Below are 57,671 nucleotides of genomic sequence, written 5' to 3' on the forward strand. Positions count from 1 at the left end.
AAAGATAATATACTCTCAATAAAATCATTAGTTGCTTAATCTATAGTTTGTTTTTTAAAAATTTAATATTTATAACTTAAGGTCAGTATTTAATTTTTTAAACTATTAGTTTTGCAATCAACTATTAATAAATTTAATAGCTATTATTAATTATTTTATTTAATTTTTCTACATCTTTGTTTCCTTTTAATATATTATTAATAATCCTGGATGCTGCTTTTTTGGATATTTTTTCAATATCCTTATTTAAGTTAATATTATTTTTTGTTAATAAAAAAGTTAAATAATTTAATTGTTTATCTGTAATAGCATTCATTGGTATGAGGCTAGAATCTTGTTCTATTTTATATACTAGTTTAAATATTTTAGGTAAATTTAACACATCTTCATAATTATGAAGCATTATTGTATCTCTTAACCTAATATCTTTGTTTTTAAGATATTCATAATATAATTTTACGCTTTCTCCACCATTAATTCTATCTTTTCTATTAATTCCTATATATTTTTCAACAGTTTTTAAATTACATCTTTCCATGCCTAATTGCTTATAATAAGGTCTTATTATTCTATATAAATCAATATGCTTTTCTGGAAACATAAAAGAAACATCATTTTTAATCATTCTTTTTTCCACAAAAGGTTCATCAAAAGCTATACCATTATAAGAACACCATTTTTCATAACCCTCTATATCTTTACTAAAAGCATATAATAATTTTATTTCATCATCTAATTCTTCAGCATAATACTGTTTTACTACAAACTTGCTTTTAGTTTTATACGCTCCTAAAGACACAAGTATAATCTTATCTTCTTCTTTATCGAATCCAGTAGTTTCTATATCAAAATAAACTATATCATGCATAGCATAACTGCTAAAAATATTATTAGGAATATATAGTTCTTGTTCTATTTCTTTTACAAACATATTTTTTCCTCCAAACTAAATAATCCTAATTTAATTATACATTAAATATACTTAATATTAAAATGTATTAGGTAAAATATGTTTATATATTACATTTTATCTACTGTTTTAATTCCTATTAAATTTAATCCATTTTTAATCACTTGGCAAGATGCTTCTACAAGTTTAATTCTAGCAGATTTTAATTCTTCATCTTCTGCATTTAAAATGCTACAACTATTATAAAATTTATTAAATGCCTTTGCTATTTCTACTACATGCCTTGTAAGTATTGAAGGTTCTAGTTTATTTATTGCATTAAATATAGAATTTTTAAATCCTTCTAAAAGCTTTATAAGCTCAAATTCTTCTTTAGAATTTAATCTTGAATAATTAGCATCATTAGGTATATTATTTACTTTTCTTAATATGCTCTTTCCTCTAGCATAACTATACTGTATATATGGTCCTGTTTCGCCATCAAAATTTAATATTTCTTTCCAATCAAATACAATATCTTTTTCTCTATTATTTTTTAAATATGTAAATAATATTGCACCTATACCTATTTTTTTAGCCACTTCTTCTTTATTTTCTAAATCAGGATTTTTTTCATTAATTATTTCAAGTGTCTTTTCTATAGATTCTCTTAGTAAATCTTCAAGGAATATTACATCACCATTTCTTGTAGAAAGCTTTCTATCTGCAAATTTTACTAATCCAAATCCTACATGTTTACAATCTTCTGCCCAATCATGTCCCATTAATTTTAATGTAGTAAATACTTGTTTAAAATGAAGTGCTTGAGGAGTTCCAACTACGTATATACTCTTATAAAAATCATAAGTATTTTTTCTATAAATAGCTGCAGCTAAATCACGAGTTGCATAAATTGTAGCTCCATCAGATTTCTTTATTATACAAGGAGGCATATTATACTCATCTAGCATAACAACTTTTGCTCCATTGCTTTCCACTAACAATCCCTTTTTATCAATGCTTTCTATTACACCTTCCATTTTATCACTATAAAAACTTTCTCCTGCATAAGAATCAAATTCAACATCTAATGCATTATATACTTTCTTAAATTCTTTTAAACTTAAATCTTTAAATTTACTCCATAAGCTAACTTCTTCTTCACATCCATCTTCTAAATTTTTAAAATGTTTTCTTCCTTCCTGTTCTAGCTCTGGATTTTTTTCTGCTTCTTCGTGAAACTTAACATATATTCTTAATAATTCTTTTATAGGTTCTTCTTCTAAAGCTTCTTCATTTATCCATCTTTTGTAAGCAGCTATAAGCTTTCCAAACTGTGTTCCCCAATCTCCTAAGTGATTAACTCTAACACAATTATATCCTTCAAAAGATAATATTTTATATAAAGAATTTCCTATAGCTGTACTAAATAAATGTCCTACATGAAATGGTTTTGCTATATTGGGAGAAGAATATTCCACTACAATAGTTTTTCCTTTTCCATAATCAGAAGCACCATATTTATCTTTTTCTTTTAATATTAATTCTATAGTTTCTTTATTAAAATTTCCTTTATCCACAAAAAAATTCAAATAAGGTCCTAAATTTTCCACACTTTCAAAGCCTTCTAAATCTATTTTATTCTTTAGTTCCGCTGCTATAACATTAGGTGCTTTTTTAAATTTTTTTGCTAATTGAAAGCAAGGAAATGCAAAATCACCCATTTCTGATTTTGGTGGTATTTCTATAAGTTTTTCTATAAAACTTTCATCTAAATCCACATTTTCTTTAATTTTTTTAGCTATTAATTTTTTATAATCCATACATTACTACCTCCATATTTTTTTATAAATAAATAACCCCATTTCTGCAAAAAAACAGAGACGGGGTTATTCCGCGGTACCACTCTTATTGACAAAAAGTCCTCTCAAAACTTTAACGCAGTTAGCGACTTGTTTATGATATTAATTATACCTTTTTATTCAAGCTTCTCCAAGGCTCTTTTCCTTTTTAATTCACTGCAGACTTTCACCAACTACTGCTCGCTAAAAGCTCCTTAAAAAGTACTTTCCTATTCACAGAATTTAATACAATTATTATACATACTATTAATTATATTATTTGTACAAACTCTTTGTCAATATATAGATATTTTTATAATTTTCATTAAATACAAAATAAATAAAATTATTAGACTCTTTTTGATATTATTTCATTGTCTTCTCTTTTAAATAATAATGAAGCTATTAAAAATGCAATTACAGTTGGTACTAACCAAGCAAATCCTTTATCAGATAAAGGTATCATTTTTAATATTCCCTTAATTGCATTAAAATTTCCTAATCCATTTATAGTATCTAATACACTTATTATTGCTGTTACGTAAGTAGTTACTTTTACTACTCTATGACTTTTTACTAATTTGCCCATTAATGTCATGATTATCAACACTATAACTATAGGATAAAGTATATTTAAAATAGGAACTGATAATTTAACTATTTGATCTACACCTTTTACTGCTAGTATAGCACTAATTACCGCCATTGTAATAGCAATTGTATTATATGAAACTTTTTCTTTAAATATATTTTTATTGAAAAAGTCTGATCCAGTTGATAAAAGTCCTATAGCAGTTGTCAAACAAGCTAAAGCAACACATAAACCTAATACTATACTTCCTATACTTCCTAAATCCATCTTCACTATTGTTGTAAGCAATTCAGTTCTTGATACATCCTCTGGTACTAAAGAAGTAGTTTGACTTCCTAAATACATAAGTCCTCCATATACAAATGCTAAACCTACCACAGCAACCATAGCCGATTTTATTGTTGCCATAGTAATCTCTTTAGGCTCTTTATATCCCTTTGCTTTAACTGTAGTAATTACTATAGATGCAAATATTACAGAAGCCATAGCATCCATTGTCTGATATCCTTCTAACATAGATTTTGTGAACACTCCTTGAGCTGCAGTTTGTCCAATAGTTCCTATAGGTGATATAATTCCTTTAATAATTATAACAGAAAGCATAATTAAAAGTCCTGGTGTTAATATTTTTCCTATATTATCTACTATTGACGAAGGTTTAAGTACAAATACTAATGCTACACAAAAATAAATAACAGATGATACCGTTGGGGATATGAATGGGAAAATTGGACGAATACTTAATTCAAAAGTTGTAGCTGCTGTTCTAGGTATTGCTAACATAGGTCCTATGGCTAGAATAAGTGCAGTTGTACTTATAATAGAAAACTTTTTTCCTACTTTTGATGCCATATCTGAAAAAGTTCCATTAATTTTAGCACAAGCTATAACCCCACAAAGTGGCAAACCTACTCCAGTTATAAGAAACCCTATCATTGCCGTTAGAAAATTAGTACCAACTAACCTTCCTAAAAACGGAGGAAATATGAGGTTCCCTGCTCCAAAAAACATTGCAAATAGTGCAAATCCTATTATTACTAAATTTTTTGATGATTTTTCCATTATTTACTCCTCCTTATTTATTTTTTCTTAATAAATTATCATACTTTTGCAATTTAATCAAGTAAAATATTTTATTTCATAATATATAAATTATTCTGAATATATAAAAAAATATAAAATAAGAGTGTTGGTTTAAAAACCAACACTCTTATTTTATATTTAGTATTCTAACCTAGCAAACAAAACTTTTTAACCTTCAATTGCTGATGAATTATTATCTTTATTCTTATAAATGAAAGACGCAATTATAAATGCTAACACTGAAGGTATAATCCATGCAAAACCTACAGATGATAAAGGTATTACTTTTAATATTGCTGCAGTTAATGGAAGATTAGTTAATCCATTTATTGTATCTATTAAACTTATTACCAAAGTTACGTAAGTTGTAAATCTTACTATTCTATTATCTTTAACTAAGTCTCCCATTAATGTCATAATAATTAACACTATTACTATAGGATAAAGTACAGTTAAAACTGGTACAGCTAACTTAACTATTTGGTCAACACCTCTTACAGCAAGTATTGCACTAATTACTGCAAGAACTATTGCTAATGCATTATATGATATTTTTTTATTAAATATTTTTTCTGAGAAAAATTCTGCTCCTGTAGAAATAAGTCCTATAGCAGTTGTTAAACATGCTAGTCCTACTGCAATTCCTAATATTACACTTCCTATACTTCCTAAGTCTAATCTTACTATTTCTGTAAGCAATTCTGTTCTTGCTACATCTTTAGGGAACATTGTTGTAGTTTGTGCTCCTAAGTACATAAGTCCACCATATATAAAAGCCAATCCTCCTACTGCTACAACGGCTGACTTTACAGTAACTTTAGTAACTTCACTTTCTTCATATCCTTTTGATCTAATAGAGGCTAATATTATTGATGCAAACATAACAGAAGTCATAACGTCCATTGTTTGATATCCTTCTAACAATGACTTTGAAAAAGTTCCTTGAAAATCAGTTGGAGTAATAGTTCCTATAGGATTTACTATACCTTTTATAATTATAACGGAAAGCATAACTAATAGTGCTGGTGTTAATATTTTTCCTATATTATCTACTATTGCTGAAGGTCTAAGAACGAAAAATAAAACTATTCCAAAATAAACAATAGAAGATATTACAGGTGATACTGAAGGAAACACTGGATGAACTCCTAATTCAAAAGTTGTAGCTGCTGTTCTTGGTACTGCAAGCATAGGTCCTATAGCTATAACAAGAGCTGATGTAGCTACAAGAGAAAATATTTTTCCTACTCTTGATGATATTTCTGAAAACGTTCCATTACACTTAGCACAGGCTATAATTCCTGAAAGTGGCAATCCTACACCTGTTATAAGGAATCCTATAATTCCAATTAATACTTGGTCTCCTACTAAATGCCCTAAATATGGTGGAAATATTAAATTTCCTGCTCCAAAAAACATGGCAAAAAGAGCGAAACCGATTACTATAAAATCTGACGAGCTTTTCATATTCCTTCCCCCTTTTAGTTCTAAATAATTTACATTTATTATATCATATTATTAAATATTTATAAAATTCAGCAAATTCAAAATTCATTTTTTACTGTAGGTTTTATTACTTAATTCAAATAAGTTCACTACTATAATATACAAAATCTATAATTATACCTAATACTTTTTTATTAATATATTATTTTTTACTTACATTACTTAACTATTACTTATGCAATATTTATCATAGTTATTAATAAAATTATAAAACAATACCATATATAATTATAAAAATAGAAATATGAAAAACTTCTTAATTTTTATATTAAATTGCTTCACATTAACCTTTATTGTCAATAATTTTGTTTAAATAAATTATTGACAATAAAGGTTTACTAAAATTTATAAAAAACTTTCTTTTTCCCTAAATATATTACAAGTTTCTTCATCAAAATTACACATTATAATCTTTTTTATGCTTGTATTTTTTTCTTTAAGAAACTTCATAGATGTGCTAAGTAATATTTCAGCACACCTATCTTTAGGAAAACCAAATATTCCAGAGCTAATAGCCGGCAAAGATATAGACTCTAAATTATAAAGATCTGCTAAAGTTAAAGAATTCCATACAGCATTTTTTAACTTTTCATCTTCATTGCCTTCTCCCATTCTAGGACCAACTGTATGAATAACATATTTACATTTTAAATTACCATTATTAGTAATAACAGCTTTACCTACTGGAATGTATTTTATTTTTTTAATAATTTCTCTACTTTCTTTATCTATTTGATTCCCACCTTTTACTGCTATAGCCCTAGCAGCTCCTCCACCATGCATTAAATGGCTGTTGGCAGGGTTTACAATAGCATCACTAGTTTCTTCTGTTATATCCCCTTTTTTTATTATTATTTCTTTATCCTTTATTTTCATAAAATTTTCCTCCTTAAAAATAAACATTTAAAAATTATTATAAATTATTTTTCCTCCAATTATAGTACATAATGTATTAGTTAAAGTCTGCATAGGATTTCCATTAAAAATTGATATATCTGCTTCCTTACCTTCTTCTATACTACCTAATTTATCATCTATACCCAAAATTTTAGCTGGATTTATAGTAATAGCTTTAAGAGCTGCTTCTATTGGAAGCCCTTCTCTAACCATTAATCCTGCAGAAATTGGAAGATACTCTATTGGAACCACAGGATGGTCTGTCATTATAGCAAAATCAATTCCAATTTTATTAAGTTCTACAGCTGTTTTGTTATTTCTATTTTTTGTTTCTATTTTGCTCTTTGAAGTTATGCTAGGTCCCACTATAACAGGAAATCCACTTTCCTTTATATATTTTCCGATAAAATGTGCTTCCGTACAATGGTCTAAAGTTATTTTTATATCAAATTCTTTTGCTATTCTTATAGCTGTTAATATATCATCTGCTCTATGAGCATGAACTTTTAAAGGCAATTTTTTATCAATTACAGGAAGTATAGACTCCATTTTTAAATCTTTTTGAAAATATTCATTGTTTTTTTCTGATTTATATCTTTTATATTTGTAATCTTTACATTTAATTAAAGTTTCTCTTAATAAAGCTGCTATTGCCATTCTAGTAGTGGGAGATTTCTTCCTACTCTTATATATTCTTTTAGGATTTTCTCCAAAAGCTGCTTTTATAGCTGCTGGCTCTTTAACCACCATATCATCTACACAAACACCATTAGTTTTAATTATACAAAATTGTCCTCCAATTACATTGGCACTACCAGGTCCTGTCATAACAGTTGTAATTCCAGCTTTTATAGCTCTTTTAAAAGATTCATCAAAAGGATTAATAGCATCTATTGCTCTTAACTCAGGAGTTATTGGCTCTGTAGCTTCATTTAAATCTAATCCTTCAAATCCCATAGATTCCTCCATTATGCCTATATGGCAATGAGCATCTATTATACCCGGCATAACAAAAGCTCCTTTAACATCAAGTATTTTATACTCTTCTTTAATTTCTATTTTCTCTGATACTTTTTTTATTATATTATTTTCAATTAATATGCATCCATTTTTATAATTTTTTCCTGCCATAGTATATATATTAGCATTTATTATTAAAATCAATTTTTAACCCCTCCAATATAAGTATTAAATTTTATTTTATACTTATATTATACAAGAAAACCTTATATAAATAGAATTTATATTATTAAGCAATAAAAAACCATTGAATAATAAATAGTCTCTAATAAAAGTAATTTATCCAAAGCCTATATATACTCAATAGTTTTTATTAATAATAAAAATAAATTAATTTAATTAAAATTTAATATCCAAAAAAAATAATTTGATATAGTAGCAAAAGCCACCAGTACAATATATGGTATAATTAAAATTGCCGAAATTCTATCGTATTTTTTAAATTCTAATACAGTAAATATTATAAAACCTAATAAAAGCACTATTTCAAAAAATGATAATCCTATAAATTTGAATTTAAAAAAAATTATATACCATAAAAAAACTAATAATAATTGTACTAAATAAAGTACTAAAGCACATTTTACATTTATTCCTCTTTTTCCTATCATCCATACCCTATAAGCTGCTAAAGCTATAAATATATATATTATTGCCCATAGCATAGGAAAAGGCCAACTTGATGATAAAAAAACAGGTTTATTTAAAGTTGCTAGTGACTCTTTTATATCTACTGTTAAAACCGGCAATATTATACCTATTACTTCAGCTAAAATTATACTAATTAATAATGCCCATATATTTATTCTTCCACTTACTTTAAATATATTACGCAAAATACCACCTCTAAAAACTGTATTCTTTAAATACTATTACAAAAATACAGTTTTTATTCGCAAATTATTTTTTTATGCCAAATCCTCCATATACAGTTCTTGTATCGGCTATAGATATTACAGTTTTTATATTACTATTTTCTATTAACTTTACTACTTGATTTTTTCTTCTTCTTTTAACATGTATAAGTAAAAGCTTTCTCTTTTCACTATTTATACCTTCTCCTTGAATAACAGTAACTCCTATTTGTCTATCTCTAAGTATTTTAGCTAGTTTTTCTCCTTCTTCATTTGAAGTAATTGCAGTAATAGTCAAAAGTCCTAAAGCAATTTTTTCCTCTATTATGGATCCTAAATAAATTCCACAAGAAAATCCCAATCCATAAATTACTATTTTAATAGGATCCTCTTTTAATCCAACTAATACAAAACTAACAACATAAACCCATATAGATACTTCAAAAAAACCTATTATAGCTCCGTAAATTTTTTCACCCCTTGTAATAAGTACTGTTCTTATAGTCATAAGAGATACTTCCAATATCTTTGCTAAAAATATACCTAAATATTCTAGCATATAACCCCTCCCATTTACTATATTTGACCATTATCTATTTACATTACATTATACAATATATGCATTTAATTCCAAAGGAAACTTACAATTAATTTTATGGATTTTATGTATATTTTATTTAGAAAACATTTAGTATTAAGTTGTTGAATAAAAAATACTTGAGATAATTTGCAGATACAAAATAATTAAAAATAAGCTGTATAAAAATAATAAGACAGCGGCATAAAGAGAGTTTGTAAATAAGTCATTTCATTAAGACACTCTAAGAATAAAAAATAAAAAAACTCCTACCCAATTTATGCCCCATCCTTGGGGCGGAAATTGGCTCATCACGTCCTGTGATGAATTACGGAGTTTTTTTATTTTTTATTCTAAGAGTCTCTAAAATTTATTCAAATTATTTACAAACTCTCTTTATGCCGCTGTCTTATTATTTTTATACAGCTTATTTTTAATTATTTTGTATCTGCAAATTATCTCAAGTATTTTTTATTCAACAACCTAAGTATATAAATTCTTATTTAAAAACCTTTTCATAATAAACATCATAATAATCGTTATTATGATCTGAAAATAAATTTTCATCGGCTATATTTAAAAACTTTTTATAAATGCTTTTCTTTATATTTTTAAATAAATTATTATAATTTCTTAATACTTCATGAGCTTCTTCTATAGTTATGTTTTTAAATTTTATTTTATCCCCTGGTTTAGCTTGTCCTAAAACTGGTATATCTGTAGATATAATTGTAGCTATTTTTGTATAACCTCCAGTAGTTTGCCTATCAGCCATCATTATTATAGGCATACCATGACCAGGTATTTGAACAGAACCCAAAGCAATACCATCAGATATTATATCTGCCCCTTTAATGTGTTTTATTTCTGGACCAGACAACCTATATCCCATTCTGTCTGCTTGATTTGAAATTTCATATTCCGAATTTAAAAATTTCTCTATTTCTTCCTTTGAAAAACTTTCATGCTGTGGACCTAATATCAATCTAATTTCATGGTTTTTAAAGTACTTAGGAATAAAATTTTCAGGTATAGTTCTATTAGCTATATGATCTAGACTTTTATTAATTTTAACTAAATTAATTTCATCTCCGCTTTTTAAAGCTCTACCCTTAAAACCTCCTATTGCTGCTTTAACATATGTAGACTTACTACCTAAAACTTTTGGAACATCTATACCACCAGCAAAACATATATAAGATCTGCAGCCAGATTTTGCCCCTCCAAAAGACAGAACATCACCTTTTTTTACTTTAATTGAATGCCACATAGGTATAGAATTGTTATTTAATTTAGGACTTATATTGGCACCTGTAATAACTATTACAGTACTAGTATTAAATTCTATTTGAGGACCTACCATTGTAATTTCTAATGCCCCTTCATATTCATCATTTCCTAATAATATATTTCCTACTTTAAGAGAGAATTCATCCATAGCTCCAGCTGTGGACATGCCAAATTGTTGATAACCTATACGTCCTTTATCTTGAATAGTTGTAAAAAGTCCTGCATTTATTATCTTTAAGTCTGCCATTTATCTCCCTTCCTTGTCTTCTTTATTTTCATAGTAATTTTCTACTTGCAATATATCTTCATATTCTTTTTCAGTTATTGGAACAAATCTTAAATAATCACCTGCTTTAAGCATAATAGGATTTTTCCTTAAAGAATCATATATCTTAATAGGTGTTCTGCCTATTAACTGCCATCCTCCAGGACTTTCAATAGGATAAATTCCCGTTTGCTTACCTGCTATTCCTACAGAACCTGCTGGAATTTTTAATCTTGGTGTCTCTAACCTAGGAGTTTCTATTTTATCTGACATACCACCTAGGTAAGTAAATCCTGGTGTAAAACCTAGCATATATATTAAGTAATCTACTGAAGTATGAATTTTTATTACATCTTTTTCAGTAATATTATTATATTTTGCAACAAATTTTAAATCCGGTCCATATTTTCCTCCATATACTGTTGGAATTTCTATTAATCTTGGTTCTGGTATTTGAATATCATTCATTTTACTTTGAACCTGATAAAGTTTATTTTTTAAATCTTTTATATTTATTGTTAGGGGATCATATTCTATTAATATAGATCTGTATGTTGGTATAGTTTCTACTATGCCTTTTATATTATATTTTTTTATAGCTAAATACATATTTCTAACACAATTATTAATTTCTTTATTTATTTCATTTCCAAACTCTATAATAATAGCTTTGTCCCCTGCCAATAAATACTTGGGATTGTTATACATAAAATACCACCTCAATGTTTAATTATCTTTTGTTCTCACAATTTATATAAATAAGCTCTTTATTCCTGCAAATAAAGCTTTCATTCCTAATAGAGATTGTATTCCTGCATAAAGAGATATTATTACCACTACTATTCCTGATAATAAAAGCCATTTAGGATGCTTATAATTCTCTACAATTTTAGGACTTATAGATGCTAAAAGCATTGTTCCTAATGTTATAGGTAATATTAATCCATTTAAAGAACCTGCTATTATTAATAATTTTACTGGTTTACCTATTAAAACTAATATAGCTGTAGATACTATTATAAATCCTATTATCCATTTATTATTATTCTTATCTATCTTATCAGAAAATGTTCTTAAAAATGACACTGAAGTATATGCCGCTCCCACCACAGATGTTATAGCTGCTGCCCATAGCACTATACCAAAGAATTTATATCCTACAGTTCCTGCTGCATGCATAAAAGCAGAGGCTGGAGGATTATCAGGATTTAATTTTAATCCTTTTGACACTACTCCCAATACTGCTAAGAATAAAAACACTCTCATAACAGAAGCTATTAATATTCCAAATATTGATGACTTTGTAATTTCTTTCACATTTTCTTTTCCAGTAATTCCTGCATCTATTAATCTATGACCGCCAGCAAAAGTAATATATCCACCTACAGAACCACCTACAAGAGTTAATATTGGCAATAATGGTATTTGTTCTGGTACAAAAGTTCTATAAGCTGCTTCTGCTACTGGAGGATTTGTGGAAATACATACATATCCCACTACTACTATCATAAGACCTCCTAGTATTTTTGTAAACATATCCATAGCTTTTCCCATTTCTTTGTATAAAAATATTAAAACTGCTATTGCTGCAGATATTATTGCTCCTACCTTTATATTTACACCAAAAAGTACATTTAAACCTAAAGCTGCTCCACCTACATTACCTATATTAAAAGCAAGTCCACCTAATGCTACAATAAAAGCTATAAAATACCCTAATCCTGGCAACAATTTATTTGCAATATCTTGCCCTCTAAGACCTGAAACTCCTATAACTCTCCATACATTCATTTGGGCTCCAATATCAATTAAAATAGATACTAAAATAATAAAACCACAAGTAGCCATATACTTTTCTGTAAATACAGCTGTTTGAGTCAAAAATCCTGGTCCTATAGCTGATGTAGCCATTATAAAAGCTGCACCAATTAAAGCTGAAAGATTTTTTTTCTTATTTTTTTTATCTGAATACACATCTTCATTTGTATATATTTTTCTAGCATTTTCCGCCATAGCAGAGACCCCCTTTTTATTTAACTATTTAATAAATTCTTTTAAAGGTTTTATAGAAACATTGTTATCTTCTAAAGTTCTCTTAATCAATTTAACAAATTCTAAAGCTTCAGGATTATCTCCATGAACACATATAGAATCAGCTTTTATATTTATATCTTCACCATTTATAGCTTTTACTTTTCCTTCTTGCACCATTCTAATTACCCGTTGTATAGCTAAATTTTTATCTTCTATTACCGCACCTTGAAATTTTCTTGAAACTAAAGTGCCATCTGCATTATAAGCTCTATCAGCAAATACTTCTTCTGCTGATTTTAACCCTACATCTCTAGCAGCTTTAATCATTAAACTTCCAGCTAAACCCATAACAATAATATCTTTATCTACATCATATATACCTTTTGCTACCTCTTTAGCCATATCATAATTTACTGAACAAAAATTATAAAAGGCTCCATGAAGTTTTATATGTTGAATTTTATATTTTTTAGATTCTGCAAAAGCTTTTAAAGCTCCTAATTGATATATTGTATAATTTCTAGCTTCTTTTAAACTAATATCCATTTTTCTTCTTCCAAATCCCATTAAATCAGGATAACCTGGATGAGCACCAATACCTAATTTATTTTTTATAGCTATATCAATAGTTTTATCCATAATAACAGGATCACCAGCATGCCAACCACAAGCAATATTTACGGAAGAAACATACTTCAATACTTCTTCATCTAATCCTATTTTATAATTTCCAAAACTTTCTCCCACATCACTATTTAAATCAACTACTATACTCACTTAAGACTCCCCCTTTCCACATTCTACAAATTAATTACTACTACGTATATTTCATTGATATATATTTATGCAATTTGTATATTTATTCATTCATTTTTCTTACACTATATTATATTCTACACTTTTAAAAAATTACCTTCTTATTAAAAAAAATATTTAATTTTTGTTAATTCAATATGTTTTTACTTGATTTAGTATTAATATATATTGAAATTAAATTATTTTTTATTAATTTAATAATTTTTATTGCAAGAAAATATTCATTTTTTATTATATTTTTGCATAATTTTAATCATTATATTAAAAGTCATAATAATATATTTAAATGTTAATCCATACTTTTTTGTAATATGCTAGAGTTTTTTATTATATTAGTTTGATAAATCTACCATATTACCATTAATATGTAATATTATAAGCAATATAAGTATTTATATCTTGATTTGAATATTTATTTTGCATGATTGCATATTAAAAATTTAATTTTCATATTAATTTTAATATATACAAAAATATTTTCAATACATTTTTTCATAAAATTTAAACTTTTTTAATTTTAAATTCTATTAAATAAAAAAACTATGCAATAAATTTATTACATAGTTTTTCTATTTAATAGAATTTTAGAATTCTGCAGATCCTGGTGTCCTTGGAAAAGGAATAACATCTCTTATATTGCCCATACCTGTTAAATACATTATTAATCTTTCAAATCCTAATCCATAACCTGCATGTTTTGTACTTCCATATTTTCTAAGCTCTAAATACCACCAATAATCTTCTTTATTAAGTCCTACTTCTTCCATTCTTTTTTCAAGTATATCTAGTCTTTCTTCTCTTTGACTTCCACCTATTATTTCTCCTATTCCAGGTACAAGTAAATCCGCTGCTGCAACTGTTTTATTATCATCATTCATACGCATATAAAATGCTTTTATATCTTTAGGATAATCTGTAACAAATAAAGGTTTCTTAAATACCTTTTCTGTTAAATATCTTTCATGCTCTGTTTGTAAATCTATTCCCCATTCTACATCATATTCAAATTTTTCACCAGATTTTTTTAATATATCTACTGCTTCTGTATAAGTAATTCTTCCAAACTCAGAATTTGCTACATTATTTAATCTGTTAAATAATTCTTTATCCACAAACTTATTGAAAAATTCCATTTCCTCTGGAGCATTTTCTCTAACATATTTTATTACATATTTAATCATTGCTTCTGCTGTATCCATGTAATCTTTAAGTTCTGCAAAAGCCATTTCAGGTTCTATCATCCAAAACTCTGCAGCATGTCTTGTAGTATTTGAATCTTCAGCCCTAAAAGTTGGACCAAAAGTATATACATTTCTAAAAGCTAATGCATATGCTTCTGCAGATAATTGACCACTTACAGTAAGATTTACTTCTTTATTAAAAAAGTCCTCAGAATAATTTACATTTCCTTTATCATCTTTTGGTACATTATTTAAATCCATTGTTGTTATTCTAAACATTTCTCCTGCACCTTCGCAGTCACTTCCTGTTATAATAGGAGTATTTACATATATAAAATTTCTTTCTTGAAAAAACTTATGTATAGCATAAGCTGCTAAAGACCTTACTCTAAATACAGCTGAAAAAGTATTACTTCTAGGTCTTAAATGTGCTATAGTTCTTAAAAATTGAAAAGAATGTCTTTTCTTTTGTAATGGATATTCTGAAGAAGAAATACCCTCTACTACAATATTTTTAGCTTTTATTTCAAAGGGCTGTTTTGATTCAGGAGTTAATTCTAATATTCCCTCTACGCTTACTGCAGTACTTATAGGCAACTTTGTGATTTCCTTAAAATTTTCTAAGGAATCTTCTTCTACTACTACTTGAATGTTCTTAAAAAAACTTCCATCATTTAATTCTATAAATCCAAAACTTTTAGATGATCTTGATGTTCTTATCCAACCAGAGATTTTTATTTCTTTACCTGAAAAATTTTCTGAATTTCTAAAAATTTCTTTTATTAATGTACTTTTCATTTTTATCCTCCTTATTAATATGTGAAATACAAAAAAGCCCTCCACCCTCATGGGACGAAAGACTAAATTTCGCGGTACCACCCAAATTGCTTAATGACAAAGCCAACTTAAATAAGTACTATTAAATACTTTCCAAATATAAGGTTTTGGATTCCCTCTAAGCCTACTTTTAAAAATTTCGGTTAGAAACTCCGAGATGTTCTTCAATATAGATTAAATATCGGATTTCCACCATCTCCAACTCTCTATAATGTCATCTATATTTACTCTTCTCTTCATAGTTTTTATTATACTCATTTTAAAATTATAATGTTTAAGTAATTATTTGTCAACACTAAATATTCTTCCTAAATTTAATTCACTTAAAAAAACTTGAGGATTACCTAATTTTCTATTAGGTATAAAATTCCCATGACAATCAGAACCTGCAGTTATAAGCATATAATTTTCTTTACACCACTTTAAGCATCTATCAGTAGTTTCTTTACTATGATTAGGATGATAGCACTCCACTCCTTCTATTCCTATATATTTAAATTCATTTAATCTATATTCTATATCAAAATCAATAGGCAAGTACTCAGGATGTGCTAATATAGGCACTCCTCCTGCTTTTTTTATTATACCAATTACTTCTTTAGAACTTGGAAACTTTGGAAAAGGAACTTTTCGAGTTTCTGAAAATAGTCTTCCAAAAAAATCTGCAACATCTACACATATTCCTATATCAATCAAAAAATTTAAAGCCTTCCATCCTCCTCTTTCTAATTTATATTCATATTTCTTATACTCATTAAAGTCTATATTATATCCATCATCTATTAACATTTTTATTGTATCATCATCTTTCTTTTCCATTAAATAAGTATTATGATATAAAAGTTCCTTTAACTGCTTATTTTCTATATTGATATTATATCCTAATATGTGAAACCAATCTTTATTAAAAGAACTAGAAATTTCTACTCCCCTAATAAATTTTATATTATTTTTTTTGCATAGTTCCTCTACAACTAAAGCATTATCTGTTGAATCGTGATCTGTAACAGACATAAGTCCTATATTATTTTTTTTAGCTTCTTCTACTAAAACATCTGGCGTCCATGCACCATCAGAAGCAATAGTGTGCATATGTAAATCTACTTTTATATCTTTAATCATTTTTTAAATCCTTTCTCAAAAAAATTATTTATATAATTAATATACTCTTCAAATATATAATAAATTCATTTATATATTATCCTTGAATATATAATAAATTTAACAGTATATCAAGTCAACTTTAAACAGCATATTAATTTTAATTATTTTATAAGAATTACTCTTTAAAAATAAAGTATTATATGGTATCATATTAATAAAATATAAAAAAAACTAAATTATGATAAAGGAGTGGTTAGATTATGGCTCATACATTACCAAAACTTCCTTACGATTACAATGCATTAGAACCTTATTACGATGAACAAACTGTAAAAATTCATCATGATATGCATCATAAAGGTTATGTTGATGGATTAAACAAAGCAGAAGTTGCTTTAGAAGAAGCAAGAAAAAAAGGTGACTTTTCTTTAATAAAACATTGGTCTAGAGAACTTGCTTTTAATGGTTCTGGTCATATATTGCATACAATGTTTTGGGAAAACATGAAACCAAATGGCGGTGGAAATCCTTCTGGGGATTTAGCTGATAGAATTAATAAAGATTTTAATGATTTTGAAACTTTCAAAAAACAATTTTCAGCTGCAGCAGCTGCTGTTGAAGGTTCTGGTTGGACAGTACTTTGCTGGAATCCTTATTTTGAAAAATTAGAAATATTACAAATAGAAAAACATCAAAATCTTACTCAATATGGAGTAACTCCTCTACTAGTTATCGATGTCTGGGAACATGCTTTTTACTTAAAATATCAAAATAGAAAAGCTGAATTTATAAGTGCTTGGTGGAACATAGTTAACTGGGATAATGTTTCTGAAAGATTTAAAAAAGCAACAAAATAATTTTAAACCGTATGCATATGCATACGGTTTATTTTATAATTTAAGTATGTATATTCTAATACTTCATATTTTATTTTTGTTATACTTTATTCAATAATTTCTAAAATATATGTAAATATTATTTATATAAATCTCTATATACTATTTTAAAAACCTCTAAAGAATTTTCAATTTGCTGTTTTAATAAAATTTTTTTATCTTTAAATTCTTTTTTTCCTAACTCAGTTAAAGTATATATTTTTTGAATTTTATTATTAGAATTATCCCAATTACCTAATATTATTTTACTTTTTTCCATTTTTTTTAAAAGAGGATATATTCCTCCTGTACTAGGTATCCATCTTCCCTTTGTTCTTTCACCTATTTTTCTGGAAATATCATTACCATTAGTAGATTCTAAACTTAATATATACAAAACATATAAAGGCAACAATCCTTTTGTAAACACTTGAACTACAGATTTTTTTTCTTTTTCTATCTTTTTTAATTCTTTAACTTTTTTTTTATATTCTTTATATAATGTTTCTTGTTCTTTAGTTTTATTTAAATTATAATGTTTTTTCATTTTCACTATTCTTCCTCTAAAAGACCCATTCCCACTAAACCTGGTCCACTATGTACTCCTGATACCGGACTTATATTTCCATTAAAATCTATTGAAGTTACATTGGGAAGTTTAATTAACTCATCATAAACTTTTTTAGTATCATCATATGCATTACCTTCTCTTAAATATACTTTACATTTTTTGGTCTTTAATATATCTTTTGCAATATCTATAAGTTTTTTTAAAGATTGTTTTCTTCCTCTTACTTTACTATATGTGTAGTACTTTCCATCTTCTTTATCTATTGATACAATAGGTTTAATATTTAAAATTTCTCCTATAGTTCCATATATCTTGCCTATTCTTCCACCTTTTTTTAAATATTCTAAAGTACCTACTACAAAAAATATATGCATTCTTTTCATAAAATTTGGTACAGCATTTATAATTTGCTCAAAATTTTTCCCTTTTTCTATGAGCTTCCCACAAGTCTCTACAATAACTCCTTCTCCACAAGATATAGACTTAGAATCAATAATATGACTAATTATTTTAGGATGATTATCGCTTATTAACTTTAAAGCATTATATATGCCAGATAATCCACTAGATAAAGTAACTGCTATAGCGTGAGTATATCCATCTTTTTCTAAACTTGAAAATAAATTATCCATATCTTTCATAGAAGGTAAAGATGATGTAGGTACTTCTCTTTCAAGGCTTTTATATACTTCTTTAGGAGTTATTTCTATAGAATCTTTATATTCCTTATCTTTGTATATTATCCTAAAAGGAAGTATTTTAACATCATATTTTTTAATTATTTCTTCATTTAAATCTGCAGTACTATCTGTTATTAATGCAATTTTATTCAATTTTATTCCTCCTCCAAATGAATATAATTACATTATATCATGAGTATGACAATTATCAATATTGATACATATCAGTATTGATATATATTATTATTTCATTTATTGCAATTTTAATGTATAAATATAATAAGGCTGATTTTAAAATCAGCCTTATTTCTAAAGAGCCCTAAATATTTCACTTTTATACCCATGCTTACCTTCTAGAGTTTCTACTATTTCTTTTAATATATTATCTTTATCTTTAGGCAATGTTCCTCCTAAAGGTTTGTAATTAGAAGCATGATTACTTCTAAAAATACAATTAGTAAGATTTAAATTTTTTACAAGTTTTCCTGTTTCCATCATAACTTCTGGAGGCGTTAATAATTGAATTTTGCCTTCATTAACTTTATCATACATTTCTGTGCCCGGTTCTACCATAAGAGTTAATAATCCTAAATAATCGGGATCTATCCCATTTATTACTCTTGCTGATTCTAGAGCATGTTCTTGCCATTTTTCTCTTCCGCCTAATCCTGATATTAATGTTACTGAAAGTTTTATTCCGCTTTCTTTTATTTTTTTACCTGCTTCAATTAATTCATTAGAATTAACTCCTTTTTTAATATCTTTTAATATATTATCACTTCCAGATTCTACTCCAAGATAAGCTATTTTTAATCCTAAATTTTTAAGTTCTATAAGTTCCTCTTTGGTTTTTCTTAATATGTCTTTAGGGGCACTATACACTCCTACCCTTTCACATTCAGGAAATAATTTTTTTATTTTTAAAAGAACTGCTTTTAAATGCTCTGTTTTTAATACCAGTGCATCTCCATCTGCTAAAAATATTTTATTTACATACTTATAATACTTTCTTGCTAATTCTAAATCTTCAAATACCTCATTAATATCTCTAATCCTAAATGCTTTATCTTTGTACATACTACAAAATGTACATTTATTATGGGCACATCCTATTGTAACTTGAATTATCAAACTATAAGCTTCACTAGGTGGTCTATATACTGCTCCTTCATATCTCAAAGTGTATCACTCCTATTATATATATTAATCCATACTATTTTTTAACAATTCTACATAATCAAAAGAATTTTCTTTAGTTAATTCTGGCATAGTAACATTTACAGGCTTATTTATATCGTAATTTTCAGAACTATATTTAATCACAATATCTATTAGCCCTTTTATATCTTCTTTATTTTTTTCAGGTAAATTACTTTCTACATTAGACATCATTTTTTCTATCTTAGATAAATCTAATTGTAAGTCAACAACTCCGCTTTCTCCAATAATATATCCATTATGAATGTAGTAAGTTATATCTATTCCCTTATTTCCTAGTATTTTTAAATCCTTTATTATATTCATAAAATTATTAAAATCCTTTAAAGCTTCTTTAGGATTATCTTTTATATTATTAAATACTTCCTCAACAGCTTTTTTTTCTTCATCTTTATTTGGTACTTGTGAAAAATCTATTGTATTAATAATAAATTCTTTTATTAAATTCATGCTTTCTTCATCATTAGCACAATTATTAACTGTGTTACTTATTAAATCTTTAAATCCTTTATCATCTAATTTAAACTCATATGTTTGAACATATTTTTTACCTTCCATAGTATTTAAAGCAAATAATCCCTTATAATTTATACATTCTATTCCAGGATTCCACTTTTGTGACCATTTATTTAATAGTTCTATAAATTTAGGTTGAAATTCTTTGCTAAATTTAACTAGTTTAGTGTAATCTACATTATCTAATTCTTCATTATCTGCTAATTTACTATTCATATTTAAAACGTCTATAACCATATATTCTTTTCCCTTAAACTCTTCTGGTAAATTATCAGATAAAATTTTAGGAATTTTTACTATTTCTAGCATTTTAGGTTCATTAGATTCAAAATCTGCAAATACCCAAGCTGTAGTATCTACTTTCATTCCAGCAACATCTATTGTTATATCTATTTCACCATCAGATGTAGTTTTTTCTTTATTAGTATTAGTTTTTGCAACTATATTAATTTTAGAATTATTAATATATGGTAAAACTTTATTTATATTTTCTTGATCTTCTTTTGAAAATCCTGATGTACTAAAATTAAAAGATATTTCACTTTTATTTTTTACAGAATTTATATTTTGATTATTTATATAAGCTTTTGTTAATGTATTACTTACATATTTATTATTAGATATAGGTATATATTTACTCAATTGGTTCGTACTTACAACGCCTTCTCCGCCTAATATATTTATTTGATACATTTTATCCAATTTATTATTTAAAAATTCTTGAACATTTTTTGGAATATTATTACTAACTAAAACTATTGGAGATTTAGTTAGAGATGCTAATGCAGCTCCTGACAACGCATCTGCATAATCAGATACTGATGATAAATAAGTTGTACTGAAATTAATGTCTTTTTCAAATTTATTTATTATATTTATATTTCTTTCATATTTATCTTTACCTATTATTCTTTCAGCATCTTTAAAATATTTTACAATATCATCTTTTATTAAATTATTATCCCCTAATATATATGCCTTTGATACATTTGCGTTTTTTATGTAACTTTCTAATTCTTTAGTAGATTTAGCATTAGGAAGTAATATTATTGGCATTTGTTTAGCAGCAGCTATAGGTGCTGCAGAAACCGCATCTGCAAAATCTGTTCCTATAGTTAAAAATGCTCCATTATTTATACCTACCTTTTTTGCTACTTCTATAGATGTAGCATATCTATCCACTCCTGATATTCTCTCTATTTGTATACCTTTTTTCTTTACTTCACTTTCTAATTTATCAGATATTACTCCTTTTCCGCCAATAATAAATACCTTTTTAACTTTTAATCTATTAAGTTCACTACTTAATGATTCTTTAGAAGACTGATTGTCCAATTTATTTTTAGAAGCTAATAATATAGGTGCATTGTATTTTTTAGCTAAAGGTGCAGCACATATAGCATCACCAAAATCTTTACCACTAACTATTATGGCATAATCTGAAGTATCTTTCCATCCATTTTTACATATAGATATGCTTGTATCATATCTATTATTTCCCCATATTCTTTGCGGAGAAACTTCTGCACTTACTTTTTGTTGATTTCCAAATCCTAAACATAAACCTATAGAAATCATACAAACCAATTTTTTTATATTCATAAATTTTCCTCCTTTTATAATATATAAACTTATTACTATTATATCCTATTATTTATATATATAAAAGTTATATAATATAAATAACATAAATAAAGTATTTATATTATTTAACTTTTAAAATATATGACTATGGTAAAATAAATTTAATTAAAAACTTTGCAATATATTATTTTATATAATTGGAGGAAAATATGAATATTAGATTTGTAACTTCTAATGAATTTAAATTAGAAGAAATAAAAACTATTCTAAATGAAAAAAATTTAAATGTATTACCTGTAAATATAAAAATTGAGGAATTACAAACAGATGACAATTTAAAGCTTATAAAAGATAAAACAATAAAAGCATTTAAAGAAGTGGGTAGGCCTTTATTTGTTGAGCATACTGGTTTTTATTTAGAATATATAAGTGGTCTTCCTGGAGGATTAAGTGAAATATTTTGGCTAAAACTAGGTCCAAAAGTATTTACGGAACTTTTTGGAAATAATTCTAATAATAAAGCTGTTGTAAAAACAATAATAGGATATTGTGATGGCTATAAAATATATACTTTTGAATCCAAAGTTTTTGGAAAAATTTCTAGTAAACCTTATGGATTCTCAAAATTTGAATGGGATCAAATTTTTATACCTTATGGCTATAATAAAACTGTTGCAGAAATGGGAGAAGAAAAAAACAAAGTTTCATCTAAACGAAAAGCTTTAAATAAATTTGTGAATTTTTTAAAAAACAATAATAAAATTTTTAAAAAAAGAGACTACTCTTTTATAAATAACCTATGTGAATCTATTATTAATAAAAATGTAGTTTTATTTGTTGGTGCCGGTGTTTCAAATAATCTACATTTGCCATCTTGGGAACCTTTATTAGAAAGCATGGGTAAAGATTTAGGATATGATGAAGAAATATTTAAAACATTAGGTGGAAATTTAACATTAGCAGAATACTACAAAAATAAAAAACATGGTATATCAGAAGTTAGAAATTTATTATTAAAAGATGAAGAAAATATAAAAGAAGAAATAGCTAAGTCTGATATACATAAGTTAATTGTTGAATTAGATTTTCCTTTAATATATACAACTAATTATGATAGATGCCTAGAAACAGCTTTTGATTATTATAATAAAAAATACATTCTAATAAAAACAGTAGAGGATTTAATAAATTTAGATAATACCATAACTCAAATAATTAAATTTCATGGTGATTTAAATGATGAAAATTCAGTAGTACTTACCGAATCTAGCTATTTTCAAAGACTAAACTTTGAAAGCCCTTTAGATATAAAACTTAGAGCAGATATGCTTGGAAAGTCTATTTTATTTATTGGCTATGGATTTAATGATATTAATATAAGATATCTTCTTTATAAATTAAATAAAATATGGACTAATTCATCTTCTCCTTATGCTAAACCAAAGTCTTATATGTTTTTAACTAAACCTAATCCTGTTCAAGAAGAAATTTTAGAAGCCAGAGGTATTATTCCCATAGTATCCACTAGCGATAATCCTGGAGAAGGGTTAAAAGATTTTTTAAAATTATTAAAAGAAAAAATTATCAAATTAAAAAACTAACTTTGTTAATTTAAAAAATGGATTTAAACTTAGTTTAAATCCATTTTATTTTCTAAAATGTAGCAAGTTCCTATATAAAGTATTATAAATATAAATATAAATATTTCAAATATAAGACTTGCTAAATTTAGTTTTAAATCTGGAAAATTCACATTTGTAAAATAATTTTGTTTAGAAAATATAGTTAGAGAAATTTCTTTAGGAATTTTTTCTTCTAATTGCATAGATATTTTTCCTGTAATTAAACTTATTGCTACAAATATTCCAAAGGCACCTAACTTACCTAATTTATTTTTCTTTAATGCCATTTTACTTGCAGTTATTGAAAAAAATACATGAGTTAAAAATTCAATATTAAATAACATACAAATTATTACTGAAAAAAATATATTTCTAAAATTAAAAATTTCTCTTAATGTTAATAACATTAAAGTATCACCTAATTTTATTATATAAATAAAGTTGAAAATTGAAGCTATACCAAATACAATAAAAAACTGAATAATAGCAGTAATTAGCTTTGCTGTTAAAATAGAATATCCCCTTTCAGGTAATGTAAATAATAAATATGAATTATCTGAATAAATATCTTTGCTAAGTAAATTTATATTAAATAAAAAAATTATTATAGAAGCTATTGAAGTAATCATTATAGAAAAACCTATTATACCCTCTTTAGGCAATGCATTTATTCTAGTAATAAGTATTATATTCAAAAAAATTATTGAACCTATTATTATTAATAATTCTTTAAAATTTCCTTTTAAATCATACTTAATTATATTTAACATTATTTAAAAACCTCCCTATACAATTCATCTATAGACATACTCTTTTCATTTCTTAAATCTTCTGTATTTCCTTTTAATATTAATTTACCTTGAGATATAAAAACTACTTCATCAAATAATCTTTCTATATCACTTACTAAATGAGTGGTAATTATCATTGAGCTTTCTTCATTAAAATTTTCTATAATAGTACTTAATATTTTTTCTCTTGTAACAGGATCCACTCCACCTAAAGGTTCATCTAATAAATAAATCTTTGCTTCTCTCGACAATGTTAAAGTTAGAAGAAGTTTTTCTGTCATTCCCTTTGATAAATTTTTTACTTTCATTTCTTCATCTAAATCCATATCTTTTAAAATTTCTTTGCATTTTTCTTTATTAAAATCTTTAAAAAAATCATTATAAAAATCTATAGCATCTTTTACTTTCATCCATTTATATAAAAAATTTCTATCTGGGAGATAAGCTACATAAGATTTAGTTTTAAATCCAACTTTTTCACTACTAATTAATACCTCTCCTGAATTTGCTTTTAAAATACCTGCTAAAATTTTTAAAAAAGTAGTTTTTCCACTGCCATTAGGTCCTAAAACTCCTAAAATTTTTCCTTTTTCTAATTCAAGACTAAAATTATCCAACGCCTTTTTTTTAAAATAATTTTTATTAATATTTGAAGCTTTTAAAAGTAATTTTTCCATTTTACACTTCCTCCTTTTCTAATACTTTTAATAATATATCTTTAATTTCTTCTTTTTTAAATCCTAAATCTTTCATTTCATTAATAAAAGTAGTTATAACTTCTTTAGACATTTCAAACTTTAATTGTGATACCATTTCATTATCCTCCTTTACAAAAGTCCCCATTCCCCTTTGTGTATAAGTTATACCTTCTCTTTCTAATTCTTGATATGCCCTCTGTACTGTATTAGGATTTACTTTTAATTTCCCGGAAAATTCTCTAACGGAAGAAAGCTTATCTCCTTCTTTTAATTTACCTAATACTATATCTTTTTTTATAATATTTATTATTTGTATATAAATAGGGTATTTTTCACTAAATTTTATTTTCATTTTTCAACCTCCTAACTCTATTGGTATTAGTGTTATATTTATATAGTACACTAATATTGTAGTAATGTCAATCTATTATAATATAATTTTTATAGAGCACTAATTTAATATTTTATTATTTACTAAGTTGTTGAATAAAAAGTGATTTATATAAATCACTTTTTATTCAACAAGCTAAATTACCATATTATTAACAAGAACTACATTGATTTTATTTACTTTACTAAACTTTTTTAGGATTTTTTTACATTATTTTGTCTAATCTCTTTAAAAACTCTATCATTTAACTTATAATTAAAGTAGTTAAACTATTTGTAGTTTGGAGGTAAAAAATTTGTATACTAAAGATTTAGACACACTAAAAAAAGTTGAACAGATATTCACTTATTTACTCAGCATAAAAAACTTAAATAAAAAAACTATAAAAAATATAAGTCAATACGAAAAAGTATATTATGAGTGTGAACTTCCTAAAGGAGAAGGATGTTATATTTATAAAGACAATTGCGAAGATTGCTGGCTAGAAGTAAATGAAAAATGTAAAAATCTATATGATAGCTTATCTAAATTATTTTTATATTTAGAAAAAAATAGTGAAAATGTAGAAATAGTATGGGGACATGCTGTTTTAGCTTGGAAAATTAATAATTCTAATATAATTCATCCACTATTTACTACAAAAATGGATTTAAGTTTTAACAGTAAAACTTCTACGTTTATTATTAAACCTTACAACAATTATATAAATATGGAACTAGAAATTTTAGAAGATTTACCTATTGAAGACATGAATAAAATACTAAATTTAAGGGATGATTTTAATAGTTTAGATGTAGACCCTAGAAATATAAAAGAATACGAATTTATATTAAAAGAAATATATGAATGTTTAACAGATAAAACTTTAGCTAATGAAAATATAATAAAAAAAGATCTTATATCTATAAATAATATAAAACCTAAAAATGAACCATTATTTTATAATGCTTCTTGCATAATAGTAAGGAATATAGATACTAGACTTTGGAATATGGAAATTAAAAATGTTCTTCAAGAATTAAAAAATGGTTATCCTATTCCAAAAACTATACAAGCTTTAGTTAAAAATGAACAAATACCACAAGATAAAGAAACCGCTAATAATTGGAAAAAAATAGGAGAAAATTTATTATTTCCTCTTCCAGCTAATGAAGAGCAAAAAGAAATAGCCAAGAGATTAGCAAAAAACTTTGGAATTGTAGTACAAGGTCCTCCTGGAACTGGAAAGAGTCACACTATAGTAAATTTAATATGTCATCTATTAGCTCATGGAAAAAGAGTATTGGTAACAAGTCAAACAGACAGAGCCCTTAGAGTTTTATCAAATAAAATTCCTGAAAATATAAGTTCTTTATGTATAAGTATTTTAGGTAATGACTCAAAAGCTTTAAAGGAATTGGATGAATCTGTGAGAAAAATAACTGAAAATTTATCTTTAGATCCTAAAGATATTTACAATGAAATTTTGCCTTTGGAAAATCAATTATCTCATTGCCTTAAAAAACAAGAAGAACTATATAATAAACTAGAAAAAATAGAGTGCTTAGAAAACAACGATATTATATATATGGGAAAATCCCACAAACTAATTAATATATCTAAATGGGTTAATGAAAACGAAAAAAAATATTCATGGATTATAGATAAAATAGATACTAAATCAAAATGTCCTATTACAGATGATGAATTTAATCATTTAATAAGTTTATTAAATAGTGTAGATAAAGATTGTTTTAGATTAATAAATAAAATTGATAATATTATATCTAAACTACCTCCTTATGAAGAAATATATGAAAAATTAATAAATATTATTAATCATAAAAACAAATATATAGATTATAAAGAAAATATAAAAGGATGGAATATTACAAATAACGTTATTAATATTAATGAAATTTTATATACATTAAAGGAAACCATAGAAACTATGAACAATATAGAAAACTCTTGGCTTAATAATGTAATGAAATATTATCATTTTGGAGAAGTTTCTAAACCTATTTGGCAACAATTAATATCTAATTGCAATAGTTATTTGCATAAAATAAGCCAATTAAAACAATATTTAAGTACTCATAAAATAGAAGTTCCAAAATCTATGAATATAGATGTATTTTATAATGACTTTAACCCAATTTATAAAACCCTTAAAACAAAAGGTAAAATAGGTGCTTTATTTAAATTATTTCATAGTAATTGTAACTACATATTAGAAAATTGCAAAGTAGATTATAATAAAATATCAACTTTAGAACAAGCAGAAATTATAAATAAATATATAGAAAAGCAAATATTAGAAAGAAGATTGAGAAATTTATGGAATAATACTGTAAAAGAATATGGTGGTAAAATATTAAATTCTTCTGATGTTAATTCTATTACAAACTTAGAAAACCTGGTAAAACAAATAGAATATATAATTAACTGGGATAATGTAGTAAAAAATAAAGTTATAAAATTAATAGATGGAATTTACTTGCCTTATGAAGTTAACTGGTATAAAAAAGAAACTTATATATATTTAAAAACAGGTTTATTAAGCATAAAAAATATAAAAGAATTTTATGATTTAAAAGCATATTTTGAAAATATAAGAAAACTATTATCTGACTGTGAAGAGTTAAAAGATTTAGATAAAGCTTTAGAAGAATATGATATCAATAATGTAAATAGTATATATCATAAATTTAATAAATTAGAACTTATAAAACCTAAAATAGATGAAATAAATATTTTAACAAGCAAATTAAAATTACAATGTCCTCTTTTAGTAGACTATATATTAAACAATGAAAATGCTAATTTAGATAAACTAACAAACTTTAGTGAAGCCTGGAAATGGAATCAATGGAATAGTATAATAAAACAAATTCATGAATTAGATATAAATAATATAGAAGAAAATTTAAGAGAAGAAAAAATTAAAGAAAAAAGCATTATTGAAAAATTAGTAGGAAAGAAAACTTGGTACAACCAAATGTTAAGAACTACAGAACCTCAAAAAAGAAGTTTATTTTCTTGGATGGAATCTATAAAACGAATAGGTAAAGGTACTGGTAAAAATGTAACAAAGTATAGAAAAATTGCACAAAATGAAATGGAAAATTGTAAAGATGTAATACCTGTTTGGATTATGCCTTTAAACAGAGTTATTGAAAATATAAAACTATCAAAAAATTTATTTGATGTAGTTATATTTGATGAAAGTAGTCAAAGTGACATTTCTGCCATATCAGCTTTGCTAAGAGCAGAAAAAGCAGTTATAGTAGGTGATGAAAAGCAAATAAGTCCTGAAGTTGTTGGAAAAGATAATGCAAAAGTAGAGTCTCTTATAAACAAATATTTAAAAAATATTCCTCATGCAGAATGGTTTGACTTAAATACTAGTTTATATAATACTGCTCTTAGGGTATTCCCTAATAGACTTCTACTTAAAGAACATTTTAGATGTGTACCTGAAATAATTGAATTTAGCAACAATCTTTGTTATTCAAATGAGATTTTACCTTTAAGATGTGCAGAAAACAAGGAAATATTTAACCCTTCTGTTGTAACTATTAAAATAGAAGATGGCTATAGAGAAACTTCTAAACCAATAAATATAAAAGAAGCTGAAGCTATAGTAAATCAAATAATAAAATGCTGTAAAGATAAAAAATATAAAAATATGACTATGGGGGTTATATCTTTACTTGGAAGTCATCAATCAGAAGTTATAGAAAATATGTTAACTGAAAAATTAGGAATAGAAGAAATGGTAAATAGAAAATTAATATGCGGTGATGCCTATTCATTTCAAGGAGATGAAAGAGATGTTATGTTTTTATCTTTAGTTATAGCTAAAAATGCTAAATTTACCTCTTTAACTAAAAACACTGACATTAGAAGGTTTAATGTAGCAGCTAGCAGAGCTAGAAATCAATTATGGCTATATCATTCTGTAGATTTAGAAGATTTAAACCCTAAATGTGTAAGGGCAAAGCTTTTAAAATATTGCATGAATCCTATAAAAAATAATTTAGAAAATAAACAATCAAAATATTCTCTTTTAACTCCTTTCCAAAAGGATATATATAGTATTATTAATAAAACTGATTATAAAATTATTCCTGATTTTAAAATTGGAAAATATATTGTGGACTTTCTAATTATAGATAAAAATAAAAAAACAGCTCTTCAATGCGATGGTGATAAATTTAATATAAATAATAACTGGAAAACACTTTACGAAAGACAAATGAATCTAGAAAAAATAGGCTGGACATTCTTTACTATAAGAGGTAGTGAATTTTATAGAAATCAAGAAAAAACTCTTGATAAATTATACAAAGTATTAAACTAAAAAATAAATATGTTAATAATACGCTTTATATTATTAACATATTTAAATATTATTGTTATAGCTGTATAATATTATTATATAGTAATAATTTTTACACAGGAGTGATTTTATGAAAAAAGAAACAAAACAAACCTTAGGGGTAATTTGGAAACATCCTGAAAGTGGTTTAAGTTTTAAAATAGGTATTCTTGAAAAATTTAAGAAAAATTACTATTTTAAATACAATGTAGAAGAAACTAAAAAAGCTTTAGAAAATGAGGAATTTTCTCTTTTTCCTGCATTTCCTTCTTTAAGCGGTCAATATTTTAAAGAAAGTCTTTTTTCAACTTTTTTAAATATGGTTCCTAAAAATAATAGAGGTAAAAATACTGATGAATTTGAAATTTTAAAAAATATAGGTTCTTCAAATAATAACAATTATGAATTTACTAATTTATCAGAAGAAATTAATAACTTAGAAGAAAAAGGTAATGAAGACTAATGTCTCATTACCTTATTACATTACACCTATTATATACATAAACTTTATATTTTAAATATTTTCTAAATTACTATTCCAAAAATTAAAATTATTTATATGATTATGTTAAAATATTATTTATAAACCACCATAATAAAAATGAAAGAAGGAATACAAAATGAAAGCTGAAATTTTAGCTGTTGGAACGGAAATACTATTGGGTGATATTGTAAATACTAATGCACAGTATATATCTAAAAGGCTGGCTGATATAGGCATATATGTATATAATCAGTCTGTAGTTGGTGATAATCCTAATAGACTTAAAAAATCCTATGAAACAGCCTTTGAAAGATGTAATTTAGTTATAACTACTGGCGGATTAGGTCCTACCAAAGATGATATTACTAAGGAAATTGCTTTTGATTATTTTAATAAAAAATCAATTTTAAATGAAAAAGCACTAAAAAACATAGAAACATATTTTAAAAAAACCAATAAAAAAATGGCGGAAAGCAATAAGAAACAAGCTTTTTTCCCTAAAGATTCCCTTATAATACCTAATTTTAACGGAACAGCTCCTGGATGTATAATTGAAGAAAAAAATAAAATTTTAATAATGCTTCCAGGTCCTCCAAAAGAAATGATTCCTATGTTTGAAGAATCAGTAATTCCTTTTTTAAAAAAATTTCAAGATGGAATTTTAATTTCTAAAGTACTTAGACTATCTGGCATAGGTGAAAGTAGTGCTGCAGAATTAATAGATGATATATTAAGCAATCAAACTAATCCTACCATAGCACCTTATGCTAAAGAAGGAGAAGTAATATTTAGAATTACAGCTAAAGCTAAATCAGAAAAAGAAGCTGAAAAATTAATTGAACCTATGAAAAAAGAGTTAATAAAAAGATTTGGAAATAATATTTATGGTGAAGGTGAAACAAACCTACAAACAGAAGTATGCAAACTATTAATTGAGAAAAATTTAACTATAGCAACTGCAGAATCTTGTACAGGTGGACTTTTAACTTCAAAACTTATAGAATTCCCAGGAGTATCCAAATGCCTTTTAGAAGGAATTGTAACTTACAGTAATACTTCAAAAATTAAAAGATTAGAAGTTAAAAAAGAAACTTTGGACAAATTCGGAGCTGTTAGTGCTGAAACCGCTTGTGAAATGGCTAAAGGAATTGCAAAAACATCTAATTCTGATATAGGAATATCTACTACTGGAATTGCTGGTCCTGATGGTCATACTAAAGAAAATCCTGTAGGCTTAGTATTTTTAGGATTATACATAAACGGTACTTTAAAAACTAAAAAACTTAATTTAACTGGAGATAGAAATAAAATACGAAGAAGAGCCACTATTATGGCATTAAATTGGTTAAGAAAAGAAATAATGTATATATGAATATAAAAAAGATGCGACTATTTTTATTATCGCATCTTTTTTATGCTAAACTGTTACTGTAGCTATAATTTCTTCTGTTTCTTTCATGGTTCTTATTTCAGAATTTAATCCTAAATCTTTTACCTTTATATTATCTCCAAAGTCTTTAGCACTTACATCTAGCTTTATAATATCTGGTATTTTTGCTGCTTCCCCTGCTACTTCAACTTCACTTAAATACATTTGTAAGTACAATCCTTTTGTTTTTAAACTACTTCTTCCTGTATATACTATAGGGATTGTCCAATTAACAAGTTCGTTTCTTTTAACTAATTGTATATCTACATGTGCTATTTTGTTAGTAACTAAGTCTCTAGATACTTCTTTTATTATTCCTAAATTTTCTTCATTGTCTATTGATATTAATATCTTCGACTTTTCTCCTTTTACTTTTAAGAAATTAATAAACTCTACTTCTTTAAATTTTACTGGTATAGTTTGTGAATTTTTACCGTAAACTACTCCTGGAATAAAACCATTTTTTCTTGATTTTTTAGCATTTTCAACTCTTTTAGTACCTACAAGAACTAATTTTTCCATTTAAAATTCCCCCTAACTCTGCTTATATTTACTATTATATCATATTTATGTAATTAATTATACATTTAACCTACATATCTAATTAATACCTCAATTTAGTATAACATTTAAAAATAAACAAACTATTAATAAAATTAATTATATATATCTAGGTTATTGACTAAAAAATTATCTCAATCATTTTTTAGTCAATAACCTAGATGCATTATTTAATAACAGTTTTATAAGGCCATTTTTCAATTCCACCTAAATCATAAACATTCATGTATCCTTTTTTTATTAATATATTGCTTGCTGATTTACTTCTATTTCCTGTCCTACAATAAACAAATATAGTACTATCTTTATTAGGTATTTTATTTTCTACTTCTCTATCTAATATGTTTAATGGTATTAATACACTATTAGGTATATGTTCTTTTCTATATTCTTTTTTTGTTCTTACATCTAAAATTATAATATTTTTATTACTAGAAATTTTTTCTTTAGCTTTTTCAGGAGATATTGTTTTATATAAAGTTTCTTTTTTATTAGTTTTCAATATAGCTTTTTCATTTAATTTATATCCATAATAAAAACCAACTAACATTATTAAAAATATTCCAGATAGTATTATTATTTTTTTATTCATTTAAATCTCCTCCTAAAAAAGTAAAATACATTAATAATCAAATACTCTATCACTTCCAGCCCCATATCTATCAATATATATTTTTCTATTATTTGTATCTATACTAAATATATCAAAAGCATTTTCCACAAAAGTTTTTATATACCTTTTAGGAGCCAAATAAGGGCTAATTTGTATAGGAACTGAATTCAAAGTAGATATATACATTATTCCATTTACTTTATCTGAATTATCCATATGAACATGTCCATTTATAACAGCTATTACATCCATAGAACCTTGTGAAGAAAAATCTACATTTACATATTGACCAAAATCTCCTTTTGTTTTATTAGATTTATATTTTTTTCCATATTTAAAACTTTCAATAACTTTCATCATTATATCACCATTTGGAATAGATTTATCATAATTAATTTTTTTGTTAATACTTACATGGCTAAAAAATATAGTTTTCCATTCTTTTTTATCTTCTTTATTTGAAAAATCTAAAGCCTTATTAGCTACCCAATTTAATTGTTCATTAGAAATACCATATTGTAATATGCCATTATATTTAGGTTTGCCATTTTCATGGTATATTTCTGGTATATCATTTGTATTAAGTACTATAATTCTCAATTTTTTATTAGGAAAATCTTTATAATAGTACATTCCCTCAGGATTTTTTTCATCTACTATTATACCCTTAATATACTTTCCTATAGTAATATTATAAAATTCTCTTTTAGAAATAACATTATGGTGTGATTGAGGTGTGTTTCTCACATTATAATAACTATTATCATCGTGATTTCCAACTGCATAAAATGTAGGGCATTGATTATTTTTGCATAACTCTCCTAATACTTTATCTAAATACATAATTGATTTATTTTTTTTGTCATATCCATCTATTATATCTCCACCATGTATAACAAAATCAGAACCTATAAGTCTAGACATTTCTTTAACTTCTCTAAAGTGCTTTATTGCTTTATCTCTAAAACCTGAAGTTTCATCATAATGACTATCGGTTATAAATTCAAAAATAATAAAATTATTCTTTTTCCTACTCAATACTTGAGAAGAAATTTCTTCTAAGTTTTTTAATGAATATCTAGGTAAAGAATACTTTTCTACTTTATTTATTATATTAACTATATACCTATTTACTAAATTTTTAGTATATTCTTTTAAAACATTTACTTCACTAGAAAAAAATAAAATTATTATTGTAATTAATATTATAATTAATTTTATAGTAGTTTTTTTATTTTTAGTTATACTTATCATTATATCCCTTCTATATTAATTAATTATTCTTTATTTTAACATAAATATATACGCATTTTAAAGCTTAATTAAAAAAAATATATATTTACATTATAAAAAACCCCACACAGCTGTGGAGTTTTCTTATAATGATAACTTTTCTTCCCAATTAATTTCTACAGTACCTTGTACATCTTTTACTTTTTCCGCCTTTGATTGTAAATAACAAGCTTCACTAAAACATTCCCAATTTTCATCTTTAAATCTTAATACTTCATCTAATGTTAAATATAATATATAGCAAGGAAAATCTCTAAACTTACAAAAACTAGTTACCTCTTTAATTCTATCTTCCTTTAATACTCCATATAAAGTATTTACTTTATCTTCTGGATAAATTATTTGAACTTGGTTTTTATTATAAGGAAGTAGAAAAGTTTTATAATTATATATTTTCATTTTAATATAACCCTGACTTTTATCAATTAAATAACCAAAATTACATTTCTTCCTTAATTCTTTTGGTATACTAGATTTTAATAAATTATATACTTTTAAAACTTTTTCTCTTCCCTCTTCTCCTACTCTTCTTTTTTTTAAAACAGAGTACATCGCATTTTTTTCTTCTAATACCTTTTTATTCATTATATATACTACCCCTTTAAAATTTTACTTATATTAAAAAATTAGGATTTCAAAGAATCCTAACTATTATTTTCAGTAAAAATAATAGATACCCAAAGGCATCTTAATAAAAAACATATATAAAGTTATTTAAAATTTATAAATAAATTAAAAAAGTTCATTTTATATCTCTTCTATCTATTATTATATATCATTGCCAAATATATTGCAAACCAGTAACATAGATTCATTAATCACATATATTTATATAGTAACTAATTATTAAAAGGAGAATTATATGCATTTTATATCTTTACTCTTATTTGTGCTTTCAGCAAATATAGATAATATAATAGTCGGTATTACTTATGGAATAAAACAATTAAATTTAACATCAACTAATATAATGACTATAACTATTATAATTACTCTTGGAACAGCAATTTCTATGTACTTTGGAAAAATTATTTGTTTATATATAAATTCAAACTTAGCTAATAATCTAGGTAGTGGTATGTTAATAATTTTAGGTCTTTGGTATATTGTGGATTTTTTGTTAAGCACTATGAAAATTCATAAAAATAAAGATAAAACAAATCATTTATGTTATAAAGAAGTACTAAATAATCCTGAAAAAGCAGATATAGATAAATCAGGGAGCATAGATTTTAAAGAATGTACTTTTTTATCTATAGCATTAACTTTAAATAACAGTGCTTTAGGAATAAGTGCTAGTTTAGCTGGATTAAATATAAAAATTACAATTATATTGACATTTATTATAGGTATATTAACTATTAAATTAGGATTATATATAGGGAGAAAATGTACTTCAAACTTTTTAAATAAATATGCAAATTTAATATCTGGTTTTATAATAATTTTAGTAGGAATAATAGAACTAATTATATAAGATATATTATATCCTATATAATTAGTTTACTAAACTTCTTTGTAATCTACATCTATAATATTTTCACTAAAATCTACATCCTTATTTACTTTATTACTTTTAGTATTTGTCCAACTGCTTTTATATGATCTTTTTTTTAATACTTTTTCTCTTATACTAAAATTTTTAAAATAACTTTTACATTTTTTAAATATCCAAAAAGAAAGGACCAATAAAATAATTAATGGCACTAAAGTAAAAAACAAATACACAGCTGCAACGATAATTAATATTGATAATAAAATGAATAACCAATTAGAGAACTTATTATTTATAAATTCCATTTTATCTTCTCTACCTTTCTTAATTTTATTAAGATAATTATATCATAAAATCACTTAAATTATATGAATAAAGAATGAACTTTATTCATATAATTTCTATTTCAATATCCTGTATTACTGCATCTGTTATTTTCTCAATATAATCTATAACATTTTGCATCACTCTATCAACATGCCTTTTATCATTACTTATACAGGCAATTCCTAAAGTAATAGTTTGATGATAATCTTGATTTTCAATTTCTGATATAGACACATTAAATTTATTATGAACTTTAGCTATTATGCTTTTAACTATCATTCTCTTTTCCTTTAAAGAATGTACCCAGTTAGCCATTAAATAAATTTTCCCAGAACCTATAACCATATTATACACCTTCCTTATTGCAAATCAGTATTTTTTATATTATATCATAATTTTTTACATTGATTATATTGGTTTTTTTTCATAAAATTATATTATATGAGTATTTGTAATATAATAAAAATAATAAGAGGTGAAGTTATGAAAACTAATATAAGAACTACCAAGAGAATACTATCTATAGTTTTAATATTTTTCTTTATATCAATTGTACCCGTAAGCCAATTAGTACATGCAACTAAAGATGATGATGTATTAAAATTATCTGATAAAGATTCAATAACTATAGCATTAAAAAATAGTAAAGATTTAAAAAAGATGAATTTAGCTTTATCATCTATGAACAGAAAATTAATTAGTTTAAAAAAATTAAGTGATGAAATGGATAAAGCTTTAAAAGCACTGGATGAATATCAAATACTTTATAGTAAAGAAAAAAAAATGCTCAATAGCTCCTCAAAAGATAAATTTCAAGAATATTTAAATCTCCAAAAAGAAATATTTGAAATTTCTCAAGACAATAAAATAAATCAAAATGAGAAAAAGCGAAGAATTCAAGAAATACAATATCAATTATCCATTTTAAATTTCACTGAAGATGAAAGTAAACTATTAATGACTACAAAAGAAACATCTCAGTTATTTGCTTATAAAATAATGTTTAAAAAATTAGGTATAGATAATCCCTATATTAGTGATAGAGAAAAATTCGAAAAATTTATAAAGCCCAGAGATTTTTTTTGGTACTCTATGGAAGCAGAAATAAAAAAAACAAGGAATAAAAAGTCTCAACTAAAAAATACTATAGAGCTTTCTACTATAAAATCATTTAATGTACTTTATCAATTAAATCAAATGGTAAAGATAAAAGAAGATATTTATAATATACAAAATAAAGATTTTAAACAAACTTGTATAAAATTTAAAAATGGACAAGTATCTAGATTAGAAAGAGATTGTGTTGAAAGAGAATTAAAAAAATGTGCTTTGGATTTAGAAAACACAAAAAGAAATAAAGATAATATGGAAATGAATTTCAAAAAATTATTAGGCATATCTTTATATAAAAATATAGAAATTATTAATAAAACTGATACTGCTAAATTATCTTTAGATAAAGAAGACTACTTAAAAAACGCAATAAAAAACAGAGCTGAGATTTTAAATGATAATATAGATATAGATGTAAAGAAACGTGAATTAAGTATTATAAAAAAATATTTAGCATCAAAGGACATAGAATGGATAGAAGGAGAAAATTCTGTATGTCAAGCTGAAATCAAATTAAATAATTCTAAAAATTTAATAGAGAAAGATATTCTTTCTTCTTATATAGAAATAGAAAATTATAAAAATAAATTAGAAATGTCTCATAAAACTTTAAATAATGCTAAAGAAAAACTTAAAGATGTTAATAAAACTCATGAAGTTGGTATGAGTACATTATTGGCTACTTTAAAAGCAAAATTATATGTAACTCAATGTGAAATAGAATCTATTAAATCAAATTTAGATTACCAAGAATCTTTGTATAAAATTAAATTTGCTAGTGAAATAGGATATATAAATAAAGGAGGCTTTACAAATGAAAAATAAGTACTTTATACTAACTTTAACAGTATTATCCCTTTTATTTTCCATTAAATTTATACCTGTATCTGCTTTAACTGGAAGTGATACTTTAAATCTTGAAGAATCTATTAAATCTGCTTCAAATAAAAATTCTGAATTAAGTATTCTAAATAAAAAGATAGAAATTTGTGATGAAAAATATAAAAAATCTTTGGATGAAAAAAACGATGGTGCAGAAACTTCTATAGAAACTTTAAGAAAAGGCAACGTATATCCCCTTCAAAGAAAAAAAGAATTAGAAGATGCTAAATGGAATTACGAAGAAAAAAGAAATGATGTTATTTTAGATACTGAAAGATTATATTACTTAATATTAATTCAACAAGAGTTAATAGATAATGAAAAAAATCAAGTAGATAGGCTAGAAAATTTATTAAATCAAAAGAAAAAAGAAGTGGAATTAGGTAGTGTATCTAAAAATTCTTTAAGAGATTATGAACTATCTTTAGAAAGTGCAAAAAATAAATTACAAGAATTTATAAATGAAAAAAACAAGCTTGTAATGGAATTAAATTTAAAAATAGGTAATCCTGTTAGAAAGGAACTTTACATTAAGAATTCAAACATTCCTTGTGAAGATTTAAATGAAATTAATTTAGATAATATTATAAATGAATTAATAAAAAAACATCATAGCATTTATAGTATAGAAGCAGAAATAGAATATACTAAAAATGATAAAAATAATTTTATAGATATTAATTCTAATGAAAAATATGATGATGATATAAAAGATTTAGAAGATAAATTAATAGAATTAAATTATAATTTAGAAGATGCTAAAAAAGATTTAGAATACAAAGTAATAAGTAATCATAATACTATATTAAATTTAAAAAATAGCATAGAAATTAAAAACCTGGATTATGAAAACAAAAAATCTTTATTAGATAGTGTAATTAAAAAACAAAAATTAGGTATGGCTACTAATTCTGATTATAAAATAGCTTTAGAAAATTTAAATAACGCTTTAGCAGATTATAAAAAATCTCAATTAGAATACTACATAGCAATACAAAAATTTAAATTTTTTATTAAATGTAATTAATAATAATAAATATAAAAAGAGGCTTACTATTTTAGTAAACCTCTTTTTACATTTATATATTTATTATGTTAATTGCTTCTAACTACTAAATCATCTAATCTACATCCTAATATTCTAGAAAGTACTACTATTTTATCGAAGCTGGGGTTTCTCTTATCTCCTCTTTCTAACTCCTCTAAATAAGATTTTGATACAGAAGTTTGGAATCTAGGATCTTTAGTTAGGTTATGAACATCTTGAGTGGTATAACCTAATTTTAATCTAAATTCACGGAGCTTTTTTCCATCTAACAATTAAAATCCCCCCTACAAATTAAATATATAAATCTTTACTATAATTATAATACTTTTAAAAAATAATTAATAGTTATAATTTTTTATTTATAACTATATTGACTATTGTAAATACCTACGCATTCTTGAACATTACCGGCTTTACCCTTATTTAGATATATATTGAATTGTTTTAATACTTTTGGTTTTAAATATTTTTCTGGTATACTTCCATTACTTTGAATATAATATTCTAATTTATTATCTATATTTATTTCTTTTTTTATTAATTTTTCTATTCTATCTTTATTTAATTTTAAAATTATAATCGGTAAAATTAATAAAATAGTCCACATTATAATGAAATTTATTATAAAATATTCTTTAAACCAATTATCTTGATAACAACTTTTCATTATATAATTTCCTTGAGCTTCTACTATAAAGCTATTATATTTCACATTTATATAAGCTATAAAAGCACTTATATAAACTATTATAGATGTAATAAAAGAAAAAATTGAAACTTTTTTACTACTTTTTTTATAACTCTCTATTTCTTTTTTAACTTTATCCCTTTTAAATAACAGCTTTCTTAAAAACTGAATTTCATAAATTAAATTTTCCCTTTTCATAAAATCCCTCTTTTCTTATCTCCTAAAATATATATATGCACAGTTATGCAAAAAATTTACTTATTAAATTAATATATGTAGGCTGCTAAATAAAAAATAATTGAGAAAATTTGCAGATATAAAATAATTAAAAATAATCTATATAAAAATAATAAGACAGCAACATAAAGAGAGTTTGTAAATAATTTGAATAAATTTTAGACACTCTTAGAAGAAAAAATAAAAAAACTCCGTAATTCATCACAGGACGTGATGAGCCAATTTCCGCCCCAAGGACGGGGCATAAATTGGGTAGGAGTTTTTTTGTTTTTTTCTTCTTAGAGTGTCTTAATGAAATGACTTATTTACAAACTCTCTTTATGTTGCTGTCTTATTATTTTTATATAGATTATTTTTAATTATTTTATATCTGCAAATTTTCTCAATTATTTTTTATTTAGCAGCCTACATATATTAATTTAATAAGTAAATTTTTTATTGAAACATGATAAAAGTAATATATTTTTTTAAAATTTGATTAATATACTCCTTTATTATGAAAAAATTCTCTGTATTTCATATCAGATCCCAGTATATGTGCTTCTATCCAATTTAATATAAATGAAAGAAGATCTAGCAAAACCTCTTTTTGCTCATTATCTATATCCTTTTTGCTAAAGCCAGATATTCTTTTTATAAAAGCATCATGCTCTATTTTATGATCTTCATATTTTTTAAAATTATACTCTTTCATAAGTTTTTCTTCTGTTCCAAAATGGTATACAGTATATTCCTTAAGAGCATCTAAAGCTGTCATTATTTCATCATAGTGATCATAATTATCATTTAACTTTACTATATCGTATATATTATTTCCCAACTGAAAAAGCCTTCTATGCTGATTATCTATTTGTTCAATATCTACATTATATGATTCTTTCCATATAAACATAAAATCCCCCCGTATAAATATAATTTTAACTATATTATACCATATATTCTATTAAATTAAACCTATTATTAATAAATAATGCTTATCAATAATGAGTTTAATTAAATTATACTTTTCTATTAAAATTTACTTCCAACTAGTTTTCCTTCATATAAAGATACAATACCATAATCGCAAATTCCTACAAATTTACCTTTGTAAAAGGTTTCTTTACCTGTTTTTAATTCCTTTATAAGACCTTTATCCTTATAATCCACATATATGTTTCCATTTTTAGATATATATATGTTCTTTTTATTTATAAACTTTTCTAAAGCAATTTTATTCCATGTACTGTTTGAATTCAATTGTTTATGCCAAATTTCATTTACAAATATATCTTTATTGGGATTATTCAAATCTTTTTTAGTATCTTTCTTATTACCTACATATATGGTATCTTCATTATCAACTGATAATAAGCAAAGTTTCCCAGTAGTATCAATAGGATAATTATTTTTATAACCTTTAAGATTAATTGTACCTGTTATTCTATCTTCGTATATTAGTTTATCTTCTCTATTTACAATTGATATCTTTCCAACCTTAGAAGTTATATTTTCAATTGTTTCTAATTGAGACATTATATTAATTCTATATATTTTACTTGAAAATATATTAGATATTTTTATATACATTATATGCGTAGAAGTAGATGCAGATGTATCTGTTATATCATAACTTTTATCTGATAAGGGAATTAAAACTTTATTATTATTGTTATCACTTAATTCAAAACTCTCGTCTCTTTTAGCATCATAAGATATAAACTTTAAAAAATATCCTTTGTTATCAGATATACATTTTTCTCCAATAAGTAAAATATCTCTATCAGGCAACCATTTATAATAAGGTAAATCTACGCTTTTAGACATATCTATAGTTTTTTCATCTTTAGTTTCTGTATTTATAATTTTAATAACATTATCTTTATAATAAGCTGCATATTTTCCTCTATAGGATATTTTAATATATTTTGCTTCTTGATCTACAGGAACATTAATTTTATGTATTTTATTTTCTTGTTTATTGCTAACCTTTTTTATATTAAAATTCATCTCTTCCGACAAATAAAATTTATCAACAATAAAAAGTCCAAGTGCAACAATCACTATAGGAACTAATGTCCATTTAAATAATCTCTTTAAAACTTTCATAATAAATCTCCTCTACTATTTTGCATATATTGCCGTAGCTACTGATCTTTCTCCATCCCAATTACAAGGACTGTTTATAACTTCTCCATCATAATACATTGTAGAAGAAGAACCTCCATCTAAATTACTAGCATTCCATACTCCTCTTTTAATCAATAAATTTTGTATTTCCCTTAATGTAGCTCCTTGTTTAAATCCTCTTCTTCCATCTATAACTAAAAATACAATGGTTCCATCTTTCTTTTGTCCTATAGCCGTTCTAGGATTTAAACCTTCATCTACTTCTACCTTGCAAGGTTGTCCATTAATTACAAGTGTGTTTCTAAAAGATAACGCTTCTTTTACTCCTCTATCTTTTAATTCTTTTAAAGTTTTTTCTCCTACTATTAATTTTCCTTCTTCAGTAAATGCCGTAACATTTAACTTCTCGTATTCTTTTGCATCACTATATATAATCTTTCCATTTGATATTACAATTCCTTCTGGATAAGCTCCTGTTCCTGCCCATAGTCTTCCATCAGAAGACCTATCCGTAAATCCTCCCCCATTTATTGCTGCAATTGCTTTATTTTGCTCAGCTATTTCACTAGTTCTCTGTCCCATTTTTCCTATATTTTTAGTATATCCTATTTTTATTCTTGAAGGATCTTTTATCTCTAATATGTATGCATCAAATTTTCTTGCATGTACTTCATATCTTTCTATGGTTTTATTACCTTTATGCTGTATTTGCACATCTAATTCATTTTCCTTTTCACTATTAGATACACCATTTAAATTATCATTTTTTATAATTTTATCTATTTCATCTTTTGATAAAAATGTAGTAGCTATATATTGATGTTTAAAAGTAGCCATAGCAGTTCCTACAATAGTTTTTTTTACATTTTCAAAAGGTCCATAAAACACCATTAAAGGAGTTGCTATGGAAATAATCACTAATTCATATATTAAAAATATTAATACCCTTTTAAATATAGATTTTTTTCTTTTCTTTTGCTTTTTAACATTCCGTTTATTTTTAATTGCTCTTCTATTCATAATTTAACTCCTTTATACAAATAAAAATATATAATACATTTTTTGCTTTATCATAAATTATATCATATACTTTGTGGTTATATCAAAATGCAATATTTTTATTTAAATGATATAATAATAAATAAATTTAGAAAGGTGAGATTTAATGAAAATAATTTGCATAGGTGATAGTTTAACTTACGGATTTGGAGTAAATTCTGGTGAATGCTGGGTTGATTTGCTAAGAAACAAACTTAATTTAGAAATAATAAATAAAGGTATAAATGGAGACACAACCTTTGGAATTCTTAAAAGAAGATTTGAAGATATATATAACTACAAACCTTCTTATGTAATATTAATGGGCGGTAGTAATGACTTTTTTTTAGGTTATAGCATTAAAGATGTAGTAAATAATATATCTACTTTGCTAAATGAATTAAAAGAAAAATCTATAACTCCTATATTAGCTCTTCAGCCACCTATATTAACAGATATGGCTGAAGTATTCTGGTGTGATGACTCCTTAAATTACAAAGAAGTTAAAAATAATGTATTAAAATATGTTAATTGGGCAAAAGAATATACCACAAGAAATAACATATTGCTTATAAATTTTCATGATAAATTTAATTTAATAAAAGAAGATATACATAAATATTATTCTGATGGACTCCACTTAAATTCAAAAGGAAACAAAATTATGTTTACCATTGCATTTGAATCTTTAAAAAATTCAATAAATATAAGCAATAGGTTGTTAAATAAAAAATGATAGAAATAATTTGCATATAAAAAATAATTAAAAATAAGCTAAATAAAAATAATAAGCCCACTAGCATAAAGAGAGTTTGTAAATAATTTGAATGAATTTTAGACACTCTTAGAAGAAAAAATAAAAAAACTCCGTAATTCATCACAGGACGTGATGAGCCAATTTCCGCACCAAGGACGGTGCATAAATTGGGTAGGAGTTTTTTTATTTTTTATTCTTAGAGTGTCTTAATAAAATGATTTATTTACAAACTCTCTTTATGCTAGTGGGCTTATTATTTTTATTTAGCTTATTTTTAATTATTTTTTATTCAACAGCCTAGAACAATTATAATTTAAAATACCCATCCTGCCCAACCAGGCATAATATCTCTCATCATTTCTTTCATATAAGTAAAATCTTCCTCAACCTTTTCTTCCGTTGACAAATTTATTACTACTCCATAAGGTTTTGCAAGAGATAATTTTTGGTTTTTACCAGTAAGAACCCATAATGTCTTATTATGAACTGGTTTATATTGAAGTTCATTTTCTCCAATACCATCTGTAAAATATATTAAAAGATGATTTCTCATTCTATTTTTTTTCATGTAATTAAACACAGGAGAAAAAGCTGTGCCACCTTTAGTGTCTAATTTTTTTCTAACATCTTTAGGTCCTCTTACTTTGTATACCCTTCTAATTTCATTATCACATTCTATTATTTTAACTTCTGATGGATAATTTTTTATTATTCCAAAAACTTCTGTCATTATTTGTTTTATTTCTTCATCTGACATACTTGCACTTATATCTATAGCAATTAAAATTTGAATAATATGATCAGATAATTTTCCTCTTAAATCTAATCTATCTGGTTGTCTTCTATCTTTTCTTGTTATAGTTTTTTTATAACCTACTGGAAGAGTTCCTACTATCTTTCTTAAATAATCTTTCCAAGTGATTTGTGGCTTTTGATTTAATTCTTTATAAGGTTTTTCAAGTGTTGCAGGCATTTTTCCACTATTAGCATTATTAGCCATTTTTCTTATAAGTTGTTTTAGTTGTTCATAGTTAAATGTATCATCTGATTCTTCCCACATATCATGAGTTCTACTTTCATCATGACCTGATTGTAAAGGCTTTTCCTCTCCTTTTATCCTATCATCTTCAATTATAGCTCCTTCTTTTGCCTTTAAGCTATCTATACCTTCTTGTATTTTTTTAGCGTATTCTTCTACTGGTTTTTCATATTCTAATAATATTTTGTAAGTAAGACTTACATTTTCTAAAGTACTAGACCAAGATGGCAAATGAGTAATATATTGATTAATAGAAATATCCATAGCTAAATTCACAGCTAAAGCACTATATTTTTTTCTTAACTTTTTAGCCCTTCCATAATGTCCATACATAATATGATAAACTTCATGTTTAATAAGTGCTTTCATTTCTTCTAAGTTGCATTTTAAAAACACTTTAGGATTAAAGTAAATAGAAAAATAGGATACTCCTGCTTTAGTAGCTGTAGCTGTAGGCAAATCCCACTTTATTCCCCTTTTCATTTGTATCATAAATAAAGCAAAAAAATTATCTTCGCCTTTCATTAATGAAAAAGTACATAACTCTATTAATTTAAAAAATTCCTTTTCAAATTGAGGAGACATATAATATTGTTCATCTTCTTCTATTATTTTTGCTAGAAGGCTTTTTCTTAAGTATTCAAAATTATTGTTTTGTTCCATTTTAAGCTCCTTTCATTTACTTAGCTAATTGAGAATAAACAGTAAAATAACCCTCTACAAACATTTCATTTTCCATAAATTCTTTATATAAAGTATCTTCATAATTATTTTTTATATCCTGCATAATTCCCATTTTTAAATCTGCTGGGTACAATTGTAGAAATTCAGAAAATATACCAATTTCTCTATTTCTATCTTCTTTATCTTTTAAATAAATCAATGTATTTTTAGCTGTAAGATATAATCTTGAATGGCTTTCTTTATTCATTTTGTTCTTTAATTCTTCTGAAATAGTATCTTCTTTAAAAATATCTTCTGGTTTTATTAAAGGATTTTTATGATTTTGTAAAAAATTATAAAAATCTTGAGCTATAGCAACGCCTACATTACCCTTTACTACATTATAAAAAATTCTTGAAGGGAAATTATCCTTCTCTTTAATATATACTTTATAAGCATCTGAAACTCTTTCCCAACTTCTTGGGGTAGCTTTAACAGATTCATTAGAATATGGTGTATGAAGATACTCTGGAAAACTGGCAATAAACTCAAGTATATCACTGTGAATTCTAACTTCTTCTCCAATACTTTCCATACCCCATCTAAGCCAAGTCTTAGCATCTGCATCCATTTCTATCCATACAAAACGATTTTCTTGAGCAGGGTCCATATCTACTACTCCATAATCACTTTGAGAAAATTCTTCATATTTATTAGAAGGATTCATAGCTGCAATTATATACACATTATCTGGAAGTATATATCCATTTATTTCTCTATTTAATATAATATTCATAAGTTCTTGCTGTACACTATGTTCACATCTGTTTATTTCATCAATAAATAATAATATTTTTTTGTTTGGATTTTTCATTAAAACATTATCTATTTCTAATAACTTAGTATGAATTGCATATACTGTTTTCTTTTTATTAATTTTTTTGCCATTAAACTCTATAAAATAATCTTCAACTGTTGGAAGTCCCCCTATTTCTCCTTCTTTCAATAAGTTTCCATCTATATTTATAGAATAATAATCATCCTTTATTGCTAATTCTTTAACTAATGCAGTTTTTCCTATTCCACTTTCTCCAATTAATAAAGGTACTGCTCCACTCTTAATTACTAATTCCACTGTCATTAATGCATCAAAAAAATTCATACTTATCTTCTCCTTATACTGTTAATTTGTAATCTAATAAATACATTTTAGCTTTAGCACTACCGTATTTATAAATAAATTTAACTTTATCAAATTCAATAGCATCGCATTCAATAAAATCTACTACATATTCTTTATTTATATCATTTTTAGCTAATTTGTCTTTTAAAATTGCTTCAGCTAATTCTAATGTATTTTTATCTTTTAAATATTTTAATATATTTATATTGTCTTCTATAAATATTTTCTTTTCTTCCTGACTTATATCTCCAACAAATCTAATAGCATCAGCATTTTTCGCTATAGCCTCTCTCTTAACATCAAATGTTGGATTTTTTATATACTTTATTGCATTCCAAGCATTCTTCACAGCTGCCATTTGAACTTTTTCTGAAGGATCTTTTATATATTGTATAGAATCCCAATCTTTATTTACAGCTAAAAGTTGCAATTCTTCTGATATATTTTTTACATATTGAATAGCCCATCCTTTAGAATCTATAGCTTTTTTTATAACTCTTTCTGAAGGATTTTTTATTATTCTTAAATTATTCCATGCTTTTTCTACTGCAAATAAGCACATATCCTCTGTTGGATTTTCTATGTATTCAAATACCCACACTTTCTTTTGTAAAGCTTTCCATTTAATCTCCTCAGATGGATTTTTCAAATGCTTTAATGTATCTGGATTTTTTTCTATTGCTTTGTATTGCATTTTTTCTGTTTGATTTTCTACTTTCCTTATAAAATAAGGATCTATAGAAATTCTATTTAATATTTCTTCTTCTGTCATTATTCTGTCCCCCTTTCTTTATGAACCTATTTCTTATATTAACACAAGTTTTTACAATTTTAAATATATGAATTTGTCTTTTATATATAAAATTTATCCTAATTATATTTAAAACATTATTAAAATCATCTTATTATTTAATAATATTTAACAAATAATAAATTATCAACAAAAAGTGTGCTATTCACAAGCACACTTTTATTAGCTTACATAGTATTATCATTTTTTATACTTTTGCGACTTAATTTTTCTTCTATTTCATATGCTGGAACTGGCTTTCCAAATAAATATCCCTGAACTTTATCACATTTTTTATTTTTTATTATATCAAATTGTTCTTCACTTTCTACTCCTTCTATGACTACATCTATTTTCATTTTATGTGCTAAAAGTATAACTCCATCTAATATAGCTTCTTCATTACTGCCCTTACTTATTTTATCCATAAAAGATTTATCTAATTTCAGTGTATTTATAGGTAACTTTTTAAGATAGCTTAAAGAAGAACATCCAGTTCCAAAATCATCTAATGCAATTTTTATGCCCATTTTTTTTAACCTTTTAAGTAAACTTATACTTTCTTCTAACCGTTTCATAACTTTTCTTTCTGTTATTTCTATTTCTAATAAATAAGGAGGCACTCCTGTTTTCTTTAATGCATTTTTGATAATCATTTCAAAATTGCTTTGTTCCAATTGAATAGCAGAAACATTTATAGCTACAGAATTTAAAAAGTATCCTTTATCTATCCATTTTTTCATTTGCATACAACAGTTTTTTATAGTCCATTCACCTATAGGTATTATAAGACCTGATTCTTCTGCAACAGAAATGAAGTCATCTGGAAATATAATTCCTAAAAAAGGATTATTCCATCTAAGCAAAGCCTCTAACCCTACTATTTTTTTAGTAAAAATATCTATTTGAGGTTGATAGTAAATTTCAAATTCATTATTTTTTAAAGCTCTTCTAATGTCATTTTCAATTTTAGTTTTATAAGATATACTTTTATACATACTATTATTAAAAAATTTAAATTTATTTTTTTCTAATTCTTTTGCTTTATACATAGCAGTATCAGCATTTTTTAATAATATATTTTTATCTTGTCCATCATCAGGATATATAGCAACTCCTATGCTTGCAGAAGTATATAAGGTTATATTTCCAACATTTATAGGTTTATCTAAGACTTTTGTAATTTTTTGTGCAACTTTAACACAATCTAATTTGCTATCTATATTTAATTGAAGTATAACAAATTCATCTCCTCCAAGCCTAGCAACCATATCATCTTTCGTAATAACATTTTTTAATCTTTTAGATACCTGTATTAAAAATTTATCGCCTATATCATGTCCATAAGTATCATTTATATTTTTAAATTTATCCATATCTAAAAATATAACTGAAAATTTATTTTTTTCTAATATAGTTCTATTTAATGTTTCCATAAATAATTTTCTATTAGGAAGACCTGTAAGACTATCATAATACGCAAATTGTTTAACCTTTTCAAATAATATTTTATATCTTTTTTCACTTTCTTCTAATTCTTTTTTTGTATAATCTAATTTTTTTATATAACTTTTAAGCTTCTTTACTCTCTCATATTGACTTGTAACATTCATTATTTGTATTAATATATATATATTTTTATTGTATTCTATTATATTTACTTGCATGCTTTGCCTCAGTTCTTTATTTATATCTTTATTTTTAGAAGGTATAAAAGCTTTATGCAATACCCCTGAACAAAATCTACTTTCTCCATTTTTTAAAGCATTTTTAAATATATCTATATACATATTATTCTTCAATAAAGGTGACACATCATATATCTTCTTACCTATTACTTCTTCTTTAATTTTTCCTGTAAAACTTTCAAGATATCCATTCCACATACATATTTCTAAATCTTTATTTAAAATTATAATTCCCTCGTTTAATTTGTCTAAAACATTTAAAAAAAACAAATTATTCATATTCTAATTCCTTCTTTATTTCATTAATTTTATCCATTAATTGAGTTATAGAGTTTAAACTAAAATTAGTTAATATAGCTCCTTGTATTTCTGTATCTTCTACTGTAAAGGATACATACATCAATATAAAATATACATCTTGCTTCTCTATAATCCTTTTTCTATATTCTATTATGTCAAATAATTCTATTTCAGGAACAGTATATTGAAGTTTTGTATTTAAAAGATCTCCTATACCTCCCATAACTGAATTAAGTATAATATTTCCTATTTCTTTCATCACGTCAAAGTCAATATCATTAAAATTATTAAAATTTTCTTCCCCTAAATCTAAAAAATCATCCTCACCTAAGCAAAGAGATGTTAAAACTTTAATTTTATCTGTAGGAAAAACTAACTCTGCTTTGCCTGTAAATTCTTCACCAAAACTCAAAGATGATGACATCAAAGTACCTTTTAGAAATTCTGGAAATTTTTCTTTATTAATTTCACTTTTAAATTGAGGCAAAATAATATGCAACTCTGGCACAGATAAATTAATTCTTTTATTAATTATTTCTGATAATAATTTTGCAGCCCTTCCTACGTATATATTCATTAATTCTTTTAATATATCATTTTGTTCTTTAGTAAGCATTTAGTCACCCCTTTATAAATTCACATACTTCCATAGCTTTTTCTTTATTAAAAGGTTTATTTATAAAACTAATAACTCCTAGACTTTTAACTTCTTCTTTAACAGATTTTTGCACATCTGCAGACATTACAAATATTTTAGAATCTTTATTAATTTTTTTAATATTTGCTATTAATTCTTGCCCACTCATTTCAGGCATTAGCAAATCTATAAATGAAAAATCAGGATTTTGTTCTTTATAAATTTCTAATGCTTCTTTACCTGAAGTAGCTGTGTAAAATTCCACTTCTTTTAAGTATACTTTTAAAAGTCTTAATACACTTTTTTGAGCAAAGGCAGAATCGTCTACTATCAATATTTTCATTGCTATTCCTCCATATATGTAAACTTTTATTAAATAAAGCTTTTTGAAAATTTTTCAATATCTTTTATAAGATTACTATTATCACTAGATTTATAATTTTTATTTTTCAATTTTAAAGTTTCCCGTCTTATATAATCTATAGTATTAAGAAATATATCTGCTAAATTACTATAATCTATATTTTCAATATTGTTATCCCTTAAATAGCATATAATATCTTCTTCTAAATGCATTAATTTTACAATATTATCAAGCTCCATAGTCATAGAATTTCCTTTAATTGTATGAATAATTCTAATTATCTTATCTATATAACCTTTCAAACTTTCTTCAATTTCTGCATTGATAATTAAATTTTCTAACTGATTTAATAATTCATTAGTTTCAACTATATAGTCAATTATAATGCTATCACACTCTATGTGTTTGTCCAATTTCCACACACCTCCATAAGTACATTTTTAATGCTTACTATGTAAAAATTTTCATAAATATTTATATTAATTATAATCTAAAAGGTATTTTTGTCAAATTAAATGCCTTAACCCAAAAGTTTACATTAAAAATCAAAAATTTAATTACATTATATATAATTATACCACTTTTATATTGTAAAAATTTATTTTAAATTAATTTAAAATAAATTTTTACAATATAAGTATTTAAACCTTAAATTTCTCTATTAAAATAGATAATTTATAAATTTTAACAGTAATTTAAATTTTATGCATAAAAAAATAGTGTTTCTTAGAAACACTATTAATAAGATTCATTGTCATTATTTCTCATAGCTCTTGCCTTTGCATGTACTTGAGCATCATTACCAGTATCTAAATATCCTGTTTTTGAATTCATACTGTTAAAACTGTGTTGCTTCATAGATTTATTTTTACCTTTTATATTCTTTTTCTTACTCATAACATTCCTCCAAAAATTATTTGTATATTTATTGTTTCCTAATTAAATTTAGTTTATGTAATTATAATACTTATATATTTTCACAGTAAATTAGGGTGCATTTAAATGCACCCTATAAAAGTGTTTTTATTTAAAAGTTTCTAATCTAATTATACTTTCTATCATATTTACATTTCTTAAATTTTTTATTTTATTTAAAGCTTGTTTTAAGCTAGAATCTAAAGTATTATGTGTAAAGAACACTAAAGATACAAAACGTTCTCCCTTTCTTCTAGGTTTTTGTATTACAGACAATAGACTTACCTTGTTTTTTCCAAATACAGTAGCTATTCTAGCAAGTACTCCTGGTATATCTTCAACAGTAATTCTTATATAATAACCACACTGTGTATCCTCTATAGGTTTAACTTTCTTTGTATCCATTTTTATACCATATTGTTTGCAAAAATCTAATTTTCTTCTTAATATAGTAATTATATCTGAAACTACTGCACTGCTAGTAGGCATTTCCCCAGTAGCATGACCATAAAATATTAAGTCTCCTACAGCATTTCCTCTAATAAAAATACCGTTATAACATCCATTAACATTAGCTAAAGGATGATTTATTGGTATCATAGCAGGATGTACTCTAAGCTCTAAAACCCCTTCTACTTCTTCTTTAGCTACTGCTAAAAGCTTTATAATATATCCAAATTCTTTTGCATAGTCAATATCTATTTGCTTTATGCTTTCTATTCCTTCTCTATATATAGAATTTATATCTACTTTTGTTTCAAAAGCTAATCTGGACAATATGGCTAATTTATACGCTGCATCATATCCACTAACATCTAATTTAGGATCCGATTCTGTAAATCCCATTTTTTTAGATTCTCTTAAAACTTTATCATATTCTAATTCTTCTGTACTCATTTTAGATAAAATATAGTTAGTAGTTCCATTTATTATTCCTATAATTCTCTCTATTTTATTTGCTGTCAAACTTTCGCTTAATCCCTCTATAATAGGTATTCCACCAGATACACTAGCCTCATAATAAAACATAACCTTATTTTTTTTTGCTTCCTCAAAAAGCTCTTCTCCATAAGTTGCTATTAGCATTTTATTAGCAGTTACTATATGTTTACCTTTTTTCATAGACTTTATTATATACTCTCTAGCAGGATCAATTCCACCCATTAATTCTACTATAATTTTTACATCTTCATCATTTAATATATCATCAAAATTAGTAGTTATAATTTCTTTATCTATTTCTATATTTCTATCTTTATCTTTATTTTTTACCAAAACCTTTCCTACTTCAATTTCATATCCAGATCTTTGTGTAATCTGTTTTTTATTCATACTTAGCACTTTTAGTACTCCACAACCTACATTACCCATTCCTAATAGTGCTATTTTTACTTTGCTCATAAAAATTCCTCCTCTAATTTTTATGCTATTATTTTTTACAATTAAAGTCAAGTTATTTTATACCTTATTACTTTGTAATTTACTACTTTATATATTATACAAATAACTTTATATAAATCTAAATCTTATAAAATTAAAATTTTTTTGCATTTAAATTTATTAATTTCATAAAAAAAATTACCCCATGATTAATATCATGGGGTTTTTTTATAATTATCAATATTTTAATATATTTACTACACTTTTATTTTTTAAAATTAATTTAAATACAGGGTATCCAATTAAAGTTACTACTAAAAATTGACCTATAGCTATATAAAATGTAGATATTAAAAAGGGTTGATTAAGTACAAAATAAAGTTCTGCTCCTATAAAAACGGAATTTATAGCTGTTGGCCATATACTAGCTAAAAGTAAATTTTTTGTTTTACTAATCATATATACTGATATAAAAGTAGCAATAGTTCCTATAAACACATCAATTATACCTAAAGGACTATATAAATTTGATAAAGCACATCCTAGTACAAGTCCTGGTATATATACTGGATCAATATATGCTAAAAGAGTCATTATCTCTGAAAACCTAAGTTGTATAGCTCCATAGCTTAATGGAGCTATGGCTACAGTAGCTACTACGTAAACTGCAGCTGTTATTGCTATTTTAGATAATTTTCTTGTATCCACTATATTACTTCTCCCTCCTATACCAAATTTTTATTCAAGAAGTGGTTAGGCAAGGAACACTTCCAATTACCCTTCAATTTTAACATGAAACTTTAGTTTTGTATATAAATATACAATTTACCTGAAAAATAATTTTATGATATAATATTTTAGTAAAATTATCTTTCAGGTAAGATTTTAAGGGGGTTTAATCAATGCTATACTTTTTATTATCTGTAATAATTTTTTTATTATCAATTGAAATAATTACTGTATTATTTAAACTTACAGGTTTATCTGAAGAAAAATCAAGATTTCAAGTTATTTCTTTATTAACTGGTTCAGGTTTTACTACAAAAGAAGCTGAATTAGTTACCCAACATCCTAAAAGACGTAAATTAGCACAAATAGTTATGCTTATAGGTTATATAGGTATTTTAACAAGTATTTCCTTCTTAGTAAACTTATTAAGAAAATCTGTTTCCTTTAAGGACTTAATTATACTAGCTATATTTTTTAGCTGCATACTTTTATTTTTAAGAAGCAAACCTTTAATGGCACTTTTAGACTGTATAATAGAAAAAATTATATTAATAAAACATATAAAAGCAAAAATTAATGGAAGCATATATACATTAATCACTAGAGCAAAAGGATATGGTGTATATTCTATATTAATCGATGATACTTCTTCTTTAATAGGAGTTCCACTAAAAGAATCAAATTTAAAACCTCATAATATATTAGTGCTAAATATAGATAAAGGAGATAAATTTATAGGATTTCCTAAAAGAGATTATGTTATAGAAAGTGGCGACAACTTATTAATTTACGGTAAAATATCAGAAATAATAAGAATATTTAATATAAATCATAAGAAAGTACACAAATAAATATTAGAGTGTTGAATAAAGAATAGTTGAAATAATTTGCATATAGAAAATAATTAAAAATAATCTGTACAAAAATAATAAGGTAGCCTCATAAAGAGAGTTTGGAAATAATTTGAATGAATTTTAGACACTCTTAGAATAAAAAATAAAAAAACTCCGTAATTCATCACAGGACGTGATGAGCCAATTTCCGCCCCAAGGACGGGGCATAAATTGGGTAGGAGTTTTTTTATTTTTTATTCTTAGAGTGTCTTAATGAAATGACTTATTTCTAAACTCTCTTTATGAGGCTACCTTATTATTTTTGTACAGATTATTTTTAATTATTTTCTATATGCAAATTATTTCAACTATTCTTTATTCAACACTCTAATATTTATTTGTGTATTTTTTTATGATTTATATTATAATTAAATGTAATATAATTTATAGAAAAGGGGTATATTAAATGAAAAATGTTGAAAGTTTTGAACTAGATCATAGAAATGTAGTAGCTCCCTATGTAAGAAAATGTGGAGTACTAAAAGGTGAAAAAGGAGACATTGTTACAAAATTTGACTTAAGATTTACTCAGCCAAATAAAGAAGCTATACCTACTGCTTCCCTTCATGCACTAGAACATCTTTTGGCAGGTATACTAAGAGAACATATTGACAATATTATTGACATATCTCCCATGGGTTGTAGAACAGGATTTTACTTAACTGTATTTGCAGAAGAAAATGTGGAAAATGTAAAAATTGCTTTAGAAAAATCTCTTAAAGAAATATTAAATGCAGAAGAAATACCTGCTGCAAATGACCTTCAGTGTGGTAATTACAGAGATCTTTCTTTGTTTGGTGCAAAAGAATATGCTAAATACGTACTTAAAAAAGGATTTAGTACAAATATATATGGAGATAAATAATAATTTGTATTGTTTAAAATTTAGAAATTTGGATATACTAACAAATGATGTTGATGCTTCATAATAAATTCTCCTATCTAAAATATATAATATATAGGTAAATCCAGTATTTTTATAATACTGGATTTACCTATATATTAAAATTTTTTTCTCTAATCTAAATCAAAATCCACTCTACTATTATTACATAAATAATTAAATTCACAAAACTTACAATGACTTTTATATAAATTTTTATTAAAATCTAATTCAAAATTATATTCATCTATAGTATTTATAGTATTTTTTATTATAATTTCATTTTCTAAATGAATTTTCTCTGAATACTCTATTTCTATAAAATCCTCCTTAAACTTAGGTTGCCAAAATATCATTTTTATATCTATAGCCTGTACATCTATATTAAAAATTTCTTTTGCTTTTTCATACATTATATACATATATAAAATAGTTTGAAATCTTTTCTTCATTTCTTTATGAGTAAGTTTTCTTTCTTCTGTTTTAAAATCTATTATATATATTTTATTATCATGTAATATTATTAAATCGTACTTAGCTTGAATTCTTATATTATTCTTTTTCATTTTAATCTCATATTCTGGTAGATACTTTTTTTGTTTTTTCTTAGGAAACTTTTCTATTAAATTGTTAGTCCAATTTAATAAATCTTTATCTATATATTCCTTTTTTTCTAAACCTAAAGGAATATCTAAAAAATATCTTTCACAAATTAGATGAAAATCTAATCCTTTTTTTATATTTTTATAATATTCTACATCTATAGGAGAATCCTTTTTCCAAGACACTCCATTTATATATTTTAGTTTAAATTTAAAAGGACATTTTAAAAAAGTATTCAAAGAATTTTGACTATAATAAAAGCTATTATTTTTTCTTATATCTCTCATTAATTACACTTCCTTTGAATTAATAAAATTTTTTAACACTTGAAAATACCTAGAGCAACTTTGTGTTTTAAAACTATTTGAATTTTTATTAAAATTAGCAGTTAGTATAAGATATTTTTTAGCTCTAGTTATTCCCACATATAAAAGTCTTACTTTTTCATTTATTACATCTATTCTAGATTTTATTAAAGGATTTACCGATACAATATTACCTTTTAATTTTTCAATTTCTGCTTTTCCTAAAGCTACAGGATTCTTAATTTCCTCTTTAATATACCAATAATCCGATTGTATTTTATCTTTTAATGTATAGGGAAAATTATACTCTGTATTATCCATTAAAAATACACAATCCCATTCTAATCCCTTAGCTTTATGGTAAGTAGCAATAGTGACTTTTTCTGGAGAAGGTTCGTATCCCTCCATCTCATATATTATTTCTCCTATATGAACAAAAATAGGATTATTTTTATCAATAAGTCTATCTGCTATGTCATTTAATACAACATTCTTTTCTTCTCTTAAAATATTTTTTACATATAAAGCTACTGCCTGAATTAAAGCTTTATCCTGTATATTAAAATCAAAAATACTTCCAATAAAAATAATTAAATTATCTATTGAAATATAGTAATATTCAAATATTTTTCTTATATTTTCTATAATTTTAATAAGTAATACAATATTATTATTAGATTTTATTTTTTCAAAATCTCTATATATTATGTCATAAGGATTTTTGTAATTATCTATAAACTGTAATATTAAATCTTTTTTATCATATTTATCATCTATAAATACATCTAAAAATATTTTAAATTTTATACTACTATCTGGTTCTGCTAAAAATTTTAATAAATATCCTATTATATTTACTATTTTTACCTTATCTTTAGATATAGATGATAAATTATCATAATCTATATTTTCTTTATCTAGCTTTTCTACAAACTTATTAATTTTATAATTAGATGTAATTAACACTCCTATTGTTTCATTTGGATGTTTTTTCTTAAATATTTTTATGCTCTCTATAACTTTTTCTATTTCCTTATCCCATGAAGGTAGTAAAAAAGCATATAAATTGCTTTCATCATTACTAGGATTTTTTAACCCCTCTATTCCTTTAACTTCTTGTATTTTTTGAT

At 24.7% G+C, this 57,671-nt stretch carries 55 protein-coding genes and 2 other annotated features (1 of these 57 running past the window's edge); of the genes, 11 read left to right on the forward strand and 44 right to left on the reverse strand.

Annotated features, from left to right (window positions below; genetic code table 11):
• Positions 1-133 precede the first annotated feature (133 nt).
• The 14 genes from CLOACE_RS02655 to CLOACE_RS02720 form a co-directional block, all read right to left on the reverse strand.
• Entirely contained in the window at positions 134-931 is a 798-nt protein-coding gene (locus tag CLOACE_RS02655; RefSeq protein WP_070109502.1) for a ribonuclease H-like domain-containing protein, read from the reverse strand.
• 89 nt (positions 932-1,020) lie between these two features.
• On the reverse strand, positions 1,021-2,712 hold the full coding sequence (gene argS, locus CLOACE_RS02660) for an arginine--tRNA ligase (RefSeq protein WP_070109503.1): 1,692 nt from the start codon (positions 2,710-2,712) through the stop codon (positions 1,021-1,023).
• 53 nt (positions 2,713-2,765) lie between these two features.
• Positions 2,766-2,977, reverse strand: a binding site (T-box leader).
• 102 nt (positions 2,978-3,079) lie between these two features.
• Entirely contained in the window at positions 3,080-4,387 is a 1,308-nt protein-coding gene (gene brnQ, locus CLOACE_RS02665; protein WP_070109504.1) for a branched-chain amino acid transport system II carrier protein, read from the reverse strand.
• Between the two features lie 186 nt (positions 4,388-4,573).
• Entirely contained in the window at positions 4,574-5,872 is a 1,299-nt protein-coding gene (gene brnQ / locus CLOACE_RS02670) for a branched-chain amino acid transport system II carrier protein (protein WP_070109505.1), read from the reverse strand.
• 384 nt (positions 5,873-6,256) lie between these two features.
• On the reverse strand, positions 6,257-6,787 hold the full coding sequence (locus CLOACE_RS02675; RefSeq protein ID WP_070109506.1) for a macro domain-containing protein: 531 nt from the start codon (positions 6,785-6,787) through the stop codon (positions 6,257-6,259).
• 27 nt (positions 6,788-6,814) lie between these two features.
• Positions 6,815-7,972, reverse strand: a complete 1,158-nt coding sequence (locus tag CLOACE_RS02680) for an amidohydrolase (RefSeq protein ID WP_070109507.1) — start codon at positions 7,970-7,972, stop codon at positions 6,815-6,817.
• Positions 7,973-8,163: 191 nt separating this feature from the next.
• The gene (locus CLOACE_RS02685) at positions 8,164-8,664 is read right to left on the reverse strand and encodes a TspO/MBR family protein (protein WP_242866380.1); all 501 of its coding nucleotides are present in this window, start codon (positions 8,662-8,664) and stop codon (positions 8,164-8,166) included.
• A 64-nt stretch (positions 8,665-8,728) separates the two neighbouring features.
• Complete coding sequence (locus tag CLOACE_RS02690; RefSeq protein ID WP_070109509.1) at positions 8,729-9,241, reverse strand: DUF2179 domain-containing protein; 513 nt, start codon at positions 9,239-9,241, stop codon at positions 8,729-8,731.
• Positions 9,242-9,758: 517 nt separating this feature from the next.
• Positions 9,759-10,796, reverse strand: a complete 1,038-nt coding sequence (locus tag CLOACE_RS02695) for a 5-oxoprolinase subunit C family protein (protein WP_070109510.1) — start codon at positions 10,794-10,796, stop codon at positions 9,759-9,761.
• Entirely contained in the window at positions 10,797-11,522 is a 726-nt protein-coding gene (gene pxpB, locus CLOACE_RS02700; protein ID WP_070109511.1) for a 5-oxoprolinase subunit PxpB, read from the reverse strand.
• A 42-nt stretch (positions 11,523-11,564) separates the two neighbouring features.
• Positions 11,565-12,827, reverse strand: coding sequence for an NRAMP family divalent metal transporter (locus tag CLOACE_RS02705; protein ID WP_070109512.1), 1,263 nt, complete (start codon positions 12,825-12,827; stop codon positions 11,565-11,567).
• Positions 12,828-12,851: 24 nt separating this feature from the next.
• Positions 12,852-13,619 carry a LamB/YcsF family protein gene (locus CLOACE_RS02710; protein WP_070109582.1) on the reverse strand — a complete coding sequence of 256 codons (768 nt, stop codon included), beginning with the start codon at positions 13,617-13,619 and terminating at the stop codon, positions 12,852-12,854.
• A 629-nt stretch (positions 13,620-14,248) separates the two neighbouring features.
• Positions 14,249-15,643, reverse strand: a complete 1,395-nt coding sequence (gene asnS / locus CLOACE_RS02715; protein ID WP_070109513.1) for an asparagine--tRNA ligase — start codon at positions 15,641-15,643, stop codon at positions 14,249-14,251.
• A gap of 47 nt (positions 15,644-15,690) precedes the next feature.
• Positions 15,691-15,931: a binding site (T-box leader), on the reverse strand.
• A 33-nt stretch (positions 15,932-15,964) separates the two neighbouring features.
• Positions 15,965-16,804, reverse strand: coding sequence for a PHP domain-containing protein (locus CLOACE_RS02720; RefSeq protein WP_070109514.1), 840 nt, complete (start codon positions 16,802-16,804; stop codon positions 15,965-15,967).
• Between the two features lie 242 nt (positions 16,805-17,046).
• On the opposite strand from CLOACE_RS02720, the gene CLOACE_RS02725 reads away from it, so the two are divergent.
• Entirely contained in the window at positions 17,047-17,643 is a 597-nt protein-coding gene (locus CLOACE_RS02725; RefSeq protein WP_070109515.1) for a superoxide dismutase, read from the forward strand.
• Between the two features lie 118 nt (positions 17,644-17,761).
• On the opposite strand, the gene CLOACE_RS02730 is transcribed toward CLOACE_RS02725, so the two are convergent.
• The 4 genes from CLOACE_RS02730 to CLOACE_RS02745 form a co-directional block, all read right to left on the reverse strand.
• Entirely contained in the window at positions 17,762-18,208 is a 447-nt protein-coding gene (locus CLOACE_RS02730; protein WP_070109516.1) for a PadR family transcriptional regulator, read from the reverse strand.
• Between the two features lie 5 nt (positions 18,209-18,213).
• Entirely contained in the window at positions 18,214-19,065 is an 852-nt protein-coding gene (locus CLOACE_RS02735; protein ID WP_070109517.1) for a DegV family protein, read from the reverse strand.
• Between the two features lie 156 nt (positions 19,066-19,221).
• Positions 19,222-20,091: a radical SAM protein gene (locus CLOACE_RS02740; RefSeq protein ID WP_070109518.1), complete on the reverse strand. Its 870-nt coding sequence runs from the start codon at positions 20,089-20,091 to the stop codon at positions 19,222-19,224.
• Between the two features lie 24 nt (positions 20,092-20,115).
• Positions 20,116-22,248, reverse strand: coding sequence for a cell wall-binding repeat-containing protein (locus tag CLOACE_RS02745; RefSeq protein ID WP_070109519.1), 2,133 nt, complete (start codon positions 22,246-22,248; stop codon positions 20,116-20,118).
• A 191-nt stretch (positions 22,249-22,439) separates the two neighbouring features.
• Between CLOACE_RS02745 and CLOACE_RS11850 the strand changes: the two genes are divergently transcribed.
• A complete protein-coding gene (locus CLOACE_RS11850) occupies positions 22,440-23,831 on the forward strand; it encodes a non-canonical purine NTP pyrophosphatase (protein ID WP_207644898.1) in 1,392 nt (463 codons plus the stop codon).
• A gap of 29 nt (positions 23,832-23,860) precedes the next feature.
• Here CLOACE_RS11850 and CLOACE_RS02755 read toward each other — a convergent pair whose 3' ends face one another.
• Genes CLOACE_RS02755 through CLOACE_RS02765 form a run of 3 tightly spaced genes read right to left on the reverse strand, consistent with a single transcriptional unit; the run spans position 23,861 to position 25,693 of the window.
• Positions 23,861-24,622 carry a hypothetical protein gene (locus CLOACE_RS02755; RefSeq protein ID WP_070109520.1) on the reverse strand — a complete coding sequence of 254 codons (762 nt, stop codon included), beginning with the start codon at positions 24,620-24,622 and terminating at the stop codon, positions 23,861-23,863.
• The gene (locus tag CLOACE_RS02760; RefSeq protein WP_070109521.1) at positions 24,622-25,320 is read right to left on the reverse strand and encodes an ABC transporter ATP-binding protein; all 699 of its coding nucleotides are present in this window, start codon (positions 25,318-25,320) and stop codon (positions 24,622-24,624) included. Before CLOACE_RS02760 ends, CLOACE_RS02755 begins: the two co-directional genes overlap by 1 nt.
• 1 nt (position 25,321) lies before the next feature.
• Positions 25,322-25,693 (reverse strand): GntR family transcriptional regulator, encoded by a 372-nt coding sequence (locus tag CLOACE_RS02765; RefSeq protein ID WP_070109522.1) that lies wholly within the window; start codon positions 25,691-25,693, stop codon positions 25,322-25,324.
• A gap of 334 nt (positions 25,694-26,027) precedes the next feature.
• Here CLOACE_RS02765 and CLOACE_RS02770 point away from each other — a divergent pair, with 334 nt between their 5' ends.
• The 3 genes from CLOACE_RS02770 (at position 26,028) to CLOACE_RS02780 (ending at position 31,951) form a co-directional block, all read left to right on the forward strand.
• Positions 26,028-30,077: an AAA domain-containing protein gene (locus CLOACE_RS02770; RefSeq protein ID WP_070109523.1), complete on the forward strand. Its 4,050-nt coding sequence runs from the start codon at positions 26,028-26,030 to the stop codon at positions 30,075-30,077.
• Between the two features lie 109 nt (positions 30,078-30,186).
• Complete coding sequence (locus CLOACE_RS02775) at positions 30,187-30,558, forward strand: hypothetical protein (RefSeq protein ID WP_070109524.1); 372 nt, start codon at positions 30,187-30,189, stop codon at positions 30,556-30,558.
• 157 nt (positions 30,559-30,715) lie between these two features.
• Complete coding sequence (locus tag CLOACE_RS02780) at positions 30,716-31,951, forward strand: competence/damage-inducible protein A (protein WP_070109525.1); 1,236 nt, start codon at positions 30,716-30,718, stop codon at positions 31,949-31,951.
• A 45-nt stretch (positions 31,952-31,996) separates the two neighbouring features.
• Here CLOACE_RS02780 and CLOACE_RS02785 read toward each other — a convergent pair whose 3' ends face one another.
• The 4 genes from CLOACE_RS02785 to CLOACE_RS02800 all read right to left on the reverse strand — a co-directional run bounded on the left by CLOACE_RS02785 (position 31,997) and on the right by CLOACE_RS02800 (position 35,060).
• Positions 31,997-32,530 (reverse strand): 50S ribosomal protein L25, encoded by a 534-nt coding sequence (locus CLOACE_RS02785; RefSeq protein WP_070109526.1) that lies wholly within the window; start codon positions 32,528-32,530, stop codon positions 31,997-31,999.
• A 205-nt stretch (positions 32,531-32,735) separates the two neighbouring features.
• Positions 32,736-33,161: a rhodanese-like domain-containing protein gene (locus CLOACE_RS02790; protein WP_070109527.1), complete on the reverse strand. Its 426-nt coding sequence runs from the start codon at positions 33,159-33,161 to the stop codon at positions 32,736-32,738.
• Positions 33,162-33,191: 30 nt separating this feature from the next.
• Complete coding sequence (locus CLOACE_RS02795) at positions 33,192-34,436, reverse strand: metallophosphoesterase (RefSeq protein ID WP_070109528.1); 1,245 nt, start codon at positions 34,434-34,436, stop codon at positions 33,192-33,194.
• A gap of 123 nt (positions 34,437-34,559) precedes the next feature.
• Entirely contained in the window at positions 34,560-35,060 is a 501-nt protein-coding gene (locus CLOACE_RS02800) for a hypothetical protein (protein ID WP_070109529.1), read from the reverse strand.
• A 277-nt stretch (positions 35,061-35,337) separates the two neighbouring features.
• Between CLOACE_RS02800 and ytaF the strand changes: the two genes are divergently transcribed.
• Positions 35,338-35,952, forward strand: coding sequence for a sporulation membrane protein YtaF (gene ytaF, locus CLOACE_RS02805; RefSeq protein WP_070109530.1), 615 nt, complete (start codon positions 35,338-35,340; stop codon positions 35,950-35,952).
• A gap of 29 nt (positions 35,953-35,981) precedes the next feature.
• Here the strand turns inward: ytaF and CLOACE_RS02810 are convergent, their stop codons facing one another.
• Complete coding sequence (locus CLOACE_RS02810; protein WP_070109531.1) at positions 35,982-36,275, reverse strand: hypothetical protein; 294 nt, start codon at positions 36,273-36,275, stop codon at positions 35,982-35,984.
• A gap of 85 nt (positions 36,276-36,360) precedes the next feature.
• On the reverse strand, positions 36,361-36,642 hold the full coding sequence (locus CLOACE_RS02815; protein ID WP_070109532.1) for a DUF503 domain-containing protein: 282 nt from the start codon (positions 36,640-36,642) through the stop codon (positions 36,361-36,363).
• Positions 36,643-36,780: 138 nt separating this feature from the next.
• Here CLOACE_RS02815 and CLOACE_RS02820 point away from each other — a divergent pair, with 138 nt between their 5' ends.
• Both CLOACE_RS02820 and CLOACE_RS02825 read left to right on the forward strand, forming a co-directional pair.
• Positions 36,781-38,235, forward strand: coding sequence for a TolC family protein (locus CLOACE_RS02820; protein ID WP_070109533.1), 1,455 nt, complete (start codon positions 36,781-36,783; stop codon positions 38,233-38,235).
• Positions 38,225-39,319, forward strand: a complete 1,095-nt coding sequence (locus CLOACE_RS02825) for a TolC family protein (protein ID WP_070109534.1) — start codon at positions 38,225-38,227, stop codon at positions 39,317-39,319. The genes CLOACE_RS02820 and CLOACE_RS02825 overlap by 11 nt, the downstream gene beginning before the upstream one ends.
• A gap of 68 nt (positions 39,320-39,387) precedes the next feature.
• Here the strand turns inward: CLOACE_RS02825 and CLOACE_RS02830 are convergent, their stop codons facing one another.
• The 5 genes from CLOACE_RS02830 to CLOACE_RS02850 all read right to left on the reverse strand — a co-directional run bounded on the left by CLOACE_RS02830 (position 39,388) and on the right by CLOACE_RS02850 (position 43,394).
• Positions 39,388-39,612: a helix-turn-helix domain-containing protein gene (locus CLOACE_RS02830; RefSeq protein ID WP_070109535.1), complete on the reverse strand. Its 225-nt coding sequence runs from the start codon at positions 39,610-39,612 to the stop codon at positions 39,388-39,390.
• 83 nt (positions 39,613-39,695) lie between these two features.
• A complete protein-coding gene (locus CLOACE_RS02835) occupies positions 39,696-40,226 on the reverse strand; it encodes a hypothetical protein (protein ID WP_070109536.1) in 531 nt (176 codons plus the stop codon).
• A 517-nt stretch (positions 40,227-40,743) separates the two neighbouring features.
• Complete coding sequence (locus CLOACE_RS02840; RefSeq protein WP_070109537.1) at positions 40,744-41,157, reverse strand: bacteriohemerythrin; 414 nt, start codon at positions 41,155-41,157, stop codon at positions 40,744-40,746.
• Between the two features lie 119 nt (positions 41,158-41,276).
• Entirely contained in the window at positions 41,277-42,353 is a 1,077-nt protein-coding gene (locus tag CLOACE_RS02845) for a hypothetical protein (protein WP_070109538.1), read from the reverse strand.
• A gap of 15 nt (positions 42,354-42,368) precedes the next feature.
• Positions 42,369-43,394 carry a phosphodiester glycosidase family protein gene (locus CLOACE_RS02850; RefSeq protein WP_070109539.1) on the reverse strand — a complete coding sequence of 342 codons (1,026 nt, stop codon included), beginning with the start codon at positions 43,392-43,394 and terminating at the stop codon, positions 42,369-42,371.
• A gap of 145 nt (positions 43,395-43,539) precedes the next feature.
• Between CLOACE_RS02850 and CLOACE_RS02855 the strand changes: the two genes are divergently transcribed.
• Positions 43,540-44,148 carry a GDSL-type esterase/lipase family protein gene (locus tag CLOACE_RS02855; RefSeq protein ID WP_070109540.1) on the forward strand — a complete coding sequence of 203 codons (609 nt, stop codon included), beginning with the start codon at positions 43,540-43,542 and terminating at the stop codon, positions 44,146-44,148.
• 334 nt (positions 44,149-44,482) lie between these two features.
• On the opposite strand, the gene CLOACE_RS02860 is transcribed toward CLOACE_RS02855, so the two are convergent.
• The 10 genes from CLOACE_RS02860 to CLOACE_RS02900 all read right to left on the reverse strand — a co-directional run bounded on the left by CLOACE_RS02860 (position 44,483) and on the right by CLOACE_RS02900 (position 53,836).
• Positions 44,483-45,871: a vWA domain-containing protein gene (locus CLOACE_RS02860; protein WP_070109541.1), complete on the reverse strand. Its 1,389-nt coding sequence runs from the start codon at positions 45,869-45,871 to the stop codon at positions 44,483-44,485.
• 16 nt (positions 45,872-45,887) lie between these two features.
• Entirely contained in the window at positions 45,888-47,033 is a 1,146-nt protein-coding gene (locus CLOACE_RS02865) for an AAA family ATPase (RefSeq protein ID WP_070109542.1), read from the reverse strand.
• 13 nt (positions 47,034-47,046) lie between these two features.
• Entirely contained in the window at positions 47,047-47,826 is a 780-nt protein-coding gene (locus CLOACE_RS02870) for a hypothetical protein (protein ID WP_070109543.1), read from the reverse strand.
• 206 nt (positions 47,827-48,032) lie between these two features.
• Entirely contained in the window at positions 48,033-49,811 is a 1,779-nt protein-coding gene (locus CLOACE_RS02875; protein WP_070109544.1) for an EAL domain-containing protein, read from the reverse strand.
• Entirely contained in the window at positions 49,804-50,448 is a 645-nt protein-coding gene (locus CLOACE_RS02880; protein WP_070109545.1) for a chemotaxis protein CheC, read from the reverse strand. The genes CLOACE_RS02875 and CLOACE_RS02880 overlap by 8 nt, the downstream gene beginning before the upstream one ends.
• Before the next feature lie 4 nt (positions 50,449-50,452).
• Entirely contained in the window at positions 50,453-50,812 is a 360-nt protein-coding gene (locus tag CLOACE_RS02885) for a response regulator (protein ID WP_070109546.1), read from the reverse strand.
• A gap of 29 nt (positions 50,813-50,841) precedes the next feature.
• Positions 50,842-51,246 (reverse strand): Hpt domain-containing protein, encoded by a 405-nt coding sequence (locus CLOACE_RS02890; protein ID WP_070109547.1) that lies wholly within the window; start codon positions 51,244-51,246, stop codon positions 50,842-50,844.
• Positions 51,247-51,571: 325 nt separating this feature from the next.
• Positions 51,572-51,730 (reverse strand): hypothetical protein, encoded by a 159-nt coding sequence (locus tag CLOACE_RS11740; RefSeq protein ID WP_175429428.1) that lies wholly within the window; start codon positions 51,728-51,730, stop codon positions 51,572-51,574.
• Between the two features lie 126 nt (positions 51,731-51,856).
• Positions 51,857-53,149: a homoserine dehydrogenase gene (locus CLOACE_RS02895; protein ID WP_070109548.1), complete on the reverse strand. Its 1,293-nt coding sequence runs from the start codon at positions 53,147-53,149 to the stop codon at positions 51,857-51,859.
• Positions 53,150-53,365: 216 nt separating this feature from the next.
• Positions 53,366-53,836, reverse strand: coding sequence for a QueT transporter family protein (locus tag CLOACE_RS02900; RefSeq protein ID WP_070109549.1), 471 nt, complete (start codon positions 53,834-53,836; stop codon positions 53,366-53,368).
• A gap of 194 nt (positions 53,837-54,030) precedes the next feature.
• Between CLOACE_RS02900 and CLOACE_RS02905 the strand changes: the two genes are divergently transcribed.
• Together CLOACE_RS02905 and CLOACE_RS02910 are read left to right on the forward strand one after the other, a co-directional pair.
• On the forward strand, positions 54,031-54,708 hold the full coding sequence (locus CLOACE_RS02905) for a TrkA C-terminal domain-containing protein (RefSeq protein ID WP_070109550.1): 678 nt from the start codon (positions 54,031-54,033) through the stop codon (positions 54,706-54,708).
• A 448-nt stretch (positions 54,709-55,156) separates the two neighbouring features.
• A complete protein-coding gene (locus tag CLOACE_RS02910; RefSeq protein ID WP_070109551.1) occupies positions 55,157-55,615 on the forward strand; it encodes an S-ribosylhomocysteine lyase in 459 nt (152 codons plus the stop codon).
• A 152-nt stretch (positions 55,616-55,767) separates the two neighbouring features.
• On the opposite strand, the gene CLOACE_RS02915 is transcribed toward CLOACE_RS02910, so the two are convergent.
• Both CLOACE_RS02915 and CLOACE_RS02920 read right to left on the reverse strand, forming a co-directional pair.
• A complete protein-coding gene (locus CLOACE_RS02915) occupies positions 55,768-56,523 on the reverse strand; it encodes a PD-(D/E)XK nuclease family protein (RefSeq protein WP_070109552.1) in 756 nt (251 codons plus the stop codon).
• Positions 56,524-56,526: 3 nt separating this feature from the next.
• On the reverse strand, positions 56,527-57,671 hold the 3' portion of the coding sequence (locus CLOACE_RS02920) for an ATP-dependent helicase (RefSeq protein ID WP_070109553.1). 1,021 nt of this gene lie beyond the right edge of the window; the window shows 1,145 of its 2,166 coding nt (coding positions 1,022-2,166); its start codon lies off the right edge, out of view; the stop codon is at positions 56,527-56,529.

The sequence above is a fragment of the Clostridium acetireducens DSM 10703 genome, assembly GCF_001758365.1.
In the GTDB taxonomy this organism is placed as follows: domain Bacteria; phylum Bacillota; class Clostridia; order Clostridiales; family Clostridiaceae; genus Clostridium_C; species Clostridium_C acetireducens.

What these genes read in the sequence shown, in the direction of transcription:
- brnQ (WP_070109505.1), bottom strand. Translation starts at nt 5,872, where the DNA reads ATGAAAAGCTCGTCAGATTTTATAGTAATCGGTTTCGCTCTTTTTGCC.
- CLOACE_RS02765 (WP_070109522.1), bottom strand. Translation starts at nt 25,693, where the DNA reads ATGAAAATAAAATTTAGTGAAAAATACCCTATTTATATACAAATAATA.
- CLOACE_RS02880 (WP_070109545.1), bottom strand. Translation starts at nt 50,448, where the DNA reads ATGCTTACTAAAGAACAAAATGATATATTAAAAGAATTAATGAATATA.
- CLOACE_RS02730 (WP_070109516.1), bottom strand. Translation starts at nt 18,208, where the DNA reads ATGAAAAAACATTATAATTTAAATAAAACTAAAGAACAAGAAACATTA.
- CLOACE_RS02905 (WP_070109550.1), top strand. Translation starts at nt 54,031, where the DNA reads ATGCTATACTTTTTATTATCTGTAATAATTTTTTTATTATCAATTGAA.
- CLOACE_RS02720 (WP_070109514.1), bottom strand. Translation starts at nt 16,804, where the DNA reads ATGATTAAAGATATAAAAGTAGATTTACATATGCACACTATTGCTTCT.
- CLOACE_RS02815 (WP_070109532.1), bottom strand. Translation starts at nt 36,642, where the DNA reads ATGGTTATAGGTTCTGGGAAAATTTATTTAATGGCTAACTGGGTACAT.
- CLOACE_RS02760 (WP_070109521.1), bottom strand. Translation starts at nt 25,320, where the DNA reads ATGGAAAAATTACTTTTAAAAGCTTCAAATATTAATAAAAATTATTTT.
- CLOACE_RS02910 (WP_070109551.1), top strand. Translation starts at nt 55,157, where the DNA reads ATGAAAAATGTTGAAAGTTTTGAACTAGATCATAGAAATGTAGTAGCT.
- CLOACE_RS02810 (WP_070109531.1), bottom strand. Translation starts at nt 36,275, where the DNA reads ATGGAATTTATAAATAATAAGTTCTCTAATTGGTTATTCATTTTATTA.
- CLOACE_RS02855 (WP_070109540.1), top strand. Translation starts at nt 43,540, where the DNA reads ATGAAAATAATTTGCATAGGTGATAGTTTAACTTACGGATTTGGAGTA.
- CLOACE_RS02835 (WP_070109536.1), bottom strand. Translation starts at nt 40,226, where the DNA reads ATGAAAAGGGAAAATTTAATTTATGAAATTCAGTTTTTAAGAAAGCTG.
- CLOACE_RS02860 (WP_070109541.1), bottom strand. Translation starts at nt 45,871, where the DNA reads ATGGAACAAAACAATAATTTTGAATACTTAAGAAAAAGCCTTCTAGCA.
- CLOACE_RS02785 (WP_070109526.1), bottom strand. Translation starts at nt 32,530, where the DNA reads ATGGAAAAATTAGTTCTTGTAGGTACTAAAAGAGTTGAAAATGCTAAA.
- CLOACE_RS02870 (WP_070109543.1), bottom strand. Translation starts at nt 47,826, where the DNA reads ATGACAGAAGAAGAAATATTAAATAGAATTTCTATAGATCCTTATTTT.
- CLOACE_RS02915 (WP_070109552.1), bottom strand. Translation starts at nt 56,523, where the DNA reads ATGAGAGATATAAGAAAAAATAATAGCTTTTATTATAGTCAAAATTCT.
- CLOACE_RS02775 (WP_070109524.1), top strand. Translation starts at nt 30,187, where the DNA reads ATGAAAAAAGAAACAAAACAAACCTTAGGGGTAATTTGGAAACATCCT.
- ytaF (WP_070109530.1), top strand. Translation starts at nt 35,338, where the DNA reads ATGCATTTTATATCTTTACTCTTATTTGTGCTTTCAGCAAATATAGAT.
- CLOACE_RS02725 (WP_070109515.1), top strand. Translation starts at nt 17,047, where the DNA reads ATGGCTCATACATTACCAAAACTTCCTTACGATTACAATGCATTAGAA.
- argS (WP_070109503.1), bottom strand. Translation starts at nt 2,712, where the DNA reads ATGGATTATAAAAAATTAATAGCTAAAAAAATTAAAGAAAATGTGGAT.
- pxpB (WP_070109511.1), bottom strand. Translation starts at nt 11,522, where the DNA reads ATGTATAACAATCCCAAGTATTTATTGGCAGGGGACAAAGCTATTATT.
- CLOACE_RS02795 (WP_070109528.1), bottom strand. Translation starts at nt 34,436, where the DNA reads ATGATAAGTATAACTAAAAATAAAAAAACTACTATAAAATTAATTATA.
- CLOACE_RS11740 (WP_175429428.1), bottom strand. Translation starts at nt 51,730, where the DNA reads ATGAGTAAGAAAAAGAATATAAAAGGTAAAAATAAATCTATGAAGCAA.
- CLOACE_RS02755 (WP_070109520.1), bottom strand. Translation starts at nt 24,622, where the DNA reads ATGTTAAATATAATTAAGTATGATTTAAAAGGAAATTTTAAAGAATTA.
- CLOACE_RS02690 (WP_070109509.1), bottom strand. Translation starts at nt 9,241, where the DNA reads ATGCTAGAATATTTAGGTATATTTTTAGCAAAGATATTGGAAGTATCT.
- CLOACE_RS02840 (WP_070109537.1), bottom strand. Translation starts at nt 41,157, where the DNA reads ATGTTTATATGGAAAGAATCATATAATGTAGATATTGAACAAATAGAT.
- CLOACE_RS02745 (WP_070109519.1), bottom strand. Translation starts at nt 22,248, where the DNA reads ATGAATATAAAAAAATTGGTTTGTATGATTTCTATAGGTTTATGTTTA.
- CLOACE_RS02780 (WP_070109525.1), top strand. Translation starts at nt 30,716, where the DNA reads ATGAAAGCTGAAATTTTAGCTGTTGGAACGGAAATACTATTGGGTGAT.
- CLOACE_RS02655 (WP_070109502.1), bottom strand. Translation starts at nt 931, where the DNA reads ATGTTTGTAAAAGAAATAGAACAAGAACTATATATTCCTAATAATATT.
- CLOACE_RS02705 (WP_070109512.1), bottom strand. Translation starts at nt 12,827, where the DNA reads ATGGCGGAAAATGCTAGAAAAATATATACAAATGAAGATGTGTATTCA.
- asnS (WP_070109513.1), bottom strand. Translation starts at nt 15,643, where the DNA reads ATGAAAAGTACATTAATAAAAGAAATTTTTAGAAATTCAGAAAATTTT.
- CLOACE_RS02850 (WP_070109539.1), bottom strand. Translation starts at nt 43,394, where the DNA reads ATGAATAGAAGAGCAATTAAAAATAAACGGAATGTTAAAAAGCAAAAG.
- CLOACE_RS02820 (WP_070109533.1), top strand. Translation starts at nt 36,781, where the DNA reads ATGAAAACTAATATAAGAACTACCAAGAGAATACTATCTATAGTTTTA.
- CLOACE_RS02885 (WP_070109546.1), bottom strand. Translation starts at nt 50,812, where the DNA reads ATGAAAATATTGATAGTAGACGATTCTGCCTTTGCTCAAAAAAGTGTA.
- CLOACE_RS02875 (WP_070109544.1), bottom strand. Translation starts at nt 49,811, where the DNA reads ATGAATAATTTGTTTTTTTTAAATGTTTTAGACAAATTAAACGAGGGA.
- CLOACE_RS11850 (WP_207644898.1), top strand. Translation starts at nt 22,440, where the DNA reads ATGAATATTAGATTTGTAACTTCTAATGAATTTAAATTAGAAGAAATA.
- CLOACE_RS02800 (WP_070109529.1), bottom strand. Translation starts at nt 35,060, where the DNA reads ATGAATAAAAAGGTATTAGAAGAAAAAAATGCGATGTACTCTGTTTTA.
- CLOACE_RS02695 (WP_070109510.1), bottom strand. Translation starts at nt 10,796, where the DNA reads ATGGCAGACTTAAAGATAATAAATGCAGGACTTTTTACAACTATTCAA.
- CLOACE_RS02865 (WP_070109542.1), bottom strand. Translation starts at nt 47,033, where the DNA reads ATGAATTTTTTTGATGCATTAATGACAGTGGAATTAGTAATTAAGAGT.
- CLOACE_RS02845 (WP_070109538.1), bottom strand. Translation starts at nt 42,353, where the DNA reads ATGAAAGTTTTAAAGAGATTATTTAAATGGACATTAGTTCCTATAGTG.
- CLOACE_RS02895 (WP_070109548.1), bottom strand. Translation starts at nt 53,149, where the DNA reads ATGAGCAAAGTAAAAATAGCACTATTAGGAATGGGTAATGTAGGTTGT.
- CLOACE_RS02790 (WP_070109527.1), bottom strand. Translation starts at nt 33,161, where the DNA reads ATGAATAAAAAAATAATAATACTATCTGGAATATTTTTAATAATGTTA.
- CLOACE_RS02675 (WP_070109506.1), bottom strand. Translation starts at nt 6,787, where the DNA reads ATGAAAATAAAGGATAAAGAAATAATAATAAAAAAAGGGGATATAACA.
- CLOACE_RS02825 (WP_070109534.1), top strand. Translation starts at nt 38,225, where the DNA reads ATGAAAAATAAGTACTTTATACTAACTTTAACAGTATTATCCCTTTTA.